This window comes from Sporosarcina soli, from assembly GCF_042655805.1.
In the GTDB taxonomy this organism is placed as follows: Bacteria; Bacillota; Bacilli; order Bacillales_A; family Planococcaceae; genus Sporosarcina; species Sporosarcina soli.
The window spans coordinates 1-57,671 of record NZ_JBHSNO010000002.1; the positions used below are offsets into that span (position 1 = coordinate 1).

Genomic DNA, 57,671 nt, shown 5'->3' on the forward strand with positions numbered 1-57,671 from the left:
ACTGTATATTTAGACATAAAAACACCCCGTAAATGTTAGTTTGGTGTCTAACATTTACGGGGCAGATCAATTCCAGTGATTTTTTATTTTTATTATGCATTAAAGCACAGCTTTTAAATTGAGTTGTCTTTGCCATTTTTCCAACCATTCGGCGGATTGTGCGAATAACTCGTCCTCGAATTGGTAACTTGAAAATGTATGATCAGCATTTTCAATATAATGTGTGCTCACTTCTTTGGATTGTCCTCTTTGTTGTAAGGATTTCAAATAACGGGCAGTATGTTCTTTCGGGATATCTTCATCTTCTTTTGCATGGATGATCAATGCCTCGCCATCATAAGAACGTATTGCCTCAAGAGGTTGATGGTTTTTCAAATCATTTAAAAAGGAACGGCTGACATAGAAGCCTTGATAATCCACTTTCCCGCTTCTTTTTGCAATGCTCACTGCCCGTTCACCTAAAATCTCTGTAATATCTTCGTATGGAGTACCGACAGCGGACCATAAAACAAGTTTGCGAATCCGTCGATCCCGAGAAGCCGTTAACGCAGCGACCGCTCCGCCAAGACTATGACCGATCAAAATGATGTTCTGCTCATCGATCGCGTTCAATTTCGATACATAATCCAAAACCGTTTGTACTTCATCCAACTGATTCGTGACCGTCACATCGGCATAATCACCGTCACTTTCCCCGCAGCCGCTAAAATCAAAACGGAAAACCCCAAATCCTTTTCCCGTGAAATAACGCGCTGCTTTGACAAATAACCGATGCTCTCCAACCTTACTCCCAATAAACCCGTGCAATAGCACAATGAGCGGCACCTTCCCGTGCTGTTTTCTTTCAGGCAGATGAAGCACTCCTGATAACTGTAAATGATTATGGATAATTGAAATGGATTGACTGATCATATTCAACTTCCTTTCAATATTACTTTCAATTTTAATTAAACATATCTATTTACTAGGTATTATACGTAATGATAACCGAACCGTCAATCAAAATGTGCGATTGATAAACGAAAAACCAGATATAAGTTTTAGGCATCATCATCTGTTGCCATTGTGACAAATAGTTCATATAAATTCGGGAATGCTATCTCCTGAAGGTTTCCTAAAAAATGAAGGAGGACAACAATGCCTAAATTTACCCCAAGACCGAACGATACGGACACGACTGTCAATCGGATGAAGAAAACGATCAGTAATATGGAAGCTGCAGAAGCAGCGATGGAATTCGCGGAAGGGACAGAACGTGCCGCTATCAAAGCGAAAAACGAACGAAGGAAAGAAAGCATCGAAGGGATGCAAGAAGAGATACGTGAGGAAAAAGATTCCCGTAAATAAAACATGCCAGGTACCAAGACGATCATTTTGGCGGGTACCTGGCTTTAAATCAGATTTATTCGTTCAGCTTGAATCGGGCTATTTCTTCATCTTTTATTGTTACAATCAAAGTGGAATTTAATGCTGTTTCTTTTAGTATGTTTAGTTGCTCCATCGAAGGTACAACATTATATTGATCTGTTTGTTCCTTTACACCTAAGTCAAAATCCAAATAATTCTCTCCAACTTCACCTTTTTTAAGCATCGGGTTAATCGACCAACCTGTACCGAGACTATTCGCTGCTCTTTCCGATTCATCGAAGAGATTAAATCCAAGTATTTCAATGGAAGTGTTCAATAATTCTTCACTCGGTTCAATTATATAACTTAAACCGTCGTTAATTTGATAGGTCACTGGATCAACTTCTTCAATTCCACCGACAGTTCGATTGCCTGTATTTTTTATAGAAAAATGATATCTAAGAGAAACTGTTGAGAAGCTTTCCCTTTCTTGATTTAATTCATCGAACTGCTGTATATCATTTTCAGCAATGTGAATTTCTACGGACTTATTCGTTAATTCAATCGAAGATTTATTCAACACAGAACAACCAACTAGTAAAATCATCGAAAATAATAAGGCTAATTTTTTAAAATAGGATTTGATTTTACTCACTCCTTTCTTTTTATTTATCATAAAGAAGATAACTTTCACTTCTTTTTATTTATCATAAAGAAGATAACTTTCACTTCTTTATACGGTTTAAGTCCTAAAAGGATACAACCGTTCTTAATAAAGTAGTTTGCCCGTTAGCCTTTCTACAGTTCTCTATTTAATTGATTGATTATTTAAAACCTAAAAGTCGAATACAATAACAATACAACTCGTCTGAAAACTGAACTTAAAGGAGTGGTCGTATTAATTTAGAAGATCTAAAGGGAAAAAGCTCGGATAAAAATCGCAAGCGCATAACAAGTTTATTGTTAATCATATGGATGGTCATGCTTGCACTGACTTTTCTTTTTGACTTTTATCCCGGAGGACACGGAGTTGAAACTGATCATAACAAAGTGTTGATTCAAAGCGGAATGTTCAAAAAAGAAACCCATGTCATTCCAATCACAAAAGATAATGAGCTGCGAATAGCTTTATTGCATGATAATATCAATGATATAAAAACATTTTGGTTTGTGACTCTTACGTTTTTAGCTACATCCATCATAACGTTAGCTTCTCTTGTGCGAGTTAAATCCAAAGTTATCCTAGCAGTGATTTTAATTGTAGCGATTTCATTACTGCCTTTCATCCTCACTTCCTATTTCAATTATATGAAGAGTATAGATAATCTAATTGCAAATCTTATTCAACCGTGAGCAAGTATAAATAAATCTTTTGGAATCCGTTTACCGTTTGCCTGTAAACGATGCCCCAAGCCAACTTACATTTGAATAATAAAATTATGCCAGGTACCAAGACAATCTCGAATGGTGTAGGTACCTGACACAAAATTTATACCGGAGTCACAAAAAAATAGGCTTGAAATAACGCTTGATTATTCACCAGATATTTGCATAATTTATTGATATTTATTTCATCTGCTTGAATCGATAATACACCTAGGATTTTATGCATTCTTCTTGAATCATTAAGATTCAGTGCAACTTCATCCCAAACTCTTTTATGAATATAGAAAAATCGATTGAATTGTATCAATTTCCTCATTTTATCATTCTCAGTCATATTCTGAAAATCTTCGAAAAAGTCTTTATCTCTTTCCAATAATTTTTCAACAAATTCTTTTACCTTAGTGATCCCCTCTTCCAAACTCGGATGAATGGTGTCCCCAGGTTTCCACAAGATTAAATCCTCTACAGCAGTTATCGTATAGCGGATTCTATTCACTACTTCACCCTCTGAATCATTATCAAACTTAGTGTGGAAATCTTCTAGCAAATTAGTTAAATTCCTATCTTTTTCATTCACTTCATCAACGAGCAGATCTATATTGCAAAGGTGCCCTAGCTGATTACACAAAATCCGCACAACCTCTTCGAAGGATAAATTAGATTTCATCTCTTCACGAAAACCTGCCATTTGTAACAATGTCTTCCCCAACATTGAATTGACAGTTTTAGGCTTGTCCGAATCCGAAGCGTTAATCTTTGTAGAAATCAAATCAACCGGATTTGTCTCATGTATTGCCCATTGCATGGATAAGACGGATTTTGCAAATTTTTGTGCATCAAAGTTACAACCGTCCGGATCAAGTACACATAATTCACAGGCACCCTCTAAACTGAATCCTTTATTGAGATAATTGGAAAGCACCGTTGAGAATCCATATGTTACGATCTTGTGCTTTTTAAACTGCGAGAGATAATAAGCAGCAATTGTTTCAGAGCTGAAGTGCATTCGGACCAACTTACCTAGTTCCATATCTTGTTCCCGCATTGTCAAATTCATTAAAGCTTCCAATGCAGCAGCTTCATCTTTTAGTACTTGTTTTATTCTCATCAACAGCTTTTCATTATCAGCACGTTCAGTCAGCTCAATCGGTTTCTTCAGAATCGAATTTGCCCATTTCACCGCTTTTTCCATCTGACCAATCGAGAGATCTCCGTATACCATCGCATGTTGGGGAAACCGGCTTTCGATTAGACAAGCGATTGCAAGTAGAGGAATATGAAAAGGCTCTCCCTGCGTTTTAGCCTCAAATACACTTACCTTATCCACCTTTAACCGTTCCAAGTGCTCATTTATTCCAGGATGATCATAGATGGATGAAAACAGAAGATCCTTACAATTCCCACCTCGTCTGCAATACTCCCGATAATATTGTAGATTTTTTACAAGCACAATGATTCTGCCATTTTTAGTGATCGTTCATCGCCAATTGTATGCCACCCAATCTGATTATCCGCAAACGCGATCGCTCTTTCTTCTGTCCGCGTAACATACTGCCAATTACAATGATAGGTTTGATCATCAAAAATACTGTCTAAAAATGGATAGCCATTTATGATTTCAAGTGTTTCTTCATACACCTTTTCCCACTCGGTTACATCGATATGATCCGGCATAATATCTAAAAAAATCATTACCCCCATTTAAGAATTCCTCCCTCTTCAAAGTTTGAAATGAACTTTTCAATTTCTACATCTTTCTATCACAGTCAATAATATTTTCTTCTCCCCCATAATAGAACTCACGTTCTTATAAGTCAAACAATTATCTTTCTATTCGCATAAATAAAACTACACTTATTAAGTAAATTGACTTAATAAGTGTAGTTTTATTTTCACGTAAGTTTTAAAGTAGCAATGTCGGATACTCAAATAAAAATCAGATCATTTTTCGCAACTTCTCAATCGCCTCTATTTCCATATGAGTGACTTTTGCAATAAAGTCGACTGATAATCCCTCTTTTAACATTTCAAGTACGATTTCCTTTTTACCTTGCTCTATCCCTTTTCGATCCCTCTCTCTTCCTAAGAATTTGGCAACTTTGTAAATTCCTCTGCATTGTCCAAACGGCTAATTTCTTGCATCAGTTCTTCCTCCTCCTCTTCGTTGAGCTTCAAATATTGTTCGAAAAAGTCGTTGATGAATCTAGCACGGACTGGGTTGAGCTCCATCTTGGTCATCATACGTAAAAACTCCAACTTCACTTGAACTTTTTCTTCTTCCTGATACCCCATTTTCCCTAACAAGGCCGCTACTACTGGATTATTAGACTTCAAATAGTCCCGCCAATTCTTTTTCTTCAACTCCAACATCAAGAAATTAAAGGTTAGCACATGGAAGAAAGGAAACACGATTGTAAATTGATTAATTTCTGTATGTTTTTCATCATAACTAAAGACGGCAATTGGTAAAATAGGAATTCTGTACTCTTTGTAAAGTAGATTAAAGTAAAGATACATACGCTGGTGAAAATCTTTTTGGTAATAACTTTGCGGCTCCACTTGAATAACGACTAGCGTATTATCGCCTTTCAACTTCGACTCAATCCCGATATTCACGCGCCGATTTTCCCCTTTGATGAGATCTGTATACAATTCCTCAGATAGCGGAGTAATCGACTCAAAGTCAATGCTTTCATGGAGTACTGGGAAAAACACTTCAAGAAACTCCATAAAAAATTGCTGATCAGTTCTTTAAATAACTGATTATGATTCAAATATGCTTTCTGTTCTTTCTGAATGAATCCCCCATCCCATACGGTACGGTAGATTCCTTCACACACCTCATTACAGCCATCTAAACACATCCTCATTCCTAAGAAATGATGCATTCACCAAGGTGTAATTCTCTTTATGATGAAATATAGCCAAAAGCCCAAAGAAGAATAAACGTTTCATCCAAACCATTATGACCATGCAAATGGGAACACTAAGATTTTCTTGCTACTCCAATTCAACAATGATTGGTTCAAAATCAATTCGTTTAGAATCATCTATGTTATTACTGACATGGGCGAATGGATAAAACGTAATGGATGTGGCCTCTGGATCGAGGCCGTGAATCGTTCCATTCCAAGTCATGTCTTCGCGGGAATCCCCGCCGTCCGTGCCTATTCCACCATTATACGGCACTTGATATTCATTACCTAAATTATCAATTGCATGTAGCTCCGCTTCGACAGCCATCCAGTTATCATGAACAACAGGTTCGACATCTTGTAAATAGTTGATGGTTAAATTGACATCTGTTTTAACCGCGTCTATTAGTTCAATGGCCACATCGTCTTTACTTACTCGTTCATGGATGGGGATATATGTTCCTTCTATCGCATGTAAAGAAAAAGCAAACCGCCAATCTCCTTTTATGATCTTGTCATCTGAAGAGATGGTACTTGGCTCCCAAACTATATTTACCGTTTTCTTGGCATCCTCCAACATTGATAACGTCATTATGCCGACATAGCCGACCCCCTCCACATAATCTACTTTATAACCTCCTGCACTAAAATTATCTTCGACGGTCGGTAATTTTTCGAACAGAGGTAAGGTGCCTAAATCCTCTTCTGTTCGGAGTACATATGAAAGTGTCACCGTATTTCCATCGTAAAAAGCTTTCTCGATTATTAGTTCGACGCCATTACTATTTGCAACCAAACCAATATCCGTACTAATCTCCTCGTATGCTTGATAATAGTCTTCTTGTAAGATGAAATGATCGAATGCATATCCAATGATTGGAATTTGTTGAATAAAGTTAGCAAATGCAGGAGACACATATGCAGAGGTAATTGTACAAATCGACAGAAGCGCGACAGCTGCCGTATATTTAGCCACTCGTTTAAAGGGGAATCTAACCGTCTTTTTCTCCTTATTTTTAAAAGCATCTGCCAAAATTATATCCAACTTTTCAGAAGGAACGGGAATTTCATTCAATGCTTCTTTGACGCGTTTTTGCTCGGTCATCTAGATACACTCCTTTTAATATCGGCTTGATTTTCGCTAACGCTCGCTTTCCCTTTGATTTGACAGTTCCGATTGGTTCGCCAAGTACATCTGCTATTTGTTCAAAGGTCATATCATCGTAATATTTTAAAAGTAGAACAGTCTTATATTTTTCATCCAACTTAAAAATCGCATCCAGTAAGTCTATTTTTTCAGCAGACGTGGCCATATCACTGGTAAGGGAGGAAACCATAAGATCATCCATCAAAATTACTTTCTTTTGTTTTTGAAGGACTTCGAGTGAGACATTGATACAGATTTTCATTAACCATGTCGAGAAATACTTCGGTTCTCTTAACTGATGAATTGACTCAATTACCAGTAGCACCGTTTGCTGGAAAACATCTAAAGCGTCTGCTTCATTGCGAACATAACTAAACGAAGTGCGATACAGTTTTTCCTTTTGTTGTTGAAGCAAAAATAGTAGTGCTTCCTGATCCCCTCCTATCGCTCTTTTTACTTTCTTATAGTTAGCAGTCATCTTTTTCACCGTCCTATCTATTAGAGAGCCTATCCTCAAAAAAAGATGCACTTTTTTGAAATAAAAAAAGACCTACTCATATGAATAAGTCCATAAATGGTGTGGCTAGCAATGAATTTTGCACATAAAGGCCGTATAGTCCCAATAAAGCTCCTCTTGTCTTCGGAGAAGGTAGCCTAATTCAACGCGTCTCACGTTTAACAGATGCATGCCCCTCATCCTGCAGGCACAAATGTCTCCATGATTATTACCTCCTTTCCAATAAAGGAAAGAGGATCAACAATCAACCACCCTTACAATATTCAGTTGCATTTTCATTTTATCATAATTAACTAGATTAAGAGTTGTGATCTTATAGATAGGCTTCTAAATTTACGTTGGAGGTAGTAACATGTAGCCATTCAATCTCTAAATTCCCGGAATTAAAATAATCGTACCTACTCCATCTACTGTACTATGAAAAGCATAAATGGGTTGATAATAGCCTTTGGAATCTAAATGATAGCTTACTTCCACTTGATCGATTTGTAAGGTTTCTATCCTTTTATTTTCAGAGTAATATTGAAATTTCCCCTTCAAAATTTCTTCATATGCTTCTTGTTCGCTCTTAATTTGCACATCCCTAACCTTTTCATAGGTTATTAAGCGATTGACAATGCTCTTCACTGTGTCATCGTTATAATAAGTTACCGTTAAAAAACCATCTACCAGCTGATTTTCTATTTCCTTTTTATCCACCATCCACTCATAAGTGCCTGTATCGACTTTTTGAAAATGCGCGTCTTGTGGAAGATCGATGCCAAATTGTCTTACTTTTTCTTTTAACGTTTCTTCATCTACATCCTCAGGCCCTTTATCCTCTCTAAAGCTTGAAAAATCCGTATAATCATAACTTCCATCTAAAAATCGGAACCATATACTATGGGATCTCTCCTCTCCAATCCAATGTAGAATTTCATTTTGATAAGAAATAACCTCTGTATTCGATGTGTCAAGATTTATTCTTTCAAAAAAAGTTAGGATAAAGTCATCAGCGGTATCCTTTGTATAGCTTGGCGCTTTATAAACGGGAACTGCCATTCTATTTTCATTGAGCTGAATATCCCTAGTAATTGTTGCTTGTATCAGATCAGATCTATGAATGGGCGTAATCGATAGATTACCAAACTCCTTCAAGTGGTAGTAGGTAAAGATGCTCCCGAATGAGAGGATCACTACCAATAAAGGCGAAAAGTAGTAAAAGGATCGCTTTATCTCCTTTTCTTTAAGTGTCATGAAACCCATGACGATTCCATATCCAATGATGCCGCCTAATAGATTATTAAATAGATCATCCACCTCAAAAATGCCATACCCTGTGATAAATTGGAATGTCTCAATCGACAAAGTAAATAACAATGCTACTACGATTGTCCAAATGGCTCTTTGAAAACGCGAATGGAGTAATGGCAATAGTATACCAAGCGGTACAAACATGAATATATTTAAAAGTAAAAACTGCCAGTCCCTTACACTAAAACTATACCAAGCTTCTCGATATGAACTAAGAAAAGCTAAGACTATACGTCCCTCATAGTTTGAACCCCTATTCAAAAAGGTCACACCAATCACCATGATCAGATAACCTATAAACAAGCCACAAAAAAGTAGCCGCCTCTTTGATAGGCTTTTCTTTCCTCCCAAAAGCTTCTTATAGACAATGAAGTATCCAAGAAAAAAGAGTATCCCAAAAACAATTACGGCTATGAATGCCAGTAAAAAGTATTCCCTTACGATCTCGATAATTTCTTGAAGCCTCAATTTCTATCCCCCTTCCCCATTCATGAACTATGTGATTTTTTCTGAATCAGTCCCTTTCATTTCTTTATCATACTTCTCCAAATACTCCTTCCGCCACTGTTTCCGTTCTTGGTCATTCAACTGGGTTTCAAGCGTTTCATCCCACTGTTGCAAAAGTGTGTTCCAAACGCGGACATAAAATAAATCCTCCGATTTGTTATACAATTGAAATTCCAGACAAGGTATATGAACAGTTTGTTCGACAGTTGCCGATATGATGTCCGATACGACGATTTGGGCATTGCCCTCGTCAGATTCCACATTCATCGATAGGAGTGCATTTCGTAGAAGAGAATCTTCTAGCGAGTCGAATTCCCAATCGTTGAATTCATCCTTCCAACGATAGACTCCGAGTTCTTCCGAAGGATCCGATTTTAATTCTCCTTGCAAGAAATTTTGATGGCAAGCACTGAAAAGCGCCTTTGTCGTGGCGCTTTCCGGCTCATGGACGAAAATACCCGTTGCAAGCTGCTGAACGCCTTTCTCCGTCAATCCAAATGTCGAAGCCTTTTTTTCAATAATTTTCGTCCTTGTCATCAAGCTGATCAAATCGTTGATAAAAAGGGCGTCTACGAGTAGAAGTTCACTTAGCTCCTCAGCAGTTTCAATAGCTCCCTTTTGGAAAGCGATGAGCATCATTTTCATCAAAATATCCATCTTCGTCCGCTTTACAGTTTGGTAGGCAATTTCGATGGAATGGACGGGCAAACTCCATGTCAAAGTTTTAAGGAGTTTAACATTCAAATCCTGTTGAAGTTCCTTTGTTAACTGCCTTTTCAAGTCATCCATTATCCTTGCACATTCCCTTCTACATCCATAAGGCCATTGTTCTTTTGGACGTCTTTAAGCAAACGTCCATACATTTCCCTCGAATCGACATGTTTCGTCCGCTCGGTGAACATCTCCGAGCTTCCGACAATGATGAGCAATTCCCGCGCACGGGATAATGCGACATTCAGCCTTCTATAATCTTTTGCAAAACCGATGTCCCCGCCCTTATCGGCATGATTCCGTACGAAACTTAAAATGATGACGTCCATTTCCATCCCTTGAAACTTGTCCACGGATCCCGTTCTGCAATGCAAATGTTTCGGAATGAGTTCTTGGTGAATCAACCGATCGATCCGCTTCACCTGTTCACCATAGAAACTAATGACACCGACGCTCTTTTGAGCTTCCGGCGCCATTCTACCTGCTGCCTTTGCCCGTTCAGTAGCTGTATCCAAATCCTGTAGGAGATCGCGAATCCGATTCAATTCGGATGGGTTGAAACGGCTTGTTCCGCCTTTCATTTTCTCTTCAAAGAACTCAGGTTCATTTGGCATATCGAACCAAAGTAAATGGTCATGTCGCTTTACATAACGGGATTCCAGCAAATGGTCACGCATCGTATCGGAATCCGTTAATCCGCATCGGAGGCGATAATCCCCTTCCACATAAAACGGCGTGATGGTTTCCATAATGCTTTCATGCATCCTGTATTGGATAGCAAGCATCGTTTTGTTTTGCTTCGGCAAAGTCCTGAACAGCCGTTCGAATAGCGATTCATTCAACAGCTTCGCCAATTCCTGCTTCTCTTCACGATCCTCGATTTCCTCCAGAAATTCCTCCATCGTTTCTTGACCAACAAGAGGTGGCAACTGATGATGATCGCCGACTAAAATGATTTTTTTCCCTTTTAACATCGGAAGCAATAATTCTGGTGGTGTCGCTTTCGACACTTCGTCAATAATGACAACATCGAATGTAGGATAGTCTTCCATGAAGTCACGCCGGGCCGAGGCGACACAAGTTGTCCCGATGACATTGGCATGCCGTACATACAGTTTTCGGATTTCATCCAAATCATAGTCATTGGCCTCCTCGAGAAGGGATAGCCATTCTTCCTGCAAGGTCTGCGTAATCGGTAAACGGGCTTTTTCAAGTTCCAACTGTTCGACTGTTTGGGTAAGTGAATCGATTTCTGTCAGGGTTTCCTTACGTTCCATTTCGGGTTGCTGTACGATGATTTCCTTCAGATTCGCAAGGTGCAGTTTTTGTTCCTCCATAACTGCGCTCCCTTTTTCAATTTCTTTGTTCAATTCATCGACGGCAGCCGACTGGCTATTGATTTGTCCTGTGAGTTCTTCGACTTTGTGCTTCGTCTGCTCGAGTTCTAATGCATATTGTGCGAGTATCGCTTTCGTTTCTTGATAGGCTGCATAGACCTGCTCTTTTTCAACCAACTCATTTTTCAGATTGTCGATCGAAGTTTTTTCATCAATTGTTCCAAGTTGTGCAAGCAGCTTGGAGCTCTTTTGCTGAAGGTCCGTCAGTGCCATTTGCAGATGTTCGGCATCTTTTTGCAAAGTGTTGCTTTCTTTTTCAATTGTATGGATGGATTCTTTCACGGACGCAATCATTTCCGCATGAATGACCGCATACCGTTTTTTCGAATCCTCCATCATGTGATGCACATGCTGAAAACCGGCAGCCGTCGTTTTAGCGTAACCCATTCGCTCATGCAAAATATCTCGTGCAATCGCGATTTTTTCAAGCGTATCGTATTTCTCTGCAGAGTAATTGCGGGTAGCCAAAATTTGCTTTGTGGACGGCTTGACTAAAAATCGCCCTGTTTGGTCAATCAACTGATGAATATCCTTCACAGTCGTATACTTTTGGTTAGGGGGCCGTCGCGTCGCTGGACTTCTAAAACCATTTTGGTTTAGCAGAAGCTGCATCCGTTCAATTGCGATTTCCAAACGGTTCGTCAGTTCCCTCCACTCCGCATAAGTCCCAGTTGAGGCATCGGCTTTAATGCTGTGAATCAGCCGGTTCAACTCGGTAATCTTTTGTGCAGTGGCAAACGGAGGTACAAATGATGCCAAATCCAATTTCTCCTGTAGGATGGTCAATTTGGTAATCGATTGTAGTTCTTTCTCTAATCTATTTAAATCGGCGTTTTTGCGCTGATTCCGTTCAAGTGCTTGTTGAAATGTCGCAAGCGTATGGACCGTCTCTCCAATCTGTTGCAATGTTTGACGATAAGTGACAAGTTGCCGAAGTTTTTTGATGTCTTGCGCAAGTTCTTCCATTTGGTCAACCGTTTCTTGGCACATAGACCGCGACTCGGTTTCCCGTTCGAGTTGGTCGATCCGTTCCATCTGTTCATTGACCATTTGTCGCAATTTTTCTTGGCTATCGATCGTTTTATCACGTTCGTCCATTAAGAGGCCTACACTTTTTGTCAACTTCTCGATTTCAGTTGAGCGTTCAGCATACTCCTCCTCCGCCGCTTTTTTCAATTTCACTTGCTCTTCCAGCGAGGACAATTTTACTTGAAGTGCTTGTAATTGCTTTTCATGATCCTTTAGTTCGTTTTCCAACTGTGACTCCCTTTGTATATGGGCGTCAAGTTGTTCATAGACTGCCTGTAATGTCTGTTCTTTCCAATTCAAAGCGACATTTTCTTCGATAAACTTTTTGCCCTCTTCCTCTATACTCTCCGTCCGTCCATATCGTAAAATCCGGATGTCTTGGTGAGAAAGTAATCGGCCGAGCGCGTTATCGACCGCCAGATTCGCTTGGGAAGCAACGAGTGTACGTAATCCCGCTTTGACATTCTGATAGCAAATTTCCGAAATGACCGTTGTTTTCCCGGTCCCCGGGGGTCCTTGAATGACATAAAGGTCATTGGCAGTCATTGCGCCAACGACAGCCTCTTGTTGGAATTCATTCAAATTATTATGGAACTCCAGGTTTTTCTCTGTCTTTGAAATACGAACAACGGGCCGCTCTTCGAAAAGGACTTTTTCCAAGTTCGGATTCGCCGCAAGTCCATCTTGCAGATCTTTAAATCCTTTTCGTAATCGCCTTACTTGGCTGAGTTCGGCAAAATTGCTAAAAACAACTTCCTTAAGCACTTTGGGATGCCATTGGTTCTTTCTTGCCAACTCCTGATAAGGTCGATTCAATTCAATTTCAATAACATTTTTGGACCGATCGACTTTACTCACATTCCCTATATCTTGTGAAGTTCCTTTCTTTTTGGCACTAAACCCTTTAATCGTCTGCCAATCCTCGCCTTTCAATCCTTTGCAGACAAGGCGGACCTTACTGAAGTTTTCATTGAGACTCGCATTCGAAATCGTAGCAACAACATCTTCAACATCTGCATTCCGTTCTTGGATGCGCAAATATCCTTCCCAACTGGCAATCCTTTTCTTCACATAATCTGACCGTTCCTCTGCAATCGGCAGTTCCCGTAATCCTGTATACAATTCAACAGGCATAGAGGCACCCGAATTACGTCCTGTTTGAAACTTCAGCCGTACCGCTAAACGGCGGTTTGTTCGGACCGGCTCCCTTTTACCTCTAACATGAAAACCAGTTGCCAGAAAGCCATCATGCTTATAGACGCATTCCATGACAGCCACTCGATCATCGAGCCGTTTGGCTAATGCGTCATTCGTTTGATTATCAAAGAAAAAGGAAAACGACAGATTGCCTTGTCTGTTTTCCGGACGTTTTTCGATATGTATATCAAAGGCTTCTTGCATCGAAAAGAATGCATGCTCATCCTTTGCAAATTTCATAATTCCTTTTCGTGCGTTATCTGTCACACCCAGACCGCATCGTAGCACATTCTGGGTGGATATTTGTTGTTTCATGCGCGGGCCTTCTTTCTACAAACGCTTAAAGGTCAGTATTCCTATTAGAATAACTGACTTTTGTTTTTTCTTTATTTAGCAATTGTTGTTGTTTTAAATACGGTGCGTTAGCTTAGGAGGTAATTGTCCTAAGGCGTCATTTTTTGTTCCGATTAGCGTTATCTGTTTCAAAGTTCACATCTCTCTATTGTAGTCCATTTCCACCTCGATGTCCCGTACTTTACAAAGAGCGGAGCTATAAGGTGGGATAGATCTGAATTCTTCTTTTCTGTTTTACGAATTGTTTGAACTTGAAAACCATAGATTAGTTAATGAGGTGAAGGACATGCTTTTTTTAGGTGCTTTTATAATACTCGTCGCCGTGTTTTTACTCGGGATTACGTTAATGCGAGCCGGTCTGTTTATTCTCGGTAGCAAGAAAATGGAACAATGGTTAAAAAAAATGACCAATACACCGATGAAGGGAATGTTTGCCGGAATTGCCATGACTGGCGTCTTACAAAGTAGTTCCGCCGTCATGGTCATCATGATCGGCCTTGTATCGACCAGGCTTTTACTCTTTCCCCAAACGATTGGCATCATTTTAGGCAGCAATATCGGAACGACACTGACGTTACAATTCATTACTTTCAATTTAACGAGCTTCATCATTCCTTTCGTGGGGATCGGTCTCATTTGTCTGTTCTTCAAAATCCCATGGATCAAGAGCTTGGGGTTCATCTTTATTGGACTCGCCAGTATTTTCGCCGCCATGAATGGCTTTGAAAGGTTGGCAGGTCCATTAATGGACATTCCATTTATGCAAAAACTTTTGCTAATGATGGGTGAACATGTCCTATACGCTTTTATCATCGGCATCATCATCACATCCATTATTCAATCGAGCACCGTCGTTACTGGAATCGCAATGAGTTTTTTAAATGCTGGCATTTTCCCTTTAGAAACAGGTATTCTCATTATGCTCGGTGCGAATATCGGCACATGTACCACTGCCTTAATGGCGAGTATCGGAGCAGGACAAGAAGCAAGACTGACAGCCTTTGCTCATTTATGGCTTAACATAGGAGGCGTCCTACTCGTATGGCCTTTCCTTTCCTATTTGGCGCTTGGGAGCGGCCTCCTCTCGGACCAAACCGCTACACAATTGGCGCACGCAAGCGTTATTTTCAATTGTGTCACTTCCCTAATTGTCTTGCCATTTGCCGAGCGCTTCGGACGATTGATCGCTTGGGTGCATAAATGATAAGTGGAAAATCATTGCATTTTAATTTCTTAGTACGGACATGTTATGATGGTAGTGAGAGTATCGTATCTTTATAGATTTGATTGTGTGTCAATATTGTTAGGAGAGAATACAGTTGGATAAAAAAGAAAAACAGTTATTCGAGTACTATTACCATAAGTTTTCTGAAAGAAATTTTGATGAAAAAGATCTTTTCAGTTTTTTACTATTCGTTCAGGATAAGGCAAATGACAATAAAGTCATCCATGAACTGAGTCATCTTCTCATCCATCGAGATAAGATGACAGGCTATGTAAAGTCCTATTTTGACAATTGTACGGAAATTATCCGTAATCTTGAAAAAGAAAAGAAGCGCAGAAAAATTGAGAATCTGTTTTCATTTAAAGAGTTTAGAAATGGATTCAATTCCTTATTTTCACAATTCGGGTTTGAAAAGTTGCCGGCTGAAATCATCAATGATTTCATCTTGTGTATTATCTCTTTATTGCAAGGGATTTCTTTGCATTCCGAAAATTCGAATCGGGAGATCGGTCATTTAAGTTTTGCCGCCTCTAGCAAAGAAGTGTTTTTAATGGGCAATATGAAAACACTTAGCAAAGGTCGCTTTATTCCTGTGACATTCCCGGTATTATCCGTCAATAATATTTATGAAAAAGTGACGCCACAAGATAAGAATGACACGCCCTACTTATTTAACGATGCATTGATTGAAGTGATCAATATCGATGGCCAATTAGTGATCACGTTCCCAACGATTAATTGAATAGCATCGACTTGAAAACCAGCCTGGTTCGGTGTGAACAGGCTGGTTTTCTTTCTTCTGGTGACAAAAATTTATCCCGCTTTAACGGTGACGCTTTTAGCTTGTGTTCCCCTCAATCAGTGGGGGATGAGGAAAATCCCCACTGATTGAAGTTTCACTTTATTTCGTGTTTTTCTTTTTAGCCGCATTTTCCAGTTTGGATTTCGGTTCTGCTGCAAATTCCGTATTCATATTGCCTTGCGGCGTCACACTCGACGCTTTTCTCCCTTTGTTCTGATTATTCTTCTTCGACATTTCTCTCCACCTCCAGTTATCTTCGTATTGTAGTGTGTCCCGATCATCGAAAAGCAATTCCTCATCATTGATTTCATAAACAATGGAAATTCATTGATTCATCCAACATAAAAGCCAACACAAAGGGAATACTTAAAACAAATTGTGAATGTGAGAGGAGTATTACGTTAAACATGGCGGACAATACATTATCGGTTTTTGCATTGGGCGGTATCAATGAAATCGGAAAAAATATGTATGTATTACAATACGCGGATGATATCATCGTCATCGACTGCGGTTCCAAGTTTCCAGATGAAAGTACTTTAGGCGTCGATTTGATCATCCAAGATATATCATATTTACAGGAAAATAAAGAGAAAATCCGGGCATTGATTGTGACACATGGACATGAAGACCATATTGGCGGCATCCCCTATTTGCTGAAACAATTGCCAATGCCCGTGTACGCAACCAGATTAACACTTGGATTAATCCAAATAAAGCTAAAAGAGCACGGACTGCTTAGACGTACGGAACTTATACAGCTTAATGCCAATTCGGAAATAGAATTCGGCACAATCACCACTACCTTTTTCAAAGTCAACCATAGTATTCCCGATTGTTTAGGAATCGCGTTTCAAACACCGGAAGGAATGGTCGTCCATACAGGCGACTTCAAGTTTGACTTAACGCCGATGAATGACGAATATCCCGATATTCATAAAATGGCTGAAATCGGGAAAAAAGGCGTTTTGCTTCTTTTATCGGAAAGCACAAATGCGGAACGGCCAGGTTTCACACAATCTGAACGCGTAGTCGGCGATCATATCGAAGATGCTTTCCGTAAAGCCGATCAAAAAATATTCATCTCGACGTTCGCTTCCAACGTCCACCGTGTACAACAAGTTGTCGATGCCGCGCAAAAGACGAATCGAAAACTGGCATTGCTTGGCAGGAGTATGGTCAATGTCGTATCCGTTGCGGAAGAACTCGGCTATTTGACGATCCCTGAAGGCATGTTGATCGAAGCGCAGGAAATCAACCGATTAGCACCGGAGAGGGTCGCCATTCTTTGTACGGGAAGTCAAGGTGAACCGATGGCGGCACTGTCACGTTTGGCCAGTTCCACTTTTCGTGGTGTTTCCGTTTTACCTGGTGATACGATTATCGTTGCTGCGGGCCCAATACCCGGAAATGAAAAAGATGTTGCTCGCATCATCGATAACTTATATCGCTTGGGAGCTAAAGTCGTTTATGGCTCTGGACAGACAACGGGCATGCACGTTTCCGGACACGCGCATCAGGAAGAACTGAAACTGATGCTCACATTGATGAAACCGACTTATTTCATTCCTATTCACGGGGAATACCGAATGCTATATATGCATAAGTTATTGGCCGAATCGGTAGGCGTTGACAGCGATAATATCTTCATCATCAACAACGGGGATGTCGTCGATATTCAACATGCTGTCGCCCGCCAAACCCGCAGTGTTGAAGCTGGAGAAGTTTTTGTTGACGGCTTAGGAATTGGCGACGTAGGGAAAATCGTCTTGCGGGACCGTAAACTGCTATCCGAAGAAGGGATGCTCGTCATCATGGTGACATTGAACAAATCGAATCGCCGACTGATTACAGATCCGGATACTATTTCCCGCGGATTCGTCTTCGATCCCGATTCAACGGATCTCATCAGCGAAGTCAATCAGTTAGTCATGGCAACCGCTGCCGAATGGCGGGAAACAGAGGCAAACTCCCGAAATTTAAAACGCAAGATCAAAAATGCAGTGGAGAAGATGTTATATGCCCGCACAAAGAGAAGACCGATGATTCTTCCATTCATCATCCAAATCTAACTGTTAAGCTGAAAAAACGGGTAAGGTGAAATTTTATCCTCCCCGTTTTTTTCTTCAATGGCCCTCCTATTCTTGCAATTGTGTATACTAATAGTGTGAGAATGATCTTCTAAATGAGGATGTGGCTTATGAATTCAAAAGAAAAACAACAGGAACTGGAAGTACTAGATGATGAAGAACTGCAAGCGTTAGTGTTAGAAGCACAACGAGAGGCCCTTTCTCCGGAGGGCCGTGAAAAAATGGAGAACAAATCCAGACGTCCATTTCCCAAATGGCTATTTTGGTTGATTGCCATTGTCATGGTAGTGAATACATTTGTCGTGCTGTTCGAAGTATATTCGATTCCTGCCATTGAATTTGTCAAAACTTCCGCACGATTATCTGCACAGGATGATATCGCTTCCTATAAAAAATCCGTTGTTGTTGTAAATACAGACGGCAGTAAAGGTACAGGGTTTGCTGTCTCCAGTGAAGGGACGATCCTGACAAACTATCATGTAATTGAAGGAAATAACTCCGTCACAGTCTCGTTCCCAGAAGACGGTCGATTTACAGCGAAAGTGGTCGAAACGTATCCGTCCATCGATTTAGCCGTCTTGGAAGTGAATGGGCTGGATCTCCCTTCATTGCAACTGGCTGAGGATACGCATATGACAGCCGATGATCCGGTTATCTTCATCGGTAATCCGTTGCGCTTTTCGGGCATTGCCAATGAGGGAACCATTTTGGGAGAGATCCAGTTAAAAGATTGGGAAGAACCTGTTCGGATGATGGAAGCGCCTGTATACCGAGGCAATAGCGGGAGCCCGGTCTTGAATAGTGAAGGCCAAGTGATCGGTGTCGTATTTGCTACATTGGATCATGAAGAACACGGACGCGTCGGATTATTTGTGCCTATCGACTTGTTTTACGAGCAGCAATATTCGTACAAAAGATAAAGGAAAAGACCAGCATCCTGAGGTCCGTTGCTGGTCTTTAACCGTTGAATTGTTTTTGAAGTAACTAGACGGCATTCCCGCTCTTCAGTACCAGTCTATTCTGTTTGCATTGCGCTTGCAAGATTGTTCTTACTTCAGGACGATAGAAGTTTCATATTGCTTATGTAAATCCTTCAAAGCCGCAATAATGGCATTTCCCGCCTTTCCCAAATAATGATTGCGTACACTTTCCACGGGCCCTTCAATGCCATTTTGTAAGCTATGCCCTTTTAATAATTGCTGCACGAACTCTTGTCCATGGATCGTTGCTAGCGTACAGCTTGCGGAAACGATTACAGCATACTGCTTATCGATTTCTGCAGTAATGGTCAATGTTTCGTACATATTTTGTGCTGCCATTCCGGACGGTAGTCTTGAATGCCCCGCTAAAAAAATTGTGTTCATCGCTCCTCATGCCCCTTCTCCTCAATTTCTCTCACAACATTACATTTGAATAACCACTTCCTGAAAACGAAAAATAACTCTTCTTGCGAATGTTATGAATATAAGATGATTATAGCATGATTGGACAGGGGGAAGTCACTCCCTAGTTCATAACCTTTAAAAAAACAAACCAGTCATTTTCATCTATGACTGATTTGTTTCATTTGTAAGCTTTTTTTGCTTTTAAATCATAATGGTGGTGATCAGAATGCCCAATCCAATCCCGACGACAATCGCGGCCGCATAGTAAATTCCCCGTTTCAATCCTCCATCCTTTCTAGTGGTTGGTAGTACAGTTTATTGAAGAAAGGCGGATAATATACGGGAATTATTTCACTGCGGTTGCAAACATACAATCATTTAATGATTCTCTAGATTGAGAGGAATGCTTTCTAAATTTTCGCCATCTGCATCCATTTGATAGAGTTGATAATCCGCCTTCCGTTTCCCGAATTGTTTATCGACCATAAAATAGACTTTGCCATTTTGTGGACTGATCATGGGGTGACTTGTATGTTGTTTTAAATAGGTCAGTTGTTTTTCCTCATCATTATCCCAATCATAATAAAACAATTCATACTCATAGATTCCTTCTGCCCCTGTTTGGCTGACCGATTGAAAAATCATGGAATGGCGATCCGGCATGATCACAAAATCATAAATATCCTTCTCCCAGTCATTGTTGCTCACAACCGATAGGTCATCGGGGGCATCCAATGGAATTTGAAAAACTCTTTGCTTCATCTCAAACGTATCCTCCGCCGTTTCAACATGCGCATCATCAGGCATTTGCACATAGGCCATTTTCCCATCCGGCGAAATTGTCAACGAGCGCATCGAGTATTTGGACAACTCCGTGAACTGCTGCCGCAATTGATCGGAAATCTGATAACTATACAGATCGAACTCATGGGGATGTGCACTTGCAATCGGGGAATAATTTTCAAAAGTCCCGGCACGCAAATAAAACAACACATCTTCGTTTTGCGGGTCAAAGGCAAGTTCGGTCAGAAGCGCAAGGTCTGTAAAAAGCTTTTCGGATGTCAATGTCTGCAGGGACAACAGATGGACCGAACTTTCCAGACGTGATTGGACGTCTTTATTTGCCGATACGAACGCAAGTGAAGAACCGTCCGGCGTAAAGACGATATCGAGTATCGATTGTTTCGTATCCAACTGCAAGACCGGATTATCAAATGTTTCTTCAGCATGCTTCAGATAGATGCCTGCTTTTCCCTTATAGTATGCGACATAAGCGATTGTACCTTTAGTAGAAACATCAAAGATCGGCGTAAGTCCTTGTTGCTTTTCATCTTCAGACTTTTGGAAAACAAAACCGAAAATAATGAGAAGAACCGTAATTGCCAAGATCGGGATCAGGAGCAAAACGATAGGCTTCCGTATTTTAATTTTATTCATCTAATGATCCCTCCAAACCACCAAAACAGCAACGCCAAGACGACGATAAACGGAAGTAGCGCTACCATATACGCACTTTTCTTCTTTTCCTTAGATAATAAGATTATTTGAACGATATAAGCAATGATCCAGATGAGTAAAGGCAAAAGGAAAAGCAGGATGCGCGGGTTAAATTCTCCTGTTGAAAATGCAAGAAATGCCCAAAGAAAAAACAATGTTGCACTAGTGATGAAAATCCCCCACGTTATATTCAACGCATGAAGAATCATCACTTGCTTCTTTAACTTTTGCTTCCTCGTTCGGTAATCAAAAATCGTTGTGCGATAAACAAGGGCAATCGTCAGCAGTAAAATTCCCCATGCCAAAAAGGTCAAAGGGGCCGCAATCGCAGCATCTACACTGGAAGCGAATCCGACGCCTAGTAGATAGATGAACAGATGAATAAGCAGAAGGCTATTGATCCAAGCGCGTCTATTCAAAAAGGATATCGGTTGCAAAGAAAAAACCAATAAGCAAACACTGACAGATACGGATAGAAGAAGCCAAGTGATCAAAGCATCCCCTTCCACCACTAATTGACTAATATAAACCGCAAACGAAAATAGAAGTGAGGCAATCACTAACGCCAACAACATCTGTTTACGGTATGGAAACATCGCCTGCTGAATTTGGCTACCAATCTGTTTTTCATCCCCAAAACTGGCCATAGCCTTGCATTCTGCCTCTTGTTCGGAATAGCCTTCCCTCAGCAATGCTGCGTAGGATAATTCCAAGTGAACAAGCAATTCCTCATATAAATCTTCTTTTTCATCCAATGGTGCGTCTGTCTGCTGTACGATATTATCGACGAAACGGTGGAATGCAGAATTCATATCAATCCCTCCGAACTTTTGCGGACGAGCGCATCCATCCATTTCCAATTTTCACGTTTTTGATCAAGCGCTTGTTTGCCCGCATCCGTAATATGATAATACTTCCTCCTTCCGCTGTCCGTCAGATGCCAATAAGATTCGATCCACTCTTTTTTCTCCAACCTTTTCAAGGCGGCATAGAGAGTGCCTTCGCTCATCTCATACGTGTTCTCACTCAACTGTTTCATGACCTGAATCATCTCGTATCCATACATATCACGCTGTTGTATAAGGGATAGTAACAGAAGGTCGATACTCCCTTTCATCATTTCCTTATCCATCCAACCCCTCCATATTCTTGTTAGCTATAGCTTACTACGATGTACCTCGCATTGCAAGGGTTATAGAAAGCCATGAAAAAACCACCGTGTGTGTGAAGGTGGTTCTTTCGTGCCTACTATGTCAGCATTTTCAATCATGATGGGTTCATTTTTTATAGCTCAAAATCCACAATTATACTATCGACTAAACCGATTTCTTTTGCATAGGCCAAAACCTCTTGATGCTTCGGGTGTGGACCGTATTGTTCCAATGCATGTCCACTTTCAAAACGAACGGTTAAGCCGACTTGATAGCCTTGATTTCGTTTGGAAAAATTATGCCCCTGTTGGATATCTGCAATTCCCGGGATCCACTCTTTCAATCTTTTCGTTCTACAAATAAGCTCATCGATTTGCTCAGGCGTCGTTCCAGTCGAAAATTTCAGCAGAACGATATGCTCAAACATGTTGATGCCTATTTAACGTTTGCTGATGGAAGCCAGCAATCTGTTTGTATTGGTTGGAAATGTCCTCCAACTCCTGTTGCGAAATAATATCATGGATATGATCAAATCCTCGCGGTGCACGTTCCTCCGCGATCTGCATAACGACTTCCGGTCCGTTTTTCCGATTGCTTTCCACGATGGAAGCAGTCGGTTGAAGACGTGCTTCTTCATAGGCGCGCAGTGCAAGTTTCACATCCTTTTCGTGTTGGAATGCCTGTCCTAACGCATCGGCATCGAGTATTGCCTGGGAAGCACCGTTCGAGCCAATTGGGTACATCGGATGGGCTGCATCGCCAAGAAGAGTTATTTTTCCAAACGTCCATTGAGACAGTGGATCACGGTCAACCATTGGGAAGGCATAGACGGTGTCTGTTTTCTCAATGAGTTCAGGAACATTCAACCAACCAAAATCCCATTCTGAAAAGGACGGTGCAAATATTGCTTTATCGACTTTTTCGTTCCAGTCACTTTTTGGAGGCACATCTCCCCCGACATGTAGTTCGGCAATCCAGTTAATAAGCGCTTCGCCCGTGTGATTATTTTTCGGTGTGACAGGATACGCTACAAATTTTTGATCTTGAAAACCGGCCATAATCATCGAGCGCTCCGTTAGATACGGCTCGGCTTCTGTAATACCTCTCCATAAAATCCGACCGCTGAATTTTGGTAATCCTTCTTCCGGATAGAAGTGCTTCCGCACATTTGAATGGATACCGTCCGCACCAATCATGACATCTGCTTGATATGAACCTAGTTTTTCATTTGTTTTCCGATTGATAAAGTGCGCTTCCACTCCATCATCCGTCGATTGGAATGATTCGAGATGATGCCCGGTGATAACGGATTCTTCGCCGAGACGATCTTTTACCGCCTGCAACAGCATCATTTGCAATCGACCACGGTGAATGGAATATTGCGGCCAAAGATAGCCCGCTTCCAACCCTCTCGCTTCCTGCCAGATCCGCTGTCCGTATTTGTTGACATACAATAGTTCTCCAGTCGGCAATCCAATTTCCGCCAGTTCCTTTTCAAGCCCTAAATTTGTCAAAATTCGGACAGCATGTGGTAAGAGATTAATCCCGACACCGAGTGGTTTAATCTCGGAAACACTTTCAAAAATTTTCACTGACATGCCTGTACGGTGAAGTGTAAGAGCCGTAATGAGACCCCCGATTCCCCCTCCTATGATCATTGCATTTTTCGTCATTATTTCTTCCTCCATTCGATCATTTCATTTCTATGTATAAAAACGATTTCCTCTTTGTTCATTTTAGAGCATTATCGTTTTAGAATCCATCCCAATTTTCACTCAAGACAAACACTTCCGACATTTCCTCAAATTATGTACATGACAGATATTCAGTTTACTTTCTATAATAATAAAAAAGCATCTCTTCCTTGTGAGCAGGAATTGCTTGAAATAATTCCTGGTCAGAAGAGATGCTTGGCAATCTTTTTCGCTTTCTCGTAGTCAGCAAGCGTGTCAACATCAAATAGAATCCCGTCGTCTTCCACTTTCAAAAAGATACGATCAGAAATTTGATGAATAATCGCCTTTCCACCCGTATCACCTTGCAATTGGGAAAATAAATGTCTGTCGATATTCCCAAAAAATACGGGATGTCCCACATCCCCGTTATACATCGGTCGAATTATAAATGGCGCATCTGTTTCTTCCAACCGCTTTGCTCCGTGTTGGTAGATCGCATGAATGGTTTTGGTTGAAAGAAATGGTAAATCTCCAAGAAACACCATTATATTCGAATGATGTTTCTTTAAATTTTCTACTCCGACTTTTAAAGATGAACTTTGTCCTAAAAGATAGGATTCATTTACTACCCAGCGAAAACGCTCACTATCAATCAAAATATTTTCTTTAATCGTATTTGCCTCATGTCCAATCACCGCAATGACTTCAGAAAAATTCTCATGTAATGAGCAATTTATCACATGCTCCAAAATTGAATCATTTCCTAAAGGAAGCATTTGTTTCGGCTTGCCCATTCTGCTCGAAGTTCCAGCAGCAAGAATGATTGCACAAATAGATGGTTTCATTGTGTGTCCTTTCATGATTCAAAATAGTATTCCTACTTCGCTAGTTCAATGAATGGTGGTGAATAACTTCAGCCCCTTGTAAAAAACCGCCTGTATGTCCTTTTTTGACCGCGATCACTTCTGCCAATATACTGATGGCAATTTCTTCCGAAGTTTGGGCGCCAATGTCCAAACCAATCGGACTATATAAACGTGCAAGTTGCTGTTCAGAAAAAACGACGCCACTTTCCTTCAATCCATCTAGCATCCTCATTCTCCGAGAGCGTGGTCCAAGTAACCCTACATATGGTGAAGAAGAGTTTAAGACGAACTTTAATGTTTCTTGATCTTTTTCCAAATGGTGATTCATGACAATAATATACGTTCGATTTCCTATTGTTAATTTGTCCTTAAACGTCTCTTCACTTGTTACAATTCGATTCGTTCCCGGAAAGCGTTCTTCACTGTTATAAAATGACCTTGAGTCGACAATTGTCGTCTTCAAACCTAAGGAGACACTATAATTGGCGACCGGAATCGCATCATGCCCAGCCCCGAAGATCATCAGTTCAATCGGGGGCATATAGACATCTATAAAAATAGAAATTTCCTTGCCATCCGATAAAATAAGGTTGACAGTTTCTGATTTTGGATTGTTTTCTTTTAATTTTTGAGAAGCAATTTCAATGATCTGTTCATTAACCTCTGCCTCGCCCAGGTCACCAATCGGCTCAACCTCATCGGAAATGAAAAGACGACCGGATTCCTGCTCGGTTAAAGGAGAACCGGTGTGCAAAATCGTTGCCAGTACCCCGGCTTGTTCGGCTTCTATACAAGCTGACCAAGCCTCAAATGCTGATTGTTTAGACATGCTCCGCCTTCCTTTCAGCCATGCATACTAACAACGTATACGCATTGGCAAATAAAATTCATAACTAATATTAAGTTAGGAAACTGGTTCAATGTAAATTTCCACTTTGCCAGGGCAGCCTAGACCAAGGCCCCATACAAGATCTTCGTCCATGTCATACATTCTCAATATGGGTGTCCCGGATTCGATCACTTCTTTTGCAACTTCTGCGACATCCGCTTCAAGACACCCTCCAGAAATCATTCCCGTTCTATTTTCGTCTTCGTCGATGAGCATCTTCGCACCTTCCCGTCGATAGGCCGATCCGTACACTCTTACAACTGTCGCCAATGCTGATTTTTTTTGTGCTTCTATCGCTTTATGTAAAGCCTTCAATACTAATGCATTTTCATGCATAACAATCACCCCCGAATTTGACTTGATGGAACAGAGTCAAGAAATGAAAAGACCGGGCACTATAAAAGCCTCAAGCCTTTTCACTTCCTTATCGTGCGTACTTATAGAAGGACAGTTTTCAAAGCACGCGCAGTATATACTTTACAAATATTCGCCCGGTATTCTGCCGAAGCGAATAGATCACTGCCCATTTCCCCATCTTCGATTGCAAATTCCGCTGCAGATTGAATAATCGTTTCAGTTGGTTGTTGTCCCAAAAGTTGATTTTCCACAGACGATGCCCGATAGGAAACTTCACCTACACCGGTAATTCCCACTCTGACAAAATCGATTAACCCCTTCTTATCCACCCCAGCCACAACCGCAACCCCCACAACAGGATACCCGGAAGCATGATGGAAAAACTTGAGATATGTCGATTTTGTATGTGATGGAGGGATTTTGAAACTGACACTCGTTACGACACTGTTTTCAGGTAATAGTGTAATGAGCGGACCAAGAATGAACCCATCTACACTCATTACCTCTTGCCCCTCATCCCCTTGAATATGCAGCTCTGCTTCCAGAGCAAGCGCAGGTGCAGGCAAATCTGCAACGGGATCGCCATGGGCAATATTACCACCGATCGTCCCGCGATTCCGAATTTGAATATCACCGATTTGGCTCGCGGCATCAGCCAATACAGGAACCAATTCTTGAACGATCGGGTGAGTCGCCAATTCATGATGCGTTGTCAATGCTCCGACAATTATCCGGTTTCCTTCAATCCGCACCCCTTTCAGTTCGGCAATGCGGCTAATATCGATGATTTTGCCCGGTTCGGTCACTCTGAATTTCATCAATGGAAGTAAACTATGACCACCAGCCATGATTTTGCCTTCGCCATTACTTTCCTGTAATAATTTGATAGCTTGGTCTACTGAGACTGCACGAACATAATCGAATTTTGCGGGTATCAATTAGTTCCCCTCCCCATTTTGAATGGCTCGCCAAACCTTTTCAGGGGTGAGCGGCATTTCAATGTCCTTCACTCCGTATGGCTCTAATGCATCGATAACTGCATTCATGACGGCTGGAATCGATGCGGTTGTCCCGGTTTCTCCGATTCCTTTAGCGCCAAGCGGATTAACAGGACTGAGTGTTTCGGTAAATGCATTTTCTATTCGCGGGAAAAAGCGTGCTTTTGGCATCGCATAATCCATGAACGAACCTGACAGAAGTTGACCGGAATCATTATAGACAATCCCTTCCCAAAGGGCTTGCCCGACCCCTTGAGCGATCCCTCCATGTACTTGGCCTTCAGCTGTGAGCGGATTAATGACACGTCCGACATCATCGACCGCTATATAGCGCTTTATCTCTATTTCGCCTGTTTCTTTGTCAACTTCGACAATTACAACATGTGTACCGAAAGGATAAACAAAATTTGATGGGTCAAAAAATGCCTGTTTTTCGAGCGATGGTTCCATATCCGGTGGTAAATTCCAAGCCATGTTCGCAGATTTGGCAATTTCTTTGAATGTACGTCGCTTGCTTGGAACGCCTTTCACTTGAAAAACTCCGTTCGAAAAATCAATTTCGTCTACAGATACATCGAGTTCATGGGCAGCGATTTTCTTCGCTTTGTCGACAATCCGATCAGCAGCCATTGAGACAGCCCCTCCGCCAACCGCTACTGAACGTGAACCATACGTCCCCCATCCCATCGAAATCGCCTTCGTGTCGTTAAAGATAAAATCGATATCTTCCATTGGAATACCCAGTTTGTCCGCGACAACTTGTGAAAATGTCGTATCATGACCTTGTCCATGCGGAGAAGTTCCTGTGTAGACATTCACTTTACCTGATGGGTGGACCCGCACTGTCGAGTTCTCCCATACACCGCCCTGAAATCCGATTGCCCCGGCGACAGCCGAAGGTCCGAATCCACATAATTCCACGTACGTTGAAATACCGATACCGATCAGTTTCCCTTTTTTCCGCTGTTTCGCTTGTTCTTCACGCAATTTTTTATAATCTATCATCTCAAGCGCCTTATTCAGCGGTTTTTCATAGTCGCCGCTATCATAAACAAGCCCTTGTGCATTCGTGTATGGGAAATTTTCCTTTTTCGCGAAGTTTTTTCGCCTTATTTCAATCGGATCCATGCCGATCTTTTTTGCAAATAAATCGATTGCACGTTCAATCTGATACGTGGACTCTGGTTTTCCCGCGCCCCGGTATGCATCTGTCGGTGTGGTATTCGTATAGACTCCGAATGTTTCACATGAGGCCTTTGGAATGGCATAAGCACCTGTAATCATTAAACCGAAGTCGATGGTGGCAACTCCAGGTCCCATCGTAGATAGATAGGCACCCAAATTCGCCGTATTTTTCACACGTATTGCGGTTAATGTACCATCTGATTTCCCAGCCAATTCCACATCGATTATTTCATCCCGACCATGGTTCGAGGCAGAAAAGTGCTCATTTCTCTCTTCAACCCATTTGACCGGTCTTCCTAAATCACGTGCAGCATAACCGATGAGAGCTTCATCCGGATACACACCGATTTTGCCACCGAAACCTCCACCCATATCCGGCACAATGATTTGTAGTTTCGACTCGGATATATGCAACACTTCCGATAACACCATCCGATGAATATGCGGGTTTTGTGAAGTGCACCAGAGTGTCAATTCCCCGCTACCTGGGTTATACTGGCCAATTGCGGCCCTTGTTTCCATCGCGCTTGGTGCAACCCGTTGCACATTAAAACTCGCACGGATCACCACTTCCGCCCCATCAATATCCGCGTCGTCCACTTCTCCTGCTTTCCAATGTAAAGCGACATTATTTTCAATATCATCATGGACAAGAGGTGCATGCTCCGCCATTGCTTCTTTCTGGTTGACAGCTACAGGAAGCGTCTCATATTCCACTTCAATTAGATCTAGCACATCCCGTACGGCATAACGTCCTTCGGCAATAACGAGGGCAATCCCGTCCCCGACATATCGAGCCCGATCGATGGCCAGCGGGTATTGAGGTGCTTCTTTTAAATTGGCATCTGGCACTAACCATGACGATGGGATCCTTCCGATTTTTCCTTCCAGGTCTTTTCCGGTATAGATGGCTACAACGCCTGGTGCCTGTAAAGCTTTTTCAATATTGATCTTTCGGATGAGGGCATGTGCGTGAGGACTGCGTAAAATGGCTGCATGCAAAAGTCCGGGTAATTGAATATCATCCGCAAAATTCCCATTGCCGGTTAGAAGCTTTGGATCCTCTTTCCTTTTCAACCGCGCACCTACATGTTTGATCATTACGACAGCACCTCCTCGATTTCAATATTTTGTTCAGCCATCAATTTTGCCGCATGTTTGACCGCGTTGACGATAAACTGATAGCCCGTGCAACGACAAATGACACCTTCTAGGCCTATACGGATTTCCTCATCTGTCGGATTTGGATTTTCTTTTAACAGTGCTACCATGGCCACCATGACACCCGGCGTACAATAACCGCATTGTAGGCCATGTTCTTCCCAAAAACCTTGCTGAATCGGATGCAGATTTTTTACAGTGCCTAACCCTTCAACTGTCGTTATCTCCGTTCCGTCAGCCTGGACAGCCAACATCGTACAAGATTTCACCGCAACCTCATCCACCATCACTGTACAGGCTCCGCATTGACTCGTATCACAGCCGATATGAGTCCCCTTCAACCCTAGTCCATCCCGGAGATAGTGAACTAACAGAGTTCGTGGTTCCACTTCGGCACATCTTTCTTTCCCGTTCACTGTCACACCTACAGATACGTCTTGAATGCCCATCTATTACACCTCCATAATAGTAAAAGAACTGGATAGTACCTGTTGGGAAACCCTTATGCCTTTATCCTTTTTTCGCCGGACTTAATGCTTGTATGGATATCACATTTCAGCCATTTGTTTTGTCTCTTTTTCTATATCTTTGAAAAATTGTCCGATCACCACTTTTGCAACGCCTCCTACGATACGCTGACCAATCGATGCAAGGAGACCCGTTACTTCCACAGCTGCATTGCAAGTAAGTTTCACCCCATCTTCAGTCTCTTCCATATGCATAGCTGCATCCGCTTCAATCTCGCCAGGTTTCCCTTTTGCATGAACAAGCAAGCGATAACATTCCGGTTCTTGCTTATCCACTTGTTGAACATCCGCTGTAAATTCGCCTTTTATCGGACCGATATTAATGCCTAGAATACTATGAAACACATCGTCCTCAACTTCCTCGAATACTTTACAACCCGGCAAAGCTTTTCGTAAAACTTCTTTATCTTGAATCGTTTTCCATAACGTCTCTCTCGAAATTCCTTTAAACGTATAGGAATGCTCCATCTTCATAATTCATCACCTCCATTTCTCAACTTTGGATAATATGCTTGACCGGCACGATTTTTATATCGTTGTTCGACAGAGCTTCCACGATGGCTTTTGCTAATTGTGGTGCTCCGGGAGTATCCCCATGGATGCAAATCGTTTCAGCCTCGATAGAAGCATCTTTTCCGTCATGCGTCTGTACTTTCATTTCTTTAATCATGCGCACGACACGGTCAGCCATTTGGGCATAGTCTGTAATCACTGAACCTTTCCTCGTTAAAACAATCGATCCATCCTCCGTGTGTTCTCGATCGGCATAGGCTTCCTTTGCAACCGGAATGCCCATTCTTATCGACTCTTCCATGAATACGGAATTATTTAACGAAAAGACGATCATATCGGATTGAACGTCATGAATGGCTTCAAGAATCGCCCGTGCGATTTGCTTGTCTCCCATCGCTTTCATGAATAAGGCACCATGTGGTTTACAATGTTGGAGTTTAACATCATATGCTTTGGCAAATTCCCTCAATGCACCCATCTGATACGTTACGTAATCCTTCACTTCAGACGGAGTACATGCAAGATCCCTTCTTCCGAATCCTAGTAAATCAGGAAAACCCGGATGCACCCCTATGCCTACTTCGTACTTTTTTGCCAGTTCAACTGTCTTTCTCATCACATGTGGATCTCCTGCATGAAAGCCGCATGCAATGTTTGCAGAAGTGATGTATTGCATCATTTCCTCATCATTTCCTTGATCGTACAGACCAAAGCTTTCACCCATATCACAATTTAAATCTACTCGAAGCATTTGCAAAACCTCACTTTTACACAATTGTCATTTACTTTGTTCCATTTAGTAAGGCAAGCTCTTGTCCAGCTTCCACAATTTCTTCATTCGAGATTAAAAAGCTTTCAATGACTCCTGCCGATTCCGCTTTCACCTCATAAAAGGTTTTCATCACTTCGATCAAACCGATTGTATCCCCTTCGTTCACCACATCTCCTTCATTCACATAGACGGCTTCTTCTGGTGACGGTTTACGGAAAAAAATGCCGGGTATTGCTGCAAGTATTTTTTGATGATTACTCATTAATAGCCCCTCCCGCTCCTAAGTAAAGTTGTTCTTTTATTGCATTCAATTTGTCTTTTTCTTCTTTTCTCGCTGCAAGTGCTTCCTCGATGCTCACCGAAACGAATTTTACAGTTTCGTTCGTCTTGATTTGCCCCATTTTATTTAAATCTGTACTGATGATGGTCGCTATCGTGGCATATCCTCCACCTGTTACAGCATCATTCAACAAGGCAATCGGCTCAACACCATCCGGTACTTGAATCGATCCGATCGGGTAACCAAGGTCAACTACATTGGACGGGTTGCTTCCCGCACCAAACGGCTGTTCACGTTCAACAAAATTCAAACGTTCCCCTTTGAACCGATAACCGACCCGATTGGCTTCCGGTGTTACGCTCCAATCGATGGAGAAAAAGCGTTCCTTACTTTCTTCAGTTAATCGATAGCTGCAAAGACCTAACACCACTCGAATTTCGTGCTTTTTCGAAAACGTCGGGATCAATTCATCTGCAACCCGCGCGCCAGCTTGTACCGAATGAAGACGATCTGCACCGATGACCAGTTGATCATTCGCTTGGAGGGGCCTGCCTTCCAAACCACCAATTCCACATAATGTATATGTGGAACGGGATCCCATAATTACCGGAACATCAATCCCGCCCGCCACCGCAAGATACACCCTGGCGCCCTGTTTAACAAAGTCAAAGCTCAGCCGATCACCTGCTTTGACGGAGAAAGATTCCCACATCGGTACGGCTTCCCCATTTATTTTCGGAGGAATTTCGCCCCCCGTGAGCGCGATAAGCGCATCTTCCTGAAATTCCAGAACGGGCCCCAAATACGTAATTTCCAAAGTGGCAGCGTTTTCATTATTGCCGACAAGCAAATTACTGACCGTATAGGAGTATTTGTCCATCGCGCCGGACGGGGGCATACCGACTTCATAAAATCCGATACGTCCACCGTCTTGAACTGTCGTCTGCAAACCGGGACTAATGACTTTGATCATGCATACAACCTCCCTAATACATCTTCGGAGAAGCCTTTTGGATCATCCAGTACGTTTTTCGGTTTGAAAGTAATATCTTTTGTTAAATAACGGTAAGTTCCCTTTTCAACCGTTTCGCGGATTTTCTCATACTCGTCCATCTCGATACTGCGATATCTGAAAATATCCCCTTGTCTTGGGAATGTTAACGATTCTTTGAAATCAGGGGAACGTTGCTCTTTTTCAAATATTGGCGCTGCTGCTGTTCCGAATAACTGGTATCCTCCAGCCCCTTCCACTGGATAGATGACTGCAAATGCTCCGCCAAAACCAAACGCTCTTTCTGGCGTATACGTTCGCGGACGAACATACTTCGGTACTTCAATTTGCCGTTCTCTCGGAACCATTTGGTAGCACCAAGGCAACCCTGGAACAAAGCCGATCATCGATACGAGGTAAGGGGAATCTGTGATCGCTTTTATCAATTCTTCTTTCGAGTCAAATCCATTGATGTGAGCCGCATATTCCAAGTCGGTCGAATTTGGATCTTGATGGCGATCCCTGAAGCGCATTAACGCCTCATTTGTCCATGGATCATCAAACAAAATCGGAACATCGACAATCCGTGAAGAAATTTCAATATCATCAATGGAGACCGTTTCCTCTAAATGCTGCAGTTTTGCAATGAGCACGTCGGGATGTATTTTATCCGGATTAAAACGGACCATATATGATGCGTTTGAAGGACAAATATCCACGATTCCTGGTAGTTCCTCTTCTTTCAGTTTTTCAGTAATCGCCATTGCTTGGAAATTGACTTCCAATCCCATTTCCTCGGATAATTCCACAAAAATAAACTCATCTCCGCCATATTCATAACGAGCCATTTCCACTTCACCTCACGATTGATCTCTTTTTTGATAGAACTAGTGTTATGCAGACTTAACCGCATAGACGTACCATATTAACTTTTCAATCATTCAAGAACTATCCTACTATCGAAGAATATAATAGTCAAAATAAAGTTATAATTTCGACAACTTATGACGAAAGATCTTATAGATTTCCAATTAAGCACTACAAAAACAAGCTCTGTATCCACTATCGAATCAGGGCTTGTCTTTGTATTCGAGTAAAGTATTCAAAAGAAAAGGTGCTTATGAAAACCAACCAACTGGCTCGACTGCAAGATTAATATTGATTTGTTTTATCTCTTGGAAGTCCTCGAGACCGTAAGTTCCAAGGCTGCGACCAATTCCACTTTGCTTATATCCTCCCCAAGGTGCTTCAACATAAGTCGGATGGTAGGAATTGATCCATGTAATGCCTGCACGCACCTTTTTAATAACCCGGAGCGCTTTCGCTCCATCTTGGGAGAATACTCCTCCCGCGAGGCCAAAATCCGAATCATTTGCTAATTGAATCGCTTCTTTTTCATCCTTGAATTTTTGAATAACAACGACTGGACCAAAAATTTCTTCTTGGACAATTCGCATGTCTTGTGTCACGTCTGTAAAGACTGTTGGCTCGATAAAGTTACCTTTTTCAAGCCCATTTTCAGACAGGCGGTTTCCACCCAGTGCTAATGTAGCTCCTTCTTTTTTACCGATTTCAATATATTCAAGAATACTTTCCATTTGCTGCTTACTGACGATAGCGCCAACGTCCACTCCTTCTTGCATTCCTGGTCCGACCTTAATTTTACGTGCACGCTCTATAAAGCTTTCAACAAATTTGTCATAGATGCTTTCTTCGACAAGTATACGACTTCCAGAGGAGCAAACCTGACCTGCTCCAAAGAAAATCCCGAATAATGCGTAATCGACTGCCGTTTCAAAATCAGCGTCAGCAAAGATGATATTTGGAGATTTCCCACCCAGCTCAAGGGAAATTTTCTTCAAGTTTCCTGCAGCAGCCTTCATAATTTGACGACCTACATCTGTGCTACCTGTAAAGGAAACGACATCCACCTCTTTGCTTTCAGCGATGGTTTGGCCAACGACTGATCCCTTGCCTAATACCATATTAGCAACACCTGTCGGGATTCCTACTTCTTCGAGGATTTCAAATAACTTAATGGCTGTTACAGGCGTGATTTCAGCCGGTTTATAGACGATTGTATTACCTGCAGCGAGGGCAGGGGCAATTTTCCAAACACTCATTAACAATGGAAAGTTCCATGGTACAATCAGACCGGCAACCCCCACCGGTTCACGCACGACCATTGCTTGGACTGGTTCCGGCACACTATATGTTTCACCTGAAGGTGTGGTGATCAAACCGGCATAATAGCGGAAACACGTAGCTGCGTCACCGACATCGAACTCCGCCTCAGCTTTTCGTTTCCCATTGTTCATCACTTCAAGTTCCACTAACTCTTCAAATCTCTCGTCGATCTTATCGGCGATTTTGTATAAGTACTTTGCCCGCTCCTGCGCTGTAAGGTCTGACCAGACCCCACTTTCAAATGTGTCTCTCGCTACCTGAATGGCTTCCTTTGTCTCCTCTATCGTTGCCCTAGGTGCCGTTGCAATCAATTCACCTGTCGCAGGATTCAGTACTTCATGGATATCTTTATTGTTGGAAGTTCTCCATTCTCCATTTATAAACATCTTTAATTCCATCACTTTTGTTTTTACAGTCATTGTCAATTCCTCCATTACAATTTTATTTTATACATTTAAAACCAGTTTTTCTTCGCCTTCTTTTGCTCTTGAACAACAGGATAAAATGATACTTCTTTCTTGTCGTTCCTCGTCGCTAAAAAAGATATCCCGATGATCGATTTCTCCTGCCACAACTTCAAGTTCACACTGGCCACAACCACCCGCTTTACAGGAATAAGGGGCGTCAATCCCTTCCTGCAACAACGCTTCCAGTAATGTTTGATCCGGAGTTACTTCAAGCACTTTTTTACTTTGAACCAGCTCCACTACAAAAGGATGTCTCGGTCCTTCTACAGCCGCAAACAATTCAAAGTGAATCGACTTTTCTGGATAGCCGAAAGTCTTCGCTGCCTCTTTAAACTCGGTTACCATTTTGACAGGGCCACAGAAATAAACATGTGAGCCTATGCGGTGATTGACCATCGTATCCGGAGTCATCCGAACGGGTTTTTCATCCCTTGAAAAATAGAAAGTGCACTTTCCAGGATATTTTTCATTTAAATAATCATAATAGGCGCAGAGCTCTTTCGTCCTTGCCGCATAATGCAGTTCAAACGTCTTTCCATCCCGTTCCAAATCCTCCATCATCGTTAAAAACGGAGTAATCCCGATCCCCGCAGCATAGAAGACATGGTGTTTCGCGCGGTAGGTCAATGTGAAATGATTTTTTGGTAAACTGACCGTCACATGACTCCCTTCTTGGATTCGATCATGCCAAAATACAGACCCACCTCTTGAATGATCGTCCCTCCGAATCGAAATCGAATAATGTGATCGTTCAAGCGGATGACTAACGAGTGAATATTGCCTTTCGATGACTTCATCCCCGTCTTTCACATAGGTTGTAATATGTGACCCACCTGTAAATGCCGGTAGCGGCTTATCATTCGTTGTCGGATAAAGATAAAAACGTTTAACATTCTCTGTAATCTGTTCAATTTTTTTCACAACCATCTCTACATTTCCATAGATTTTCATACAATCACCCCTATTGACATTCATCTGACTTCATTTGAATCCGCTTACATTAAGTTCTTATAGTGGAATGAACGGATAGCCAATATATCCTTTCCGAACTATAGAGAAAAAAGGTCCCACTTCCAACATCGCTTCACAGTGCATGCACTCTGCCTCTTTTTCGTTCTGTATTTCATTTAAGCTGAAACATTTCATACAATAGAGAAATTTTTTTTTCGGACCTTGAATGACTGTTTGGATTTCATCTTCTGTAAAACCGGCTTCCACAGCCTCCGAAAAAATAGCCGCTGCCTTATCCCACGTACTGGAGATATAGAGTTGAGTTCCCATTTTTTGCTGTAACAGGATTTTTTGAATTTCTTTCTGATTGACTTCCCCGCTAATAACAATTAAGTCGTGCTCTATTTTCTTTTTTTGAACTTCATCTATAAAAGCTCTGATAACTTTTATTTCATTTTGTTCGAAAATGATGAGATACTTCTTTCTTGTCGGATTTATTGTAAACTGCTCAACAATAGTTTCTGATCTATCAAATAATACCGGGTTATAATACATCGTTCTTCCACCTCTTTTCTTATTTTACTTTTACACTTTCAACAAGATTTTTTAAGTATTCTAATGACTGTGGTAAAAACGGTGTCATCCCTTTGTAGTCAGCCATTGGCTTTGGTATATCCGAAAGATTGCTGTAAGCTAATTCAAGCCAACTTGGTCTTTTCACCAAATCTTCAAGCGGCAAAAATTGTGTATCTAACACAAATAAGATGGCATTACTTCTCGACATGCGGATAAACCATTGCTCTTCAACACGGATATTAACGAGTTCACCTGCATTCTCACTCGTTACTCTTCCTCGTTGTGGTCCCCACACATCCATAGTTTCATAATTGACATCCCAGCGATCCGCCATCAAATTCCAATTCACCCTTGTTCTCGGTTTTCCTGGCTCGATCGTTAATAAAAACTTGCGTACCCTTTCCGTAAGATCAATGCCGTCTTTAGATACAAACGGAACGGGTCCATGGATTTCATCAAATGTCATGCCGAGATTCCAATGTGGTGAAAACAAGGCAGCAAATGAAACTTGAGCAACTTCCAAGTGAAGATTGTCTTCCCGATTGACCATCAATACAAAGTCATTATGGAAATGACGACCAATATAATCGAGCGGTTCATAAGGAATGCTTGTGTCATCACCGAAAATGAATTCTTCTTTTTCATCGAGGATAAAATTTCGGAAGGTCCAATGATCGCCATTTCTTTCAATACTGAAATGTTCTGGATACTTTTCAACTGCCAAATCGATTAACATTTCAAGAATCTCCCACTGCATTTCAATTGTATGTGGAAAAGATAAGAAACGAACTTTTTCCTGTGCCTTCAGTTTTTCACGCTTGCTTTTTATTTGTGCTTTGTATTCCGGAGTGATTTTAACAAAGTTCACTTTTTCTTTCTCTAATTCAACTAAATCATTTGAGTAACGATACGTATCTTTTTTCCAAGGAAATGTGAATTGATCTAGATTCGTAGATTTAAACATTATGAATCTCCTCCCTTTTTCAACAAGTTATATTTTCCGTCTTTTCAAAAACTATATAATGCAAATTGCGTGCCAAACTTAGAAAAACTACTGAACCTAGTTAATCATGCTTCTTTCCATCAAAGTAATGAAAATATAACCAGAGAATCTTTCATTTCTAAACACAAATTTCAATAATGAAAATATTCATCCAATTAAACCACTTTACTTATTCAATTCTAAAAATAAAAAAAACGAATGTTGGACATTTTAAAATGCCAACATTCGTGATCCATACGAGCCTTCAAAGAACATTTTCTTTAGCGGGAACAGATATCGCTTCACGCTCTTCGCGATCCACCTTATAAGCAAAAATGTATTTTGAAGAGATGTAATAACAAATCCCCGCTGCAAAATAGGCAGGTATTCCGGCTGAAATATAAAGGAACAACCCACTTACTTTATCTAAAATCGGGTTATAAAGACTCCAATAGGCAATCGTGCCAACGATAAAGCTCGTGATTGCGGAAGGGTTAATACCGCACCAGTAGTAGTAACTACCTTTCGTATCATAAAGATCCTGAAAAGAAATCCGCTGCTTTTTGACAAAGAAGAAATCAGAAATGACAATGCCGCCAAATACGGCCATAATATAGGAAATTACTGTGATAAAAGAGTTAAATGCATCGTAAAAAACGGAACTGAGTAGTAAAAATACAGTCGGAACCGCTGTAGCCAATGCGAAAAGCCACGATTTTTTCGGGAAAACTGTTTTAAAACTAATTGCTTGCGAATACATCAAGAAAATGGTTGCCGTTAAATTACCAAGCGTAAGGAGAACAAGACCCATAAGTCCCACCCACGTCCCTCCAATAGCAAACATCCAATCCGTCGGATCAAGTGATGCGACGACCAACGCTGTAAGCGCTCCCAAAACAGCTGCGATATTCACGAGAATACCGTAACTTAAAAACCCCGCTTTAAATGCAGACTTCTCACTTTTAACAAGTCTACTATATTGCCCCAGATAAGGTAGCCAAGAAAAGCCCAGTCCGATATTGATCTCCAAAGCAGTGATAAAGGAGCGTGTCGTATCCTCATATGGCTCGGCCGGTGCTAGAGAAAATATTTTATCCATCCCTTGTCCAAAGATCAAAATTGAAATTAGCCCAAGCATGACTAATAGAATGGCAGGTACGCCAATCATATTGAATTTCCGGATAAATAACGGTCCTTTAAATGTTACGAGAAATGCAAAAGCGAACAACAGGATAGCGAAAAATGGTGCGCCTGTCGTCTTTAACGTAAAGAATTCCGGGAGACTTAGGAAACTTGCGATCTTAACAAGTGCCTGACCTGCCATAAACAGTGCGATAGACATATAGCCAATTGTCAGAACCATGAAAATGAAATAAAAGATATTCGAACCCAGATACCCTAACGAACTACGAAATGCAATAAACGTATCGACACCATAGCGTGCAAAATAGATTGTAATCGGAATAATTAAGAAAACCGGCAACGCGTTCCCGAATAATATTGTAGCAATTGCCTCTTTTGCACCAACCATCATGCCAGTATAACCACCAACAAGCAAACAAAAACAAGAAACACCAATTCCAACCTGGATAAGCATTAAATCCCATAATCCGAATACACGATCATTTTTCTGGGCGGGTAGAAAACCAAAAGCGACATCTTTTGAAATGGACGATTGTTCTTTGGCCACCTGTCACTATCTCCTTTTATGTGTTATATTGTTTTAGATGTTAAAATTTTCTGAACCACAAATTCATAATTGTTCTACCCCGCAATTACTACTACTAGATAGACAACAATCGCACTAACAATAAACAAAGTCCCTTTTGCATCACCTAATTTCATTTTTTCAATTCTGGCACTCCCTTTTTCGAAATCTTGGATTCTGCTATCGAGATCCGTGTACAAATTCCGGATAAAATCGTCTTGTGAATCCAAATTTTCTTGTATTGTGTTTTTTTGAGTCAAGTAAATCACCCCTTCTATTTATTATGAAACATATTACTGCAAGTTTTGTACCAACAATAAAATACTAGAAAAATAGGAGTTTTGACAAAAATAAAAATTCATTTCAGAAATACTCAATCAATTATGAAATTAAATTGAACCTAATAATTTGAAAAGGAAGTGTATAGTGATGGATCATACGTCATTTAAAGGGAAAGTGGATGTCTTCTACTCCATGTTACTAGCTATTTATGATGGCATTGCAATAACTGATAGCCAAGGGAATATTCTTGAAAAAATCGGAGAAATGGAGGGTTTTTGGGAGGTTGATACAGATTCTATTATCGGAAAGAACCTATTTGAACTCGAAAAAGATACTTTCTTCGGAGAATCTTCTATTAAAGACCTGATAAATTCATATCAAAAGTCAGATACCCTAACTTCCTGGCATGGGAAAGTCATACTGGTCACCTGTCATGAAGTGCAAGAACAACATTTATTCGCATGGGGATTTAAAAAAATTACCGAGGAAAATATACTTGCTGAAAGAGATTATCCCAGCTCTGAAACGGATCAAGAACTTCCAAACAATATCACCGTTCCGTTCATCGCTCACAGTAAAAAAATGAAAGATGTGCTTCACACGGTCGAAATGGTATCCAAAGTTTCATCTACTGTACTGTTATTAGGGGAATCGGGCGTCGGAAAAGAAGTTGTTGCCAAAACAATCCACGAGCTAGGTTCTCGACATTCAAAACCATTTGTCGCGGTAAACTGTGGAGCCATTCCAGAACCCTTATTAGAGTCTGAATTATTCGGCTATGAAGACGGGGCTTTTAGTGGGGCCAAAAAGAATGGCGCTCCCGGAAAATTTGAAATTGCTAATCATGGCATTCTTTTTCTGGATGAAATTGGTGAGATGCCGCTCAATCTTCAAGTTAAATTGCTGAGGGCCCTCCAAGAAAGGGAAATAACACCAGTAGGCGGGTCAACGCCAATAAAATTAAATATCCAAGTCATTGCCGCTACGAATAAGTCTCTGCTACAAATGGTAGATAAAGGGGAGTTCCGGGAAGATCTATATTATCGCTTAAATGTCGTACCTATTGAAATTCCTTCATTAAGAGAAAGGGTAGAAGAAATCCCATACTTGGTTTATCACTTTACTCAGAAGTTTAATCAATTGCATAATCGAGCCGTTACCATCTCACCTGATGCGATTGATGTTTTTTCAATCTATAACTGGCCAGGTAATATTAGACAATTAGAAAACATGATCGAACGCCTCGTTGTTACGAGCCGAACGGAAGAGATTGACGCCCATACTGTTCATCAGCTGATTCCTAAAGGGAAAGACACGGTAAAAGCACTGCCGATGTTTGAACATCTCATGCCATTGAACGAGGCGATGGAACACGTAGAGGATCAGTTAATCACGATGGCAATGGAGCAATACAAATCCATTAAACTTGCTGCTAAAGTGTTAGATATCAGTCAGCCGACGATGAGCCGGAAGTATAAAAAAATTCGCGATAAAATAGCACAAGCAAACTTATCCCCTACTACTAAACGGAGAGTGCTTGAAGACCAATTGGACAAACGCCTGCGTTCGATTGCTATCGTCACGGCTGCTATTATTCAACCGGAGGAAGTGATTGCGTTAAAAAACAATATTTCCACAGAAAATCCGGCCTTTCAGAAGCTGCGTGGTCAGCTGACAATGATTAGAAAACAAGAAGGAATCATTCAATGGGTATTTCTTTTTGCGGTTCAGCCAAACGGAGAAATCATTCATCTCGTTTCTGATGAAGATTTTGTCATGGAGCCAGGCGAAGTCTATGAATGCCCGCCAGAAATGATGAAGGCGATTGAGGCGGCCAAAAAAGGAAGCATAGAAGTAACGCCATTGTATCAAGATGTTTACGGTCAATGGAAAACAAGTTTTGCTCCGATCGTAGATCACTTAGGAAACTTTATCGCACTTATCGGTTATGATTATAGCAAAGCGTATGTCGAGTTGGAAATGAAAAAACTGAAAACAACCTTACTTGCGTACTAGACAACCTTAATATTCTACAACTTTACTTTAGTCAAAGTTCTTAACGACCGACGTTATGACAACCGAAATTTGTAAGCGGTATCAATTTCTAACACAGTGTACAATCGTGTTAGGAATTGATACCGCTATTTGAAAGGAACAATTATCTTTTTATACTGCTAGCACCTTACCTAGAAATTTGAGCAGCGTATCGTTAAATTTTTCAGCTTCTTCGATTTGTGGTGCATGGCCGCTCTGTTCGAACCTAACCAATGTTGCATCTGGAATCTGCGCTTGCAAATACTCACTCGTTTCTTTGCGATAGAAACTTTTAGCTCCATATGTGATGAGGCAAGGAACGGATATCTTCGGCAATATCTCTCTATAATCTTGGAGTGCCATCGCTATCCACATGGCGAGCATCACATGAGGGGTATTTTTCTCCGCTTCCCCAAAACACCACTGCAGCATTTCTGGATCGTCGAAAGTCGGCGCAAACATCGCAGGAACAAAACCTTGTGTGTGCGTTTCCCAGTCTGTTGCAATGCTCGCCAATGTCCCTAAGTTTTTCTCATGCTCGAAATCCCCAAATAACCCAAGATCCCATTCCTCATCTGTCAACAGCTTCGGTGTCATATCGATAAAGCAGAGACTTTCTATATTGTCGCATCCATAGTTTTTCACATACTCCCAAATGATATGTGTGCCCATCGACCAACCTACCAAAGAGACATCTTCCAATTTCAGATAAGTTATCAAATCCCTTAAGTCTTTTGCAAATTGGTCCATCGTCAAACCCTGTTCGACTCTACTGGAGTCCCCATGCCCACGGAGATCATAACAGATAACACGATGATGTTTTGCCAGCTCGTTTATTTGTTTTTTGAAATGCTTTCGAGATGCGGACCAACCATGGATCAGTACAACCGGCTTCCCTTTTCCTTCTTCCTCGAAATATAAGTCGACATGATCTTCTGTACGAAAATACGCCAATCGGAATCCCCCTTTTTAGTTAAGGGTACCATACTTAGAAGTAGAAACAAATGAGTATTCTGAATTAATCGATATTCAGGGCGACAATTTGAAGTGTTTTACAATCTACCATCTCCATACAGAGAAATAATCCCTTCAGACAAAAATCTCAAAAATGCCGATGAAAATGAGTAATCCACCGGCAATCGTTGAGGGATATTTCCCGATTGGCGTTCGGGAGAGCAATTTTCCACAATGGTTACTCGACCCTATCGTCACAAGGGAAAAGAAACCGATCGAGAGCACAGCCCCTAATGCTGAAATCCCATTTGCACCAATTCCGATTCCAGTGGCTAAACAATTTGCAGAAAGGATGACTCCAAGCATCAACGCCTCACGAAACGAAACAATTTTGTCTCCGTTTCTGTCAATCAATGCAGGATTTTTTTCAGGCGCATCCCCATTTGGAGGATGAGGGATAATCGTCCATATTCCTATAACACAAAGTAACAAGCTTCCAATCAGGCTGGCAGTATCTGGCGATATATACTCGATGATCCTATTCCCTGCGATTACTGAAACATAAGTGACAGTCATCGATACGCCTGCAATCGTCAAGTTCGATACAAACGGAATTTTGGTCTGCTTCACGCTATAAGCAAGACTGACGACAAGGTTATCCAAATTGGCAGCAATGCCCAATAGTATAATCGTTATCCACTGCATAGTTATCCCCCTACCCACAATTCAATCCTATCTTGAATCATATGCAGAGGGATTTTGGGGGTCTGGACAATCGCCGACAGAATAGCGATTTTCGCTTATGGATTGTTTGGACAACAAGCATTCGAAGTGCTTAAGATGCGGCAGGCTCACTGCTTTCCGCCACAAGTCGATTATAAAGTGCTAAATCCTTTTCATAAAGTTCCTGATACGTTAACAAACTATGCGTTTTCACTTTTTCAAAGCTATGCCAATCAACAATCCGATAAATCCGATTCAACTCTTCTGCGTTTATCCATGCCGTTTCCTCGAAAAGGATATTCATCTTATGTTCTTCAATGATCATCTCCAGCAATTCGAGATCCTCATATTGCTGATGAAATGGATGGCTTTTTTTCATTTTGTATATTTCCATTGTTCGCGGCAAAGAATCCATCAATGCCTCCCTATCCACTGCATGGCCTAGCTCATGTAGCGTCAATATCTTGATATATTCATCAAGTGGGATGTGGGTCTGCATTTCGTTTCTTGCTTGCTGCAAACGCTGTGTATCAAATCCCACATAATCGAGAATAAAATTATAGCTCATATTCACTCCAGAGCTATCAGGCTTTAAACGAATATCCATCTGGACAGCTGCAACGGTCGACTGAATCAATTGCTTGATACTTTTATTTTTCGTTCTTTCCGTCATTCGTTCCCCTAGCTTTCTAGTAATTTTAAGTTTATCGTTTGAGGATATGGGTAATATAGTGGTATAAGGGCAGATTACGCCCTATAAAGAAATATTATCCAACCATTTTATTCTACAGAAAAAAGAATGCTTTTTCAAGAAGACAATCTTCCTCACGATAACATTATGTGCTACGGATTTGTTCGGAAAGGATTGGAGGATAAATACAGGAAAACGGAGGCTCCCTTTTCCAAGGCGCCTCCGCGAGAGGTTGTTGATATCCATGAACTCGATAGATGAAATTCCTTTGTTATTTTCCACAACATTTCTTATATTTCTTCCCGCTTCCGCATAGGCATGGATCATTTCGGCCAATCTTTTTATCGGAAATGCCATTTGATGCTGTATCTTGGATTGATTTCAAATGAATTTTTTCCATGGCGGAAAGCTCGGACGGCGTATGCCCTCTATTTTCCCAAATGCGCGTAGTATTAGCGATCATGGAGATCATATAGGCATATTCATTCATCTGCATGACATCTTTCATGTCGAATCGTCTAATAAACTGTTGCGTCACGATTTGGGAATAATTTTCTGCAGCTTGCAGTTTAGCAACCAAGTCATCCAATATCCCTTTCACCATGATTGTACTGCCACCGAAAAAATCTTTCGCGAGTTTTTCCATAAAATGTTCGTGAAAGTCCGTCATTTCATAATAGTCGCCGTCTACGTAGCGTAAAAGCTCCTCTTTTTCAGGCACATAGAATGGTTTCCCAGCCGTTTTTTGTAAGAGTCCATCATCTGCTGCCTGATGAGCCAATGCCTTGGGCTGTATAGTAATTTGGTCTTTCTTTAGCAGTTTAGCGTATCGAGGATCTGCTAGAAGAGCTTTGAAATCTTGGCTGGATATGTTTGGCTCATTTTGGCCATTATAAATTTCCAGAAATTGTGGATATTCGAGATAGCCATATAAATTCCCACAGGCAATAGCATATTGAATGATCCGCTCAGCATTTGGTATCGGACTGGTCTTCAATTGATTGGGCTTCGGACTTGGTTGCACTTGATTCGGCATACGGTATTTATCCGATTTGACGTTGTAATTTTCATGGTCAATGAATGCCCATTCCGTCTTTTTATATTTGACTGTTTTTAAGATCTCGTTCACCATCGAAAAGTCCAAAGGCCTATACAATTGACTTTCAGCCCATTCGACAGTCTTTTCGTGATCGGGATGGGTTGGATCCGCATACACTTCTAGAAACGCCGCAAATCCTGGTGGACCGCCCACATCTTCCGGTGGCGCCATTCCTTCTCCATCCAATAGCGTCGGATAGCCAAAATAATAATCCTCTACCGTCTCTTCAAGCGTCACACGAATCTTCCAACCATCTCCAAAATCATAATTATAAATAAACTCCCCATGTTTTTGGAAATACGAATCGATTTTCATACGTGTCGGTTGTTTGACCGCCTTACCGAAATATGACTTTCCTTTGTATTCCTCTGAAATAAATTCATTATTTGTAATATAATCTTCCTCTGTCTCCACTGCAAAGGAATGATAAGGATCTCCAGCACTTTGGAAATTTGTAACACGCTGAATGGTTTCATGTATTCGATTCACGGTCACATCCGCTGGTAAAATCACACGTCGCCACACAAGTGGAGAAATGTCTTCAAATGTTATTTTTAGAATATATGCTTTCATATGTCACCTACATCTTTTCCTCTAATCATACGCCATATTGTCTTTTTAATCGACCTTTGGCTTTATTTCCATACATTGTGTCCTTAATTATTCCATATTGAGTGATTTTAGTAAACCTTCTTTTCATATAATGGTAGAAACATCAAAATCCTGAAAGAAGTATTTATATTGCAAAATGCGTATAATAAACGTACAAATGAACAAATTAAACGCTATAAATGATCAGTAGCAGATAGGTGATTCGATGACAAAAAACGATGCATCCATTTCAACAGGATGGAATTTTGACAATAGTTATGCACGTCTACCGCAATCCTTTTTTTCGAAACTTGAGCCAAATCCCGTACCGGAACCAAATTTGGTCATCTTGAATGATTCTTTTGCAACGTCTATCGGCTTGAATGCTGAAGGCTTGAAAAGCGAAGAGAACATCGCCGTTTTTTCCGGCAATCGGATGCCTGAAGGTGCATTGCCGCTGGCGCAAGCATATGCGGGCCATCAATTCGGGAATTTTACGATGCTAGGGGACGGTCGTGCGATGCTCATCGGTGAACAAATCACGCCTTCAGGTGAACGAGTTGATATTCAGTTGAAAGGCTCGGGGCGCACCCCTTTTTCACGCGGAGGGGATGGACGTGCGGCATTAGGACCGATGTTGCGGGAGTATATCATCAGCGAAGCGATGCATGCGCTTCGAATCCCCACGACGCGCAGTTTAGCTGTCGTGACTACCGGTGAGTCGATCGTACGCGAAAAGGAGTTACCAGGCGCCATTCTCACCCGTGTCGCCGCCAGTCATCTACGCTTCGGCACTTTCCAATACGCTGCCAATTGGGGCACGATAGAGGAACTTCGTACGCTAGCTGACTACGCCATCCAGCGGCATTATCCTGAAATTGAATCGGATGACAGTCGCTATCTTACATTTTTTCAACGGGTATTGGAACGACATGCCTCACTGGTTGCAAAATGGCAACTTGTCGGTTTCATTCACGGGGTGATGAATACGGACAATATGACGATTAGCGGGGAAACCATTGATTATGGCCCTTGTGCTTTTATGGATACGTATGATCCGAAAACGGTCTTCAGTTCGATAGACGTTCAAGGCCGCTACGCTTACGGTAACCAGCCCCCGATTATTGGGTGGAATCTCGCCCGATTTGCCGAGGCGCAACTACCATTGTTCCATACTGAACAGGAAAAAGCGATTGAAATTGCTGAAAAAGCCCTTTCACAATTCCCAGAGCGTTATGATTCCTATTGGCTCTCCGGAATGCGAGCGAAATTAGGCCTATACAATGAAGAGGCCGAAGACAGGGAGCTTATTAGAGATCTTTTGAACGTCATGCAAACTCATCATGCAGATTATACGAACACGTTTCTTGCCTTAACGTTTAACAAGCTCGAAGAACTGGAATTTTTCCACACTGTGGAATTCACGGACTGGCATGGGCGATGGGAAACCCGGCGTAGCAGACAGCATGAATCGACTGCGTCTAGTCAACAATTGATGCGAAACAATAATCCGGCGATCATTCCTCGTAATCATTTGGTGGAAGCCGCACATGAAGCAGCGGTCGAACGGGATGACTTCACTGTTATGCATCGGCTTCTCGATGCTCTTTCGAACCCATACGACCATACAGATGTACAAGCTGAATATGCCATGATACCAGAATCTCCATCAACAACCCCATACCGCACTTTTTGCGGTACATGATCTGCATAGTAGAAAAAGGCTTTCCTGATTAGCAAGTTCAGGAAAGCCTTTTCCGATCGATTACCGAGCGAGTTGTGCAAATACCGTATGGAATGCTTCAACTGTTTTCGCAATATGTTCTTCCGTATGGGCCGTTGATAAGAACATACCTTCAAATTGAGAAGGCGGGAGGAAGATCCCTTCTTCTGCCATAAGGCGATAATAATCTGCAAATAATTCAAGATCGGACGTCTTCGCTTGATCATAATTCGACACTTTTTCGTTCGTGAAGAAGAAGCCGATCATTGAACCGGCACGATTCACCGTATGCGGAATATTATATTTTTCTGCTGCCGCTCGGAAGCCAGCTTCCAGCTGATCGCCTAGTTTCATGAAGTGATCATATGATTCCGGTGTCAATTTCTTCAACGTTTCGATACCAGCCGTCATGGCAAGCGGGTTTCCTGAAAGCGTCCCAGCTTGGTACACCGTTCCTGCAGGCGCGATTTTTTCTATAATTTCACGTTTTCCACCGTACGCACCAACAGGCAGTCCTCCGCCGATCACTTTTCCAAGACAAGTAATATCCGGCGTGATGTCAAAATAACCTTGGGCACAATTATAGCCGACACGGAAGCCTGTCATCACTTCATCAAAAATGAGCAATGTTCCGTTGTTCTCAGTTAGTTCCCGTAACCCTTCCAAGAATCCCGGCTCAGGAGGAACGACACCCATATTGCCTGCAACCGGTTCAACGATAACAGCCGCCAAGTCATCACCGTATTGTTCAAATGCCACCTTGACGCTTTCTAAGTCATTATACGCAACGGTAATGGTATTTTTCGCAATTGACTCCGGTACGCCCGGGCTATCCGGAAGACCGAGTGTCGCAACACCCGAACCTGCTTTGATCAGCAAGGAGTCCCCATGACCATGATAGCAACCTTCGAATTTCAAGATCTTATTGCGTCCCGTATATCCGCGCGCTAAACGCAATGCGCTCATCGTTGCTTCCGTTCCGGATGACACCATACGCACCATTTCGATGGACGGTACACGTTCAATGACAATTTTCGCTAATTCGTTTTCGACAAGTGTCGATGCTCCGAAACTTGTGCCTGTTTCCGCTACTCGTTTAATACCTGCCACTACATCCGGATCTGTATGCCCCAGAATAAGCGGTCCCCATGATAGGACATAATCGATGTATTCATTGCCATCGATATCCGTGATTGTTGCGCCTTTTCCACTTCCCATGAAAATCGGATCCATATTGACCGATTTAAACGCACGAACGGGTGAGTTTACCCCTCCTGGCATCAGATTGACAGCTTCACTGAATGCCTGTTTAGATTTCTCATAATTTCTACCCATTTACTTTCCCTCCAACCAGCGCGCTGCATCTTTTGCATGATAGGTCATGATGATATCTGCCCCTGCACGCTTCATACTTGTCAACGTCTCCAGAACAACTTGCTGTTCGTCAATCCAACCATTTTGTGCCGCTGCTTTGACCATCGCATATTCACCGCTGACATTATACGCGACAATCGGTAAAACAAAGTTATTTTTGACGTCTCGAATGATATCCAAGTAAGACAAGGCAGGTTTGACAATTAGGAAATCTGCCCCTTCGGCTTCATCCGATTCGGCTTCGCGCATTGCTTCCAAGCGGTTCGCGGGATCCATCTGATAGGTTTTACGATCGCCGAATTGTGGAGTCGAATCCGCTGCTTCCCGGAAAGGTCCGTAATAGGCTGAAGCGTATTTCACAGCGTAAGACATGATTGGAATATCGGTAAATCCTGCCGCATCAAGCCCTTGACGGATGGCCGCCACAAAGCCGTCCATCATGTTTGACGGAGCGATGATATCTGCACCAGCTTCTGCTTGACTGACCGCAGTTCGGGCAAGCAATTCTAGTGATGGGTCATTCAATACTTTTTCCCCTTCGACAACTCCACAATGTCCATGGTCGGTATATTCACATAAGCATGTATCTGCAATAACGACCAATTCCGGATAGCGTTCTTTTACAAAACGAATCCCTTGTTGAACGATTCCATGGTCATGATAAGCACCTGTGCCCATTGCATCTTTCTCTTCCGGCACGCCAAATAGAATGACAGAAGGAATGCCAAGCTCAACAACTTCATCGATTTCTTCCGCTAGACGATCCAAAGAGAACTGATATACACCCGGCATGGAAGATACCGGATTTTTCACATTCTCTCCTTCGACAACGAATATCGGATAGATAAAGTCTTCTTTCCGCAAGACCGTTTCTCTCACCATTGAACGTAATGCATTTGTATTGCGTAGACGTCTATTTCGTCTGAATTGTAATTTCTCCAAAATTATCCATCCTTTCGCTTCGTTAATGCTTCGATAAGATTCAACAATGTGTATGTATCAGGACGGACATGGGCGACTCCTCCTACATCGATCAGCGCCTTTTCCGTCACATGTCCGATGACACCGATCGTATAACCGTCCCATCCTACTATTGGTGCCACTTCCTCTGCAAACACTTTCACAGCGGAGGGACTTGCAAAAAGAACAGCCTTTTGCTGCTTTCGTCGCAATTGCTCAATCAGCACACCAATGGAATCGGTTGCCCGTTCAGTTGAATAGACCGTCCACTCATCCACTTCAAAAGGCAAACCTTCTTTGATTGTCGGACCTGCAATGGAACCGCGTAAAAACAAAATACGGCGGATAGACGTTCCAGATGGATTGAATTCCTGGACGAATGTATCTGCACTAAATATGGTCGGGATGAAGTCTACTGTCAGCCCTAGCTTTTCAAGCGCTTCTGCCGTTTTTGTTCCTACAGCTGCAATTCTCGTTTGAATCGACTTCGCTGGAATATGATGCCGATCGAGTTTAGCAGCAATTGCCGCAACCGCACTCTGACTAGTGAAAATAAGCCAATCATATGTCGGACAAGTTTTCAATCGGAGCTCGTCTGTCGGGTCGATACATTCCTTCACTTGAATAAGCGGTAAAGAAATTGGTGTTCCTCCATATTGCTTTACAAGGTCGAACACTTCTTCGGACTTGGGTGTCCCAGTAAAAATGACGTTTTCTCCTTGTAAGGGTTGACCATCACGCATCCATTTCCGCCTTCACTTTCTCAATGACTTCGGAAGCACCTTCCGCACGTAATGCTTGCGCCACTTCTGTCCCTACAGCAACAGGATCTACACTTTTGACCGTCTTCTTAAAGATTTGTTTCGCATCCGGTGTTGCGATATAACCAGTCATTTCTACTTCTTTGCCATCGTATGTTGCAAAACCGGCAATCGGCACTTGGCAAGAACCATCCATTTCTGTCAGGAACGTACGCTCTGCTTCGACTTCTTTCCATGTTTTTTCATCTGTTAATTTTGCCAGTTCAGCAAGCAATTCCTCATCATCCGAACGGCACTCAATTGCTAGCGCCCCTTGTCCTACTGCCGGGATACATTCATCCACTGACATGTATTCCGTAATGACATCTTCACTCCAGCCCATCCGTTTCATACCTGCAGCCGCAAGTAGAATGGCGTCATACTCCCCATCGTGCAATTTCTTCAGTCGTGTATCGATATTACCGCGAATCCACTTGATTTCCAAATCCGGGCGAAGGAGTTGGAGTTGTGAACTTCTTCGTAAGCTGGATGTCCCTACGATTGCACCGGCCGGGAGATCCATGAATTTCACATGTCCATTTGAAATGAACGCGTCACGCGCATCTTCACGCGCAGGAATGCAACCGATCACAAGGCCTTCCGGAAGGACGCCCGGCATATCTTTCATGCTATGGACTGCAAAATCGATTTCATTATTGTAAAGGGCTTGTTGAATTTCTTTGACGAACAAGCCTTTCCCCCCTACTTTCGATAACATGACATCTAAAATTTGATCGCCTTTTGTCACGATTTCCTTCACTTCAAATTCAAAAGGGACACCGGCAGCTTTCATCTGATCGATGAACCAGTTTGTTTGCGTTAATGCCAGTTTACTTCTTCTTGAACCTACGATGATTTTTCTCAACCTTATCCAACCTTTCGACTTGTCTTATACCCAAAAATGGAATTCTGACAACCTGCTTCCTAGAAAGAAGTTAATGATTACAAAAAGAAAAGCGAATACATTCGCCCATGCAAAGTCGTTTCCCGTCAGCTTACCACTCCGCATGAAAAATAATACAGAACTATAAACCGCAAGCAAGAAAAACGAACCAATGATTTTCATATCGAAAAACGACCATTCCTGCAGCGCTACATGTGCCCATTGCATCCCTAAGATCAAGCTGACGAGTAGCAAAGGAATCCCTGTATAGATTGCCACTTTCGTGCTGATTGTCGTTTGGTGTAAGGATGGTAATCTTCCAAACTGTTTCGACCATTTCTTCTTCTTTAATATTTTATAGACAAGTAAATAGAGAATCGAAAAAACAAAAGAGAGCGCAAATGCGGCATACGATAGTATTGCAAATGTGATATGAATAATCAAAAGTTCTGAAATGAGTGCCTCTCCAAGTGGAGATTGTTCTATTTGCGTCGGCGCAAATGTATGAATCGTCATAAAAATAAAACCGATAACATTTAGGAAGAAGACTGCGTGTCCGATTTTGTAAAATAAGTGCAGAATAATGGACACCGTAATTAACAGCCATGCATAAAAATAGATGCCCTCAAAGAATGTAAGAACCGGAAACCTTTGCTTTTCAATAATATTCATGATTAAAAAAGTAGTCTGTAATAGATAGACGATAAACAATATCCAAAAGGCACATCGATGTACAATCTTGTCTTTATTCAAATAATCAATAAAGTAAAAGACGAGGCTCACGGCGTATAGTACAACCATCAATTCGTGCAGCCTCGCCATCGCCATTTCAGCCATGATAAACCTCTGCCTTTCTAAAAGCAAAAGCGCAGGCCTGCTTATTTCTAATAATGAAAAAAGGTGTTCCCATGCATCCTTAGTGTATCACACTGATGCGGAAACACCTCATCGACAAGCTCCTAATAAGTCAGGTCCGGTTGCATTACCGTTTTTCTTTCCGCTCTGCTTTTCAACCGCTCTTTCGCCTGTTTCGCAAGTACTTCTTTTTCTTTCACGACATCCTCATCAATACCGAAAATCTGCTGGAATAATTGCAGTTTTTCTGCCCCATTAGCATCCATTGCCAATTCTTTCACTTGCAAAATCGGATCTTTCAGCAATTGATTGATGATTGATTTTGTATGCTTATTCAAAACTTTTTTCTCGCGTTCCGTTAAGTTCGGCATTTTGTTTTCAATACTAGTCATCGTTTCCGTTTGGATAAGATTCGCCTTTTGACGGAGCGCAGAAATGACAGGTACGACACCGAGCGTTGTGACCCATTCTTTGAACTGTACAACTTCTTTTTCAATCATCACACCGATCTCTTCAGCCGCACGTTTCCTTTCCGCAAGGTTCGCTTCAACAATCCCTTGTAAATCATCGATATCGTAAAGGAAGACATTCGGCAAATCGCCAATGCGCGGATCCAGATCGCGCGGCACTGCGATATCGACCATGAAGATCGGTTTTCCTTTGCGCATTCTGTCGACAAGCTTCATCAATTCCACATCAATGACAAATCCATTTGCCCCCGTTGAACTGATGAGGATATCGGCTTCAAGAAGCGCACATTGCAATTCACTCATCGGTTTTGCTACTCCGCCGAATTTACCGGCAAGCTCTTCCGCTTTGGACACTGTCCGATTGATAACCGTCACTTTTCCAGCACCACTGCCATTCAAGTTTTTTACGGCCAGCTCGCCCATTTTCCCAGCGCCAAGAATAGCGATATGCTTATCATCCAACGAACCGAAGATCTTTTTCCCCAATTCAACAGCGGCATAGGAAACCGAAACAGCATTCTCACCAATTGCCGTCTCAGTATGAGCGCGTTTTGAAAACGTGATCGCCTGTTTGAATAGTTCATTGAAAACCGTGCCAGTCGTTCCGATCGATTGGCCTCCCAAGAAGCTATTCCGGACCTGCCCCAAAATTTGCGTCTCACCTAGCACCATGGAATCGATTCCTGCAGAAACGCGCATTAAATGTTCAATCGCACCATCATGCTCATGAATAATCAAATGGGATGAGAACGACTCAATTGGCATATTAAACCATTCCGCTAAAAACTTTTTGACATAGTAACGGCCTGTATGTAGCTGGTCGACTACCGCGTAAATTTCAGTCCGATTACATGTCGAGATAATGACATTTTCCAATATACTTTTTTGCTGTTGCAATGTTTGCATCGCCTGCGGCAATTCCGATTCAATAAAAGACAATTTCTCTCTTATTTCGACCGGAGCCGTCCGGTGATTGACACCGACTACGATAGTATGCATCAGGTGTTCACACCTCTCACGTTCTATTTCATGCTTCCATTATAACATACAGCTTTCACTTCATTATGGTCAATTTGTGAACAACATATGACTATGAACGGTTGAGCATGCCTTTTTAGAATTATTATAATCTAATTCTAAGCCTTTCACCAAAACAAAGCAATGGATTTGCATCCGTACAACAGGATGTATTTTTTTTAATAAAGCACCAAGTTTCTCCAGTGAAAAAACCCGGTAGAACGCTTTTGTCTCCGGGTTTTTGGTAAGGCGGGTTACATTCTACTTTCGATCTCTTTCCATGCTTCTTCGACACCAATCCCCTTTTCAGAAGAAAAGATCAGAAGTGGATCCTCGCTTCGCATTTCAAGTGTTTCCCGTACAATTTTCTTATGTTTTTCCCATTTTCCGCGTGGGATTTTATCTGCTTTTGTCGCAATGACAATGGTAGGTATTTGGTAATGTACCAAGAAATCATACATCGTGCAATCATCGGCAGTAGGCGGATGACGTAAGTCCACAATTTGAATGACTGCCCGTAAATGTTCCCGTTCGGTCATATATTGCTGAATAAATTTCCCCCATGCTTCACGGGATGATTTTGAAACTTTTGCATAGCCATACCCCGGTACATCGACGAAAAAGAGCTGTTCTTCAATTTTATAAAAATTTAGTGTCTGTGTCTTACCAGGTTTCGATGAAGTGCGCGCTAAACTTTTTCTCCCGATCATTTTATTGATAAAAGAGGATTTCCCTACATTCGAGCGACCTGCAAGTGCAAACTCAGGGTAGCCCTCTTCAGGATATTGTTCCGGTCGTACGGCACTCATGATCATTTCTACGTTATGAACTTTCATTTAATTGCGGCCTCCAATGCAATGTCCAGCACTTCTTCCGCGTCGGAAACAAGTTTGAATGTCAATTCTTTCCGGACGCTTTCCGGAATATCTTCGATGTCGCGCTCATTTTCAATCGGCAAGATAATCGTCGTCAAGCCTGCTCGATGTGCGCTCAATGTTTTTTCTTTTACTCCACCAATCGGCAACACGCGACCACGAAGAGTGATTTCGCCTGTCATGCCGACTTCCCGCCGAATCGGTCGCTTCGTCAAAGCTGAAACAAGGGCCGTTGCAATGGTCACCCCTGCAGATGGACCGTCCTTTGGAATCGCCCCTTCGGGCACATGTATATGAATATCGCAGGTTTCATGAAATTCCCGGTCAATCCCGAATTCTTCGGTCTTTGAACGGACATAAGATAACGCCGTCTGTGCCGATTCCTTCATGACATCCCCCAATTTACCTGTCAAAATGAGTTTTCCTTTTCCAGGTGATAATGAAACTTCGATTTGTAATGTATCGCCACCGACTTGCGTATAGGCTAATCCGGTAGCAACGCCAATTTGGTTGATCGTTTCGGCCTGCCCGTATCGGAATTTCCTTTTTCCGATCAGCGATTCAAGTGTTCCCGGGCTAATCGTTACACTTTTCTTTTCCCCAGTGACAATCTGCTTGGCGACTTTCCGGCAAATACCGGCAATTTCACGCTCCAAGCCACGTACACCTGCTTCACGCGTATAATATCGAACGATGTCCATGATGGCTGCATCGTTAAAGCGAGCTTGGGACTTAGTCAAACCATGTTCCTTCAACTGCTTCGGAATTAGGTGATTTTTTGCAATGGTATTCTTCTCGATTTCGGTATATCCGGAAATCGAGATGATTTCCATCCGGTCGCGAAGTGGTCCCGGAATTGCACTTGGATCGTTCGCAGTCGCGATGAACAGCACATTCGACAAATTATAAGGTTCTTCGATGTAATGATCACTGAAAGAATGGTTTTGTTCCGGATCCAGTACTTCAAGCATGGCGGCAGATGGATCTCCACGAAAATCATTGGACATTTTATCGATTTCGTCAAGAAGGAATACAGGGTTGATCTTCCCGGCTTTTTTCATACCTTGTATGATCCGTCCCGGCATCGCTCCGACATAAGTTCGTCGATGACCACGAATTTCCGATTCGTCGCGCACGCCTCCAAGGGAAATACGGACAAATTTCCTACCGAGAGATTCTGCGATGGAACGCGCTAACGATGTCTTTCCGACACCCGGCGGTCCTTCCAGACAAAGAATCGGACCACGCAAAGAATTTGTTAGTTGGCGGACAGCTAAATATTCCAGAACACGTTCTTTCACCGAATCCAAACCGTCATGGTCGCGATTTAATATTGCTGCTGAACGCTTAATATCCAATTGGTCTTTTGTCGCATCCGACCATGGCAACGTCACGAGCCACTCAATATAATTGCGAATTACTCCACTCTCCGCGGCAGCAGATGGAATTTTTTCATATCTGCCAAGCTCCCGCATTGCGGCTTCCTTAACCCCTTCAGGCATAGAGGCTTCTTCGATACGCTCCGTTAACTCGGCAACTTCTATGCCTTTTCCGTCTTTATCTCCGAGTTCGGTTTGAATCGCTTTCATCTGCTCCCGCAAGTAAAACTCTTTTTGAGTTCTCTCCATCGCTTCTTTGACACGTTCATTGATTTTACGTTCTAACTTCAAAACTTCTTGTTCATTGTAAAGGCGGCTGATTAGCCACTCAAGACGTTCGTTGACGTTTAGGATTTCTAAGATTTCCTGCTTTGCAAGGAGTTTAAGCGGCAAGTAAGAAGCGATCATATCTGCCAGTCTTCCAGGTTCTGAAATGGCTGCAACTGAATCGTACGTTTCTTTCGTCACTTTTTTCGAAACTTTCGAGTACTTTTTGAAATAGGTGAGCAATGTACGGGATAATGCCTCGGTTTCCGCATCCCTTTTTTCGTCGTCCGGATAAGTCACCACGTCGACGACCGGATAGAGATCTGCCTCTTGATAATTCGACCATTCCGCCCTTTCAAGCCCTTCAATGAGAACACGATACGTCCCATTCGGGAGTTGCGTCAACGATTTCACTATTGCCAGTGTACCGATGCGGTATAGATCTTCCGACTCCGGATTCTCATTTTCAATTTCTTGTTGGGTTGCAAGGAAGATGAGGTTATCTTGCGCAATGGCATGCTCAATCGCAAAGACGGATCGCTCTCTTCCAACATCTATATGTAAAATCATGGTTGGATAAACCAGTAGACCGCGCAGTGGAAGTAAAGGTATATTTTTCTTTGTACTCACCGGCATGCGGAAGTCACCTCCAATTAAGTATGTATTCTGCTTCATAACCGGTTCGATTATGTAAAAAAGCTGACAACCGATAAGCGCATTTGTACGCGCGTCGTCGGAGTCAGCTTCATCCTTCAGGCGTTACGCCGAATTCTTCTCAGTATCCAAGTCAACTGAAGTACCATCTTCCCTCAAGAGGATTGGACTTGCCTCTCCTTTGACGGATGCTTTTGTAATGATACATTCTGTCACTTCATCAAGTGACGGCAATTCATACATGACATCTAACATAATATTTTCGATAATTGAACGGAGTCCTCGTGCACCTGTTTTCCGTTCAATCGCTTCTTTCGCAATTTCAATCAACGCATCATCTTCAAATCGAAGCGTTACATTGTCAAGCTCAAGCATCTTCTGATATTGTTTGACAATTGCGTTTTTCGGTTTAGTTAATATTAGATAGAGCGTTTCTTCATCAAGTTGTTCAAGACTTGCAAGAACAGGTAGTCGACCAATAAATTCCGGAATGAGTCCAAAACTTTGAAGGTCTTCTGGAATTAATCTAGCGAGGTAAGATTCCTTTTCAGTAACCGCATTCGGTTCTGCTCCAAAGCCAATCACCTTCTGCCCAATACGACGTTTGATGATTTCTTCAATTCCGTCAAAAGCGCCACCTACGATAAAGAGGATATTCGTCGTGTCGATTTGGATGAATTCCTGATGCGGATGTTTGCGACCGCCTTGCGGTGGCACACTCGCAACGGTTCCTTCAAGAATTTTCAATAATGCTTGTTGAACGCCTTCTCCAGATACGTCACGTGTGATGGACGCATTTTCGGATTTACGTGCAACTTTATCGATTTCATCAATATAAATAATACCTTTTTCTGCACGTTCCACATCATAATCTGCAGCTTGGATCAGCTTCAGCAAGATGTTTTCAACATCTTCACCGACATAACCAGCTTCTGTAAGTGATGTCGCATCCGCGATAGCAAACGGAACATCGAGAATACGTGCAAGCGTTTGAGCAAGCAATG

55 protein-coding genes (1 of these 55 running past the window's edge) are annotated in these 57,671 nt (G+C 41.9%); 8 read left to right on the top strand and 47 right to left on the bottom strand.

All coding sequences use genetic code 11. The features are described 5' to 3' along the window. Positions 1 to 99 precede the first annotated feature (99 nt). Entirely contained in the window at positions 100 to 912 is an 813-nt protein-coding gene (locus tag ACFPRA_RS03030; protein ID WP_381430588.1) for an alpha/beta hydrolase, read from the bottom strand. A gap of 225 nt (positions 913 to 1,137) precedes the next feature. On the opposite strand from ACFPRA_RS03030, the gene ACFPRA_RS03035 reads away from it, so the two are divergent. Continuing rightward, entirely contained in the window at positions 1,138 to 1,347 is a 210-nt protein-coding gene (locus ACFPRA_RS03035; RefSeq protein WP_381430591.1) for a small, acid-soluble spore protein tlp, read from the top strand. Positions 1,348 to 1,402: 55 nt separating this feature from the next. Here ACFPRA_RS03035 and ACFPRA_RS03040 read toward each other — a convergent pair whose 3' ends face one another. After that, complete coding sequence (locus ACFPRA_RS03040) at positions 1,403 to 2,023, bottom strand: hypothetical protein (protein WP_381430594.1); 621 nt, start codon at positions 2,021 to 2,023, stop codon at positions 1,403 to 1,405. 305 nt (positions 2,024 to 2,328) lie between these two features. On the opposite strand from ACFPRA_RS03040, the gene ACFPRA_RS03045 reads away from it, so the two are divergent. Beyond that, positions 2,329 to 2,700 carry a hypothetical protein gene (locus ACFPRA_RS03045; RefSeq protein WP_381430597.1) on the top strand — a complete coding sequence of 124 codons (372 nt, stop codon included), beginning with the start codon at positions 2,329 to 2,331 and terminating at the stop codon, positions 2,698 to 2,700. Between the two features lie 136 nt (positions 2,701 to 2,836). Here ACFPRA_RS03045 and ACFPRA_RS03050 read toward each other — a convergent pair whose 3' ends face one another. From ACFPRA_RS03050 to ACFPRA_RS03085, 8 genes are all read right to left on the bottom strand, one after another. Beyond that, positions 2,837 to 4,060: a hypothetical protein gene (locus ACFPRA_RS03050; protein WP_381430600.1), complete on the bottom strand. Its 1,224-nt coding sequence runs from the start codon at positions 4,058 to 4,060 to the stop codon at positions 2,837 to 2,839. 113 nt (positions 4,061 to 4,173) lie between these two features. Further along, complete coding sequence (locus ACFPRA_RS03055) at positions 4,174 to 4,434, bottom strand: hypothetical protein (protein WP_381430603.1); 261 nt, start codon at positions 4,432 to 4,434, stop codon at positions 4,174 to 4,176. A gap of 381 nt (positions 4,435 to 4,815) precedes the next feature. Continuing rightward, a complete protein-coding gene (locus tag ACFPRA_RS03060) occupies positions 4,816 to 5,448 on the bottom strand; it encodes a DUF4351 domain-containing protein (protein ID WP_381430605.1) in 633 nt (210 codons plus the stop codon). A 285-nt stretch (positions 5,449 to 5,733) separates the two neighbouring features. Further along, positions 5,734 to 6,753, bottom strand: a complete 1,020-nt coding sequence (locus ACFPRA_RS03065; protein ID WP_381430607.1) for a DUF4179 domain-containing protein — start codon at positions 6,751 to 6,753, stop codon at positions 5,734 to 5,736. After that, positions 6,716 to 7,273 (bottom strand): sigma-70 family RNA polymerase sigma factor, encoded by a 558-nt coding sequence (locus ACFPRA_RS03070; protein ID WP_381430915.1) that lies wholly within the window; start codon positions 7,271 to 7,273, stop codon positions 6,716 to 6,718. The genes ACFPRA_RS03065 and ACFPRA_RS03070 overlap by 38 nt, the downstream gene beginning before the upstream one ends. A 408-nt stretch (positions 7,274 to 7,681) precedes the next feature. After that, entirely contained in the window at positions 7,682 to 9,073 is a 1,392-nt protein-coding gene (locus ACFPRA_RS03075; RefSeq protein WP_381430610.1) for a VanZ family protein, read from the bottom strand. A 27-nt stretch (positions 9,074 to 9,100) separates the two neighbouring features. Further along, entirely contained in the window at positions 9,101 to 9,892 is a 792-nt protein-coding gene (locus tag ACFPRA_RS03080; protein ID WP_381430613.1) for a hypothetical protein, read from the bottom strand. An 8-nt stretch (positions 9,893 to 9,900) separates the two neighbouring features. After that, complete coding sequence (locus tag ACFPRA_RS03085; protein WP_381430616.1) at positions 9,901 to 13,761, bottom strand: AAA domain-containing protein; 3,861 nt, start codon at positions 13,759 to 13,761, stop codon at positions 9,901 to 9,903. Positions 13,762 to 14,086: 325 nt separating this feature from the next. On the opposite strand from ACFPRA_RS03085, the gene ACFPRA_RS03090 reads away from it, so the two are divergent. Together ACFPRA_RS03090 and ACFPRA_RS03095 are read left to right on the top strand one after the other, a co-directional pair. Further along, positions 14,087 to 15,004, top strand: a complete 918-nt coding sequence (locus ACFPRA_RS03090) for a Na/Pi symporter (protein ID WP_381430618.1) — start codon at positions 14,087 to 14,089, stop codon at positions 15,002 to 15,004. A gap of 115 nt (positions 15,005 to 15,119) precedes the next feature. Continuing rightward, positions 15,120 to 15,767: a hypothetical protein gene (locus ACFPRA_RS03095; protein WP_381430621.1), complete on the top strand. Its 648-nt coding sequence runs from the start codon at positions 15,120 to 15,122 to the stop codon at positions 15,765 to 15,767. A 159-nt stretch (positions 15,768 to 15,926) separates the two neighbouring features. Here the strand turns inward: ACFPRA_RS03095 and sspL are convergent, their stop codons facing one another. Then, positions 15,927 to 16,061: a small, acid-soluble spore protein L gene (gene sspL, locus ACFPRA_RS03100; RefSeq protein WP_381430624.1), complete on the bottom strand. Its 135-nt coding sequence runs from the start codon at positions 16,059 to 16,061 to the stop codon at positions 15,927 to 15,929. A gap of 173 nt (positions 16,062 to 16,234) precedes the next feature. Here sspL and ACFPRA_RS03105 point away from each other — a divergent pair, with 173 nt between their 5' ends. Both ACFPRA_RS03105 and ACFPRA_RS03110 read left to right on the top strand, forming a co-directional pair. Further along, positions 16,235 to 17,899 carry a ribonuclease J gene (locus tag ACFPRA_RS03105; protein WP_381430627.1) on the top strand — a complete coding sequence of 555 codons (1,665 nt, stop codon included), beginning with the start codon at positions 16,235 to 16,237 and terminating at the stop codon, positions 17,897 to 17,899. 128 nt (positions 17,900 to 18,027) lie between these two features. Then, complete coding sequence (locus tag ACFPRA_RS03110; protein ID WP_381430630.1) at positions 18,028 to 18,837, top strand: S1C family serine protease; 810 nt, start codon at positions 18,028 to 18,030, stop codon at positions 18,835 to 18,837. A 129-nt stretch (positions 18,838 to 18,966) separates the two neighbouring features. Here ACFPRA_RS03110 and ACFPRA_RS03115 read toward each other — a convergent pair whose 3' ends face one another. From ACFPRA_RS03115 to ACFPRA_RS03225, 23 genes are all read right to left on the bottom strand, one after another. Then, a complete protein-coding gene (locus ACFPRA_RS03115; protein ID WP_381430633.1) occupies positions 18,967 to 19,281 on the bottom strand; it encodes a DUF3870 domain-containing protein in 315 nt (104 codons plus the stop codon). A gap of 399 nt (positions 19,282 to 19,680) precedes the next feature. Further along, positions 19,681 to 20,739: a TolB-like translocation protein gene (locus tag ACFPRA_RS03120; RefSeq protein WP_381430636.1), complete on the bottom strand. Its 1,059-nt coding sequence runs from the start codon at positions 20,737 to 20,739 to the stop codon at positions 19,681 to 19,683. Next, on the bottom strand, positions 20,736 to 21,611 hold the full coding sequence (locus tag ACFPRA_RS03125) for a permease prefix domain 1-containing protein (protein WP_381430639.1): 876 nt from the start codon (positions 21,609 to 21,611) through the stop codon (positions 20,736 to 20,738). The genes ACFPRA_RS03120 and ACFPRA_RS03125 overlap by 4 nt, the downstream gene beginning before the upstream one ends. Beyond that, complete coding sequence (locus ACFPRA_RS03130) at positions 21,608 to 21,931, bottom strand: PadR family transcriptional regulator (RefSeq protein WP_381430643.1); 324 nt, start codon at positions 21,929 to 21,931, stop codon at positions 21,608 to 21,610. The genes ACFPRA_RS03125 and ACFPRA_RS03130 overlap by 4 nt, the downstream gene beginning before the upstream one ends. 152 nt (positions 21,932 to 22,083) lie before the next feature. Next, positions 22,084 to 22,377 (bottom strand): Dabb family protein, encoded by a 294-nt coding sequence (locus ACFPRA_RS03135; protein ID WP_381430646.1) that lies wholly within the window; start codon positions 22,375 to 22,377, stop codon positions 22,084 to 22,086. Then, positions 22,370 to 23,623: a flavin-dependent oxidoreductase gene (locus ACFPRA_RS03140; RefSeq protein ID WP_381430649.1), complete on the bottom strand. Its 1,254-nt coding sequence runs from the start codon at positions 23,621 to 23,623 to the stop codon at positions 22,370 to 22,372. Before ACFPRA_RS03140 ends, ACFPRA_RS03135 begins: the two co-directional genes overlap by 8 nt. Before the next feature lie 224 nt (positions 23,624 to 23,847). Further along, a complete protein-coding gene (locus tag ACFPRA_RS03145; protein WP_381430652.1) occupies positions 23,848 to 24,471 on the bottom strand; it encodes a nucleotidyltransferase family protein in 624 nt (207 codons plus the stop codon). Positions 24,472 to 24,511: 40 nt separating this feature from the next. Next, the gene (locus tag ACFPRA_RS03150) at positions 24,512 to 25,321 is read right to left on the bottom strand and encodes an XdhC family protein (RefSeq protein ID WP_381430655.1); all 810 of its coding nucleotides are present in this window, start codon (positions 25,319 to 25,321) and stop codon (positions 24,512 to 24,514) included. A 75-nt stretch (positions 25,322 to 25,396) separates the two neighbouring features. Next, positions 25,397 to 25,717, bottom strand: a complete 321-nt coding sequence (locus tag ACFPRA_RS03155) for an XdhC family protein (RefSeq protein ID WP_381430658.1) — start codon at positions 25,715 to 25,717, stop codon at positions 25,397 to 25,399. A gap of 101 nt (positions 25,718 to 25,818) precedes the next feature. Next, the gene (locus tag ACFPRA_RS03160; protein ID WP_381430661.1) at positions 25,819 to 26,676 is read right to left on the bottom strand and encodes an FAD binding domain-containing protein; all 858 of its coding nucleotides are present in this window, start codon (positions 26,674 to 26,676) and stop codon (positions 25,819 to 25,821) included. Next, positions 26,677 to 29,022, bottom strand: coding sequence for a xanthine dehydrogenase family protein molybdopterin-binding subunit (locus ACFPRA_RS03165; RefSeq protein WP_381430664.1), 2,346 nt, complete (start codon positions 29,020 to 29,022; stop codon positions 26,677 to 26,679). Continuing rightward, positions 29,022 to 29,531: a (2Fe-2S)-binding protein gene (locus ACFPRA_RS03170; protein WP_381430667.1), complete on the bottom strand. Its 510-nt coding sequence runs from the start codon at positions 29,529 to 29,531 to the stop codon at positions 29,022 to 29,024. Before ACFPRA_RS03170 ends, ACFPRA_RS03165 begins: the two co-directional genes overlap by 1 nt. 99 nt (positions 29,532 to 29,630) lie before the next feature. Then, entirely contained in the window at positions 29,631 to 30,083 is a 453-nt protein-coding gene (locus ACFPRA_RS03175) for a CoxG family protein (protein WP_381430670.1), read from the bottom strand. A gap of 19 nt (positions 30,084 to 30,102) precedes the next feature. Then, the gene (locus tag ACFPRA_RS03180) at positions 30,103 to 30,873 is read right to left on the bottom strand and encodes a LamB/YcsF family protein (protein ID WP_381430673.1); all 771 of its coding nucleotides are present in this window, start codon (positions 30,871 to 30,873) and stop codon (positions 30,103 to 30,105) included. Between the two features lie 31 nt (positions 30,874 to 30,904). Then, the gene (locus ACFPRA_RS03185; RefSeq protein ID WP_381430676.1) at positions 30,905 to 31,156 is read right to left on the bottom strand and encodes an acetyl-CoA carboxylase; all 252 of its coding nucleotides are present in this window, start codon (positions 31,154 to 31,156) and stop codon (positions 30,905 to 30,907) included. Continuing rightward, a complete protein-coding gene (locus tag ACFPRA_RS03190; protein WP_381430679.1) occupies positions 31,149 to 32,147 on the bottom strand; it encodes a 5-oxoprolinase subunit C family protein in 999 nt (332 codons plus the stop codon). The genes ACFPRA_RS03185 and ACFPRA_RS03190 overlap by 8 nt, the downstream gene beginning before the upstream one ends. Beyond that, positions 32,144 to 33,013, bottom strand: a complete 870-nt coding sequence (locus ACFPRA_RS03195) for a 5-oxoprolinase subunit B family protein (protein ID WP_381430682.1) — start codon at positions 33,011 to 33,013, stop codon at positions 32,144 to 32,146. The genes ACFPRA_RS03190 and ACFPRA_RS03195 overlap by 4 nt, the downstream gene beginning before the upstream one ends. Before the next feature lie 270 nt (positions 33,014 to 33,283). Continuing rightward, entirely contained in the window at positions 33,284 to 34,753 is a 1,470-nt protein-coding gene (locus ACFPRA_RS03200; protein ID WP_381430917.1) for an aldehyde dehydrogenase family protein, read from the bottom strand. Between the two features lie 45 nt (positions 34,754 to 34,798). Next, complete coding sequence (locus tag ACFPRA_RS03205) at positions 34,799 to 35,770, bottom strand: PDR/VanB family oxidoreductase (RefSeq protein ID WP_381430685.1); 972 nt, start codon at positions 35,768 to 35,770, stop codon at positions 34,799 to 34,801. Between the two features lie 57 nt (positions 35,771 to 35,827). Further along, positions 35,828 to 36,325 carry a hypothetical protein gene (locus tag ACFPRA_RS03210; RefSeq protein ID WP_381430688.1) on the bottom strand — a complete coding sequence of 166 codons (498 nt, stop codon included), beginning with the start codon at positions 36,323 to 36,325 and terminating at the stop codon, positions 35,828 to 35,830. A 19-nt stretch (positions 36,326 to 36,344) separates the two neighbouring features. Then, positions 36,345 to 37,310 (bottom strand): heme-dependent oxidative N-demethylase family protein, encoded by a 966-nt coding sequence (locus tag ACFPRA_RS03215; protein ID WP_381430691.1) that lies wholly within the window; start codon positions 37,308 to 37,310, stop codon positions 36,345 to 36,347. Between the two features lie 283 nt (positions 37,311 to 37,593). Next, positions 37,594 to 39,018, bottom strand: coding sequence for a purine-cytosine permease family protein (locus ACFPRA_RS03220; protein WP_381430695.1), 1,425 nt, complete (start codon positions 39,016 to 39,018; stop codon positions 37,594 to 37,596). Positions 39,019 to 39,092: 74 nt separating this feature from the next. Then, complete coding sequence (locus ACFPRA_RS03225; RefSeq protein WP_381430698.1) at positions 39,093 to 39,296, bottom strand: hypothetical protein; 204 nt, start codon at positions 39,294 to 39,296, stop codon at positions 39,093 to 39,095. 169 nt (positions 39,297 to 39,465) lie between these two features. Here ACFPRA_RS03225 and ACFPRA_RS03230 point away from each other — a divergent pair, with 169 nt between their 5' ends. After that, on the top strand, positions 39,466 to 41,334 hold the full coding sequence (locus ACFPRA_RS03230; RefSeq protein ID WP_381430701.1) for a sigma-54 interaction domain-containing protein: 1,869 nt from the start codon (positions 39,466 to 39,468) through the stop codon (positions 41,332 to 41,334). A gap of 150 nt (positions 41,335 to 41,484) precedes the next feature. Here ACFPRA_RS03230 and ACFPRA_RS03235 read toward each other — a convergent pair whose 3' ends face one another. From ACFPRA_RS03235 to ACFPRA_RS03250, 4 genes are all read right to left on the bottom strand, one after another. Further along, a complete protein-coding gene (locus ACFPRA_RS03235; protein ID WP_381430704.1) occupies positions 41,485 to 42,306 on the bottom strand; it encodes an alpha/beta fold hydrolase in 822 nt (273 codons plus the stop codon). 135 nt (positions 42,307 to 42,441) lie between these two features. Beyond that, positions 42,442 to 43,011: a manganese efflux pump MntP gene (locus tag ACFPRA_RS03240; protein ID WP_381430708.1), complete on the bottom strand. Its 570-nt coding sequence runs from the start codon at positions 43,009 to 43,011 to the stop codon at positions 42,442 to 42,444. Positions 43,012 to 43,141: 130 nt separating this feature from the next. Further along, complete coding sequence (locus ACFPRA_RS03245) at positions 43,142 to 43,702, bottom strand: integrase (protein WP_381430711.1); 561 nt, start codon at positions 43,700 to 43,702, stop codon at positions 43,142 to 43,144. A gap of 289 nt (positions 43,703 to 43,991) precedes the next feature. Beyond that, complete coding sequence (locus tag ACFPRA_RS03250) at positions 43,992 to 45,392, bottom strand: plasmid pRiA4b ORF-3 family protein (RefSeq protein WP_381430714.1); 1,401 nt, start codon at positions 45,390 to 45,392, stop codon at positions 43,992 to 43,994. A gap of 244 nt (positions 45,393 to 45,636) precedes the next feature. Between ACFPRA_RS03250 and ACFPRA_RS03255 the strand changes: the two genes are divergently transcribed. Next, complete coding sequence (locus ACFPRA_RS03255) at positions 45,637 to 47,115, top strand: protein adenylyltransferase SelO (RefSeq protein WP_381430717.1); 1,479 nt, start codon at positions 45,637 to 45,639, stop codon at positions 47,113 to 47,115. A 60-nt stretch (positions 47,116 to 47,175) separates the two neighbouring features. Here the strand turns inward: ACFPRA_RS03255 and hemL are convergent, their stop codons facing one another. The 9 genes from hemL to clpX form a co-directional block, all read right to left on the bottom strand. Beyond that, the gene (gene hemL / locus ACFPRA_RS03260) at positions 47,176 to 48,468 is read right to left on the bottom strand and encodes a glutamate-1-semialdehyde 2,1-aminomutase (RefSeq protein WP_381430720.1); all 1,293 of its coding nucleotides are present in this window, start codon (positions 48,466 to 48,468) and stop codon (positions 47,176 to 47,178) included. Beyond that, on the bottom strand, positions 48,469 to 49,449 hold the full coding sequence (gene hemB, locus ACFPRA_RS03265; protein ID WP_381430723.1) for a porphobilinogen synthase: 981 nt from the start codon (positions 49,447 to 49,449) through the stop codon (positions 48,469 to 48,471). 2 nt (positions 49,450 to 49,451) lie between these two features. Then, a complete protein-coding gene (locus tag ACFPRA_RS03270) occupies positions 49,452 to 50,210 on the bottom strand; it encodes a uroporphyrinogen-III synthase (RefSeq protein ID WP_381430726.1) in 759 nt (252 codons plus the stop codon). Beyond that, positions 50,203 to 51,132 (bottom strand): hydroxymethylbilane synthase, encoded by a 930-nt coding sequence (hemC, locus tag ACFPRA_RS03275; RefSeq protein ID WP_381430729.1) that lies wholly within the window; start codon positions 51,130 to 51,132, stop codon positions 50,203 to 50,205. The genes ACFPRA_RS03270 and hemC overlap by 8 nt, the downstream gene beginning before the upstream one ends. Positions 51,133 to 51,156: 24 nt before the next feature. Continuing rightward, positions 51,157 to 51,987 (bottom strand): cytochrome c biogenesis protein, encoded by an 831-nt coding sequence (locus ACFPRA_RS03280; protein ID WP_381430731.1) that lies wholly within the window; start codon positions 51,985 to 51,987, stop codon positions 51,157 to 51,159. A 122-nt stretch (positions 51,988 to 52,109) separates the two neighbouring features. Next, positions 52,110 to 53,474, bottom strand: a complete 1,365-nt coding sequence (gene hemA, locus ACFPRA_RS03285; protein WP_381430734.1) for a glutamyl-tRNA reductase — start codon at positions 53,472 to 53,474, stop codon at positions 52,110 to 52,112. A 272-nt stretch (positions 53,475 to 53,746) separates the two neighbouring features. Then, positions 53,747 to 54,328: a ribosome biogenesis GTP-binding protein YihA/YsxC gene (yihA, locus tag ACFPRA_RS03290; protein WP_381430737.1), complete on the bottom strand. Its 582-nt coding sequence runs from the start codon at positions 54,326 to 54,328 to the stop codon at positions 53,747 to 53,749. Then, positions 54,325 to 56,649 carry an endopeptidase La gene (gene lon, locus ACFPRA_RS03295; protein WP_381430740.1) on the bottom strand — a complete coding sequence of 775 codons (2,325 nt, stop codon included), beginning with the start codon at positions 56,647 to 56,649 and terminating at the stop codon, positions 54,325 to 54,327. The genes yihA and lon overlap by 4 nt, the downstream gene beginning before the upstream one ends. Before the next feature lie 123 nt (positions 56,650 to 56,772). Continuing rightward, positions 56,773 to 57,671: the 3' portion of an ATP-dependent protease ATP-binding subunit ClpX gene (gene clpX, locus ACFPRA_RS03300; RefSeq protein WP_381430743.1), read on the bottom strand. 367 nt of this gene lie beyond the right edge of the window; 899 of the gene's 1,266 nt are visible here — the last part of the coding sequence; its start codon lies off the right edge, out of view — the gene reads right to left on this strand; it ends in the stop codon at positions 56,773 to 56,775.

Bases quoted from the DNA above. Each gene is read 5' to 3' on its own strand.
- ACFPRA_RS03175 (WP_381430670.1), bottom strand. From the start codon at position 30,083: ATGAAGATGGAGCATTCCTATACGTTTAAAGGAATTTCGAGAGAGACG.
- ACFPRA_RS03240 (WP_381430708.1), bottom strand. From the start codon at position 43,011: ATGCAGTGGATAACGATTATACTATTGGGCATTGCTGCCAATTTGGAT.
- ACFPRA_RS03120 (WP_381430636.1), bottom strand. From the start codon at position 20,739: ATGAATAAAATTAAAATACGGAAGCCTATCGTTTTGCTCCTGATCCCG.
- ACFPRA_RS03155 (WP_381430658.1), bottom strand. From the start codon at position 25,717: ATGCATGAAAATGCATTAGTATTGAAGGCTTTACATAAAGCGATAGAA.
- ACFPRA_RS03030 (WP_381430588.1), bottom strand. From the start codon at position 912: ATGATCAGTCAATCCATTTCAATTATCCATAATCATTTACAGTTATCA.
- ACFPRA_RS03090 (WP_381430618.1), top strand. From the start codon at position 14,087: ATGCTTTTTTTAGGTGCTTTTATAATACTCGTCGCCGTGTTTTTACTC.
- ACFPRA_RS03190 (WP_381430679.1), bottom strand. From the start codon at position 32,147: ATGATCAAAGTCATTAGTCCCGGTTTGCAGACGACAGTTCAAGACGGT.
- ACFPRA_RS03230 (WP_381430701.1), top strand. From the start codon at position 39,466: ATGGATCATACGTCATTTAAAGGGAAAGTGGATGTCTTCTACTCCATG.
- ACFPRA_RS03280 (WP_381430731.1), bottom strand. From the start codon at position 51,987: ATGGCTGAAATGGCGATGGCGAGGCTGCACGAATTGATGGTTGTACTA.
- ACFPRA_RS03085 (WP_381430616.1), bottom strand. From the start codon at position 13,761: ATGAAACAACAAATATCCACCCAGAATGTGCTACGATGCGGTCTGGGT.
- ACFPRA_RS03205 (WP_381430685.1), bottom strand. From the start codon at position 35,770: ATGAAAATCTATGGAAATGTAGAGATGGTTGTGAAAAAAATTGAACAG.
- ACFPRA_RS03215 (WP_381430691.1), bottom strand. From the start codon at position 37,310: ATGTTTAAATCTACGAATCTAGATCAATTCACATTTCCTTGGAAAAAA.
- yihA (WP_381430737.1), bottom strand. From the start codon at position 54,328: ATGAAAGTTCATAACGTAGAAATGATCATGAGTGCCGTACGACCGGAA.
- ACFPRA_RS03055 (WP_381430603.1), bottom strand. From the start codon at position 4,434: ATGGGGGTAATGATTTTTTTAGATATTATGCCGGATCATATCGATGTA.
- ACFPRA_RS03270 (WP_381430726.1), bottom strand. From the start codon at position 50,210: ATGCGTGATGGTCAACCCTTACAAGGAGAAAACGTCATTTTTACTGGG.
- ACFPRA_RS03140 (WP_381430649.1), bottom strand. From the start codon at position 23,623: ATGACGAAAAATGCAATGATCATAGGAGGGGGAATCGGGGGTCTCATT.
- ACFPRA_RS03170 (WP_381430667.1), bottom strand. From the start codon at position 29,531: ATGGGCATTCAAGACGTATCTGTAGGTGTGACAGTGAACGGGAAAGAA.
- ACFPRA_RS03135 (WP_381430646.1), bottom strand. From the start codon at position 22,377: ATGTTTGAGCATATCGTTCTGCTGAAATTTTCGACTGGAACGACGCCT.
- ACFPRA_RS03125 (WP_381430639.1), bottom strand. From the start codon at position 21,611: ATGAATTCTGCATTCCACCGTTTCGTCGATAATATCGTACAGCAGACA.
- ACFPRA_RS03035 (WP_381430591.1), top strand. From the start codon at position 1,138: ATGCCTAAATTTACCCCAAGACCGAACGATACGGACACGACTGTCAAT.
- ACFPRA_RS03145 (WP_381430652.1), bottom strand. From the start codon at position 24,471: ATGAAACCATCTATTTGTGCAATCATTCTTGCTGCTGGAACTTCGAGC.
- ACFPRA_RS03185 (WP_381430676.1), bottom strand. From the start codon at position 31,156: ATGAGTAATCATCAAAAAATACTTGCAGCAATACCCGGCATTTTTTTC.
- ACFPRA_RS03105 (WP_381430627.1), top strand. From the start codon at position 16,235: ATGGCGGACAATACATTATCGGTTTTTGCATTGGGCGGTATCAATGAA.
- lon (WP_381430740.1), bottom strand. From the start codon at position 56,649: ATGCCGGTGAGTACAAAGAAAAATATACCTTTACTTCCACTGCGCGGT.
- ACFPRA_RS03180 (WP_381430673.1), bottom strand. From the start codon at position 30,873: ATGCTTCGAGTAGATTTAAATTGTGATATGGGTGAAAGCTTTGGTCTG.
- ACFPRA_RS03210 (WP_381430688.1), bottom strand. From the start codon at position 36,325: ATGTATTATAACCCGGTATTATTTGATAGATCAGAAACTATTGTTGAG.
- ACFPRA_RS03130 (WP_381430643.1), bottom strand. From the start codon at position 21,931: ATGGATAAGGAAATGATGAAAGGGAGTATCGACCTTCTGTTACTATCC.
- ACFPRA_RS03245 (WP_381430711.1), bottom strand. From the start codon at position 43,702: ATGACGGAAAGAACGAAAAATAAAAGTATCAAGCAATTGATTCAGTCG.
- ACFPRA_RS03065 (WP_381430607.1), bottom strand. From the start codon at position 6,753: ATGACCGAGCAAAAACGCGTCAAAGAAGCATTGAATGAAATTCCCGTT.
- ACFPRA_RS03110 (WP_381430630.1), top strand. From the start codon at position 18,028: ATGAATTCAAAAGAAAAACAACAGGAACTGGAAGTACTAGATGATGAA.
- ACFPRA_RS03255 (WP_381430717.1), top strand. From the start codon at position 45,637: ATGACAAAAAACGATGCATCCATTTCAACAGGATGGAATTTTGACAAT.
- ACFPRA_RS03115 (WP_381430633.1), bottom strand. From the start codon at position 19,281: ATGAACACAATTTTTTTAGCGGGGCATTCAAGACTACCGTCCGGAATG.
- sspL (WP_381430624.1), bottom strand. From the start codon at position 16,061: ATGTCGAAGAAGAATAATCAGAACAAAGGGAGAAAAGCGTCGAGTGTG.
- hemL (WP_381430720.1), bottom strand. From the start codon at position 48,468: ATGGGTAGAAATTATGAGAAATCTAAACAGGCATTCAGTGAAGCTGTC.
- ACFPRA_RS03195 (WP_381430682.1), bottom strand. From the start codon at position 33,013: ATGGCTCGTTATGAATATGGCGGAGATGAGTTTATTTTTGTGGAATTA.
- hemA (WP_381430734.1), bottom strand. From the start codon at position 53,474: ATGCATACTATCGTAGTCGGTGTCAATCACCGGACGGCTCCGGTCGAA.
- ACFPRA_RS03045 (WP_381430597.1), top strand. From the start codon at position 2,329: ATGCTTGCACTGACTTTTCTTTTTGACTTTTATCCCGGAGGACACGGA.
- ACFPRA_RS03165 (WP_381430664.1), bottom strand. From the start codon at position 29,022: ATGATCAAACATGTAGGTGCGCGGTTGAAAAGGAAAGAGGATCCAAAG.
- ACFPRA_RS03070 (WP_381430915.1), bottom strand. From the start codon at position 7,273: ATGACTGCTAACTATAAGAAAGTAAAAAGAGCGATAGGAGGGGATCAG.
- ACFPRA_RS03040 (WP_381430594.1), bottom strand. From the start codon at position 2,023: ATGATAAATAAAAAGAAAGGAGTGAGTAAAATCAAATCCTATTTTAAA.
- ACFPRA_RS03150 (WP_381430655.1), bottom strand. From the start codon at position 25,321: ATGTCTAAACAATCAGCATTTGAGGCTTGGTCAGCTTGTATAGAAGCC.
- ACFPRA_RS03250 (WP_381430714.1), bottom strand. From the start codon at position 45,392: ATGAAAGCATATATTCTAAAAATAACATTTGAAGACATTTCTCCACTT.